This window comes from Limnomicrobium aquaticum (genome assembly GCF_040545545.1).
GTDB classification, from domain to species: Bacteria; Pseudomonadota; Alphaproteobacteria; order Rhizobiales; family Rhizobiaceae; genus Ensifer_A; species Ensifer_A aquaticum.
Genome location: NZ_JBEPMB010000001.1, coordinates 1,627,326 through 1,681,280, shown reverse-complemented (window position 1 = coordinate 1,681,280; position 53,955 = coordinate 1,627,326). Strand labels below are relative to the sequence as shown.

The 53,955-nt window shown below is 62.6% G+C and carries 61 protein-coding genes (2 of these 61 running past the window's edge); 26 read left to right on the top strand and 35 right to left on the bottom strand.

Annotated elements, in window-relative coordinates:
* Window positions 1-77, top strand: the end of a protein-coding gene (locus ABID16_RS08445) for a glycoside hydrolase family 25 protein (RefSeq protein WP_354555933.1). Its footprint begins 1,000 nt before the window's first position; the window shows 77 of its 1,077 coding nt (coding positions 1,001-1,077); its start codon lies beyond the left edge, outside the window; the stop codon is at window positions 75-77.
* Between the two features lie 76 nt (window positions 78-153).
* Here the strand turns inward: ABID16_RS08445 and ABID16_RS08440 are convergent, their stop codons facing one another.
* The 3 genes from ABID16_RS08440 to ABID16_RS08430 form a co-directional block, all read right to left on the bottom strand.
* On the bottom strand, window positions 154-483 hold the full coding sequence (locus ABID16_RS08440; protein ID WP_354555843.1) for a type II toxin-antitoxin system RelE/ParE family toxin: 330 nt from the start codon (window positions 481-483) through the stop codon (window positions 154-156).
* Window positions 480-740: a CopG family ribbon-helix-helix protein gene (locus ABID16_RS08435; protein ID WP_354555932.1), complete on the bottom strand. Its 261-nt coding sequence runs from the start codon at window positions 738-740 to the stop codon at window positions 480-482. The genes ABID16_RS08440 and ABID16_RS08435 overlap by 4 nt, the downstream gene beginning before the upstream one ends.
* A 97-nt stretch (window positions 741-837) precedes the next feature.
* Window positions 838-2,106 carry a DUF3422 family protein gene (locus ABID16_RS08430; RefSeq protein ID WP_354555842.1) on the bottom strand — a complete coding sequence of 423 codons (1,269 nt, stop codon included), beginning with the start codon at window positions 2,104-2,106 and terminating at the stop codon, window positions 838-840.
* A gap of 192 nt (window positions 2,107-2,298) precedes the next feature.
* Between ABID16_RS08430 and ABID16_RS08425 the strand changes: the two genes are divergently transcribed.
* A complete protein-coding gene (locus ABID16_RS08425) occupies window positions 2,299-3,357 on the top strand; it encodes an acyltransferase family protein (protein ID WP_354555841.1) in 1,059 nt (352 codons plus the stop codon).
* An 82-nt stretch (window positions 3,358-3,439) separates the two neighbouring features.
* Here ABID16_RS08425 and ABID16_RS08420 read toward each other — a convergent pair whose 3' ends face one another.
* Window positions 3,440-4,444, bottom strand: a complete 1,005-nt coding sequence (locus ABID16_RS08420; RefSeq protein WP_354555840.1) for an asparaginase — start codon at window positions 4,442-4,444, stop codon at window positions 3,440-3,442.
* A gap of 381 nt (window positions 4,445-4,825) precedes the next feature.
* Between ABID16_RS08420 and ABID16_RS08415 the strand changes: the two genes are divergently transcribed.
* The 3 genes from ABID16_RS08415 (at window position 4,826) to ABID16_RS08405 (ending at window position 8,410) form a co-directional block, all read left to right on the top strand.
* Window positions 4,826-6,028 carry an MFS transporter gene (locus tag ABID16_RS08415; RefSeq protein ID WP_354555839.1) on the top strand — a complete coding sequence of 401 codons (1,203 nt, stop codon included), beginning with the start codon at window positions 4,826-4,828 and terminating at the stop codon, window positions 6,026-6,028.
* 62 nt (window positions 6,029-6,090) lie between these two features.
* Entirely contained in the window at window positions 6,091-7,302 is a 1,212-nt protein-coding gene (locus tag ABID16_RS08410) for an MFS transporter (RefSeq protein WP_354555838.1), read from the top strand.
* A 127-nt stretch (window positions 7,303-7,429) separates the two neighbouring features.
* Window positions 7,430-8,410, top strand: coding sequence for a GGDEF domain-containing protein (locus ABID16_RS08405; RefSeq protein ID WP_354555837.1), 981 nt, complete (start codon window positions 7,430-7,432; stop codon window positions 8,408-8,410).
* 10 nt (window positions 8,411-8,420) lie between these two features.
* Here ABID16_RS08405 and ABID16_RS08400 read toward each other — a convergent pair whose 3' ends face one another.
* The gene (locus ABID16_RS08400; RefSeq protein WP_354555836.1) at window positions 8,421-9,416 is read right to left on the bottom strand and encodes an NAD(P)H-quinone oxidoreductase; all 996 of its coding nucleotides are present in this window, start codon (window positions 9,414-9,416) and stop codon (window positions 8,421-8,423) included.
* A gap of 251 nt (window positions 9,417-9,667) precedes the next feature.
* Between ABID16_RS08400 and ABID16_RS08395 the strand changes: the two genes are divergently transcribed.
* A complete protein-coding gene (locus tag ABID16_RS08395; protein ID WP_354555835.1) occupies window positions 9,668-9,865 on the top strand; it encodes a hypothetical protein in 198 nt (65 codons plus the stop codon).
* Window positions 9,866-9,910: 45 nt separating this feature from the next.
* Here ABID16_RS08395 and ABID16_RS08390 read toward each other — a convergent pair whose 3' ends face one another.
* From ABID16_RS08390 to ABID16_RS08380, 3 genes are all read right to left on the bottom strand, one after another.
* Window positions 9,911-11,704 (bottom strand): EAL domain-containing protein, encoded by a 1,794-nt coding sequence (locus ABID16_RS08390; protein ID WP_354555834.1) that lies wholly within the window; start codon window positions 11,702-11,704, stop codon window positions 9,911-9,913.
* 239 nt (window positions 11,705-11,943) lie between these two features.
* Window positions 11,944-12,927, bottom strand: a complete 984-nt coding sequence (locus ABID16_RS08385; RefSeq protein WP_354555833.1) for a phage tail tip lysozyme — start codon at window positions 12,925-12,927, stop codon at window positions 11,944-11,946.
* A gap of 62 nt (window positions 12,928-12,989) precedes the next feature.
* Window positions 12,990-14,042, bottom strand: coding sequence for a hypothetical protein (locus ABID16_RS08380; RefSeq protein WP_354555832.1), 1,053 nt, complete (start codon window positions 14,040-14,042; stop codon window positions 12,990-12,992).
* 529 nt (window positions 14,043-14,571) lie between these two features.
* Between ABID16_RS08380 and betI the strand changes: the two genes are divergently transcribed.
* Genes betI through betB form a run of 3 tightly spaced genes read left to right on the top strand, consistent with a single transcriptional unit; the run spans window position 14,572 to window position 17,293 of the window.
* Window positions 14,572-15,171 (top strand): transcriptional regulator BetI, encoded by a 600-nt coding sequence (gene betI, locus ABID16_RS08375; protein WP_354555831.1) that lies wholly within the window; start codon window positions 14,572-14,574, stop codon window positions 15,169-15,171.
* A 17-nt stretch (window positions 15,172-15,188) separates the two neighbouring features.
* Window positions 15,189-15,830, top strand: coding sequence for a glutathione S-transferase family protein (locus tag ABID16_RS08370; RefSeq protein ID WP_354555830.1), 642 nt, complete (start codon window positions 15,189-15,191; stop codon window positions 15,828-15,830).
* Window positions 15,830-17,293, top strand: a complete 1,464-nt coding sequence (gene betB, locus ABID16_RS08365; RefSeq protein WP_354555829.1) for a betaine-aldehyde dehydrogenase — start codon at window positions 15,830-15,832, stop codon at window positions 17,291-17,293. Before ABID16_RS08370 ends, betB begins: the two co-directional genes overlap by 1 nt.
* A gap of 218 nt (window positions 17,294-17,511) precedes the next feature.
* On the opposite strand, the gene ABID16_RS08360 is transcribed toward betB, so the two are convergent.
* Window positions 17,512-17,862: a helix-turn-helix domain-containing protein gene (locus ABID16_RS08360; protein WP_354555828.1), complete on the bottom strand. Its 351-nt coding sequence runs from the start codon at window positions 17,860-17,862 to the stop codon at window positions 17,512-17,514.
* Window positions 17,863-17,868: 6 nt separating this feature from the next.
* Entirely contained in the window at window positions 17,869-18,114 is a 246-nt protein-coding gene (locus ABID16_RS08355; RefSeq protein ID WP_354555827.1) for a type II toxin-antitoxin system RelE family toxin, read from the bottom strand.
* 71 nt (window positions 18,115-18,185) lie between these two features.
* Between ABID16_RS08355 and betA the strand changes: the two genes are divergently transcribed.
* The 4 genes from betA (at window position 18,186) to ABID16_RS08335 (ending at window position 21,286) form a co-directional block, all read left to right on the top strand.
* A complete protein-coding gene (gene betA / locus ABID16_RS08350) occupies window positions 18,186-19,835 on the top strand; it encodes a choline dehydrogenase (RefSeq protein WP_354555931.1) in 1,650 nt (549 codons plus the stop codon).
* 247 nt (window positions 19,836-20,082) lie between these two features.
* Window positions 20,083-20,418: a type II toxin-antitoxin system HicB family antitoxin gene (locus ABID16_RS08345; protein ID WP_354555826.1), complete on the top strand. Its 336-nt coding sequence runs from the start codon at window positions 20,083-20,085 to the stop codon at window positions 20,416-20,418.
* 76 nt (window positions 20,419-20,494) lie between these two features.
* Complete coding sequence (locus ABID16_RS08340; protein WP_354555825.1) at window positions 20,495-20,773, top strand: type II toxin-antitoxin system TacA family antitoxin; 279 nt, start codon at window positions 20,495-20,497, stop codon at window positions 20,771-20,773.
* Window positions 20,774-20,788: 15 nt separating this feature from the next.
* On the top strand, window positions 20,789-21,286 hold the full coding sequence (locus tag ABID16_RS08335; protein ID WP_354555824.1) for a GNAT family N-acetyltransferase: 498 nt from the start codon (window positions 20,789-20,791) through the stop codon (window positions 21,284-21,286).
* A 17-nt stretch (window positions 21,287-21,303) separates the two neighbouring features.
* Here the strand turns inward: ABID16_RS08335 and ABID16_RS08330 are convergent, their stop codons facing one another.
* Window positions 21,304-22,257: an AraC family transcriptional regulator gene (locus tag ABID16_RS08330; protein ID WP_354555823.1), complete on the bottom strand. Its 954-nt coding sequence runs from the start codon at window positions 22,255-22,257 to the stop codon at window positions 21,304-21,306.
* A 120-nt stretch (window positions 22,258-22,377) separates the two neighbouring features.
* Here ABID16_RS08330 and ABID16_RS08325 point away from each other — a divergent pair, with 120 nt between their 5' ends.
* A complete protein-coding gene (locus ABID16_RS08325; RefSeq protein ID WP_354555822.1) occupies window positions 22,378-23,232 on the top strand; it encodes an alpha/beta fold hydrolase in 855 nt (284 codons plus the stop codon).
* A gap of 49 nt (window positions 23,233-23,281) precedes the next feature.
* Here ABID16_RS08325 and ABID16_RS08320 read toward each other — a convergent pair whose 3' ends face one another.
* Window positions 23,282-24,586, bottom strand: coding sequence for a phosphatidylglycerol lysyltransferase domain-containing protein (locus ABID16_RS08320; RefSeq protein ID WP_354555821.1), 1,305 nt, complete (start codon window positions 24,584-24,586; stop codon window positions 23,282-23,284).
* Between the two features lie 374 nt (window positions 24,587-24,960).
* Between ABID16_RS08320 and ABID16_RS08315 the strand changes: the two genes are divergently transcribed.
* The 5 genes from ABID16_RS08315 to cysN all read left to right on the top strand — a co-directional run bounded on the left by ABID16_RS08315 (window position 24,961) and on the right by cysN (window position 31,415).
* On the top strand, window positions 24,961-26,331 hold the full coding sequence (locus tag ABID16_RS08315) for a chloride channel protein (protein ID WP_354555820.1): 1,371 nt from the start codon (window positions 24,961-24,963) through the stop codon (window positions 26,329-26,331).
* Between the two features lie 96 nt (window positions 26,332-26,427).
* Window positions 26,428-27,753, top strand: a complete 1,326-nt coding sequence (locus tag ABID16_RS08310) for an alpha/beta fold hydrolase (RefSeq protein ID WP_354555819.1) — start codon at window positions 26,428-26,430, stop codon at window positions 27,751-27,753.
* A 433-nt stretch (window positions 27,754-28,186) separates the two neighbouring features.
* Window positions 28,187-28,951 carry a phosphoadenylyl-sulfate reductase gene (locus ABID16_RS08305; protein WP_354555818.1) on the top strand — a complete coding sequence of 255 codons (765 nt, stop codon included), beginning with the start codon at window positions 28,187-28,189 and terminating at the stop codon, window positions 28,949-28,951.
* Window positions 28,952-28,987: 36 nt separating this feature from the next.
* Window positions 28,988-29,938, top strand: coding sequence for a sulfate adenylyltransferase subunit CysD (cysD, locus tag ABID16_RS08300; RefSeq protein ID WP_354555817.1), 951 nt, complete (start codon window positions 28,988-28,990; stop codon window positions 29,936-29,938).
* A 1-nt stretch (window position 29,939) separates the two neighbouring features.
* On the top strand, window positions 29,940-31,415 hold the full coding sequence (gene cysN / locus ABID16_RS08295) for a sulfate adenylyltransferase subunit CysN (protein WP_354555816.1): 1,476 nt from the start codon (window positions 29,940-29,942) through the stop codon (window positions 31,413-31,415).
* 58 nt (window positions 31,416-31,473) lie between these two features.
* On the opposite strand, the gene ABID16_RS08290 is transcribed toward cysN, so the two are convergent.
* Window positions 31,474-31,764 (bottom strand): addiction module antidote protein, encoded by a 291-nt coding sequence (locus ABID16_RS08290; RefSeq protein WP_354555815.1) that lies wholly within the window; start codon window positions 31,762-31,764, stop codon window positions 31,474-31,476.
* Between the two features lie 194 nt (window positions 31,765-31,958).
* Between ABID16_RS08290 and ABID16_RS08285 the strand changes: the two genes are divergently transcribed.
* Entirely contained in the window at window positions 31,959-32,411 is a 453-nt protein-coding gene (locus tag ABID16_RS08285) for a hypothetical protein (RefSeq protein ID WP_354555814.1), read from the top strand.
* 54 nt (window positions 32,412-32,465) lie between these two features.
* Here ABID16_RS08285 and ABID16_RS08280 read toward each other — a convergent pair whose 3' ends face one another.
* The 5 genes from ABID16_RS08280 to cbiM all read right to left on the bottom strand — a co-directional run bounded on the left by ABID16_RS08280 (window position 32,466) and on the right by cbiM (window position 36,075).
* Window positions 32,466-32,813 carry a BrnA antitoxin family protein gene (locus tag ABID16_RS08280; protein WP_354555813.1) on the bottom strand — a complete coding sequence of 116 codons (348 nt, stop codon included), beginning with the start codon at window positions 32,811-32,813 and terminating at the stop codon, window positions 32,466-32,468.
* Window positions 32,800-33,069, bottom strand: coding sequence for a BrnT family toxin (locus ABID16_RS08275; RefSeq protein WP_354555812.1), 270 nt, complete (start codon window positions 33,067-33,069; stop codon window positions 32,800-32,802). Before ABID16_RS08275 ends, ABID16_RS08280 begins: the two co-directional genes overlap by 14 nt.
* A gap of 59 nt (window positions 33,070-33,128) precedes the next feature.
* Window positions 33,129-33,950 (bottom strand): energy-coupling factor ABC transporter ATP-binding protein, encoded by an 822-nt coding sequence (locus tag ABID16_RS08270; RefSeq protein WP_354555811.1) that lies wholly within the window; start codon window positions 33,948-33,950, stop codon window positions 33,129-33,131.
* On the bottom strand, window positions 33,947-34,666 hold the full coding sequence (cbiQ, locus tag ABID16_RS08265) for a cobalt ECF transporter T component CbiQ (RefSeq protein ID WP_354555810.1): 720 nt from the start codon (window positions 34,664-34,666) through the stop codon (window positions 33,947-33,949). The genes ABID16_RS08270 and cbiQ overlap by 4 nt, the downstream gene beginning before the upstream one ends.
* A gap of 323 nt (window positions 34,667-34,989) precedes the next feature.
* The gene (gene cbiM, locus ABID16_RS08260; protein WP_354555809.1) at window positions 34,990-36,075 is read right to left on the bottom strand and encodes a cobalt transporter CbiM; all 1,086 of its coding nucleotides are present in this window, start codon (window positions 36,073-36,075) and stop codon (window positions 34,990-34,992) included.
* 162 nt (window positions 36,076-36,237) lie between these two features.
* Here cbiM and nikR point away from each other — a divergent pair, with 162 nt between their 5' ends.
* From nikR to ABID16_RS08245, 3 genes are all read left to right on the top strand, one after another.
* On the top strand, window positions 36,238-36,639 hold the full coding sequence (gene nikR, locus ABID16_RS08255) for a nickel-responsive transcriptional regulator NikR (protein ID WP_354555808.1): 402 nt from the start codon (window positions 36,238-36,240) through the stop codon (window positions 36,637-36,639).
* A gap of 103 nt (window positions 36,640-36,742) precedes the next feature.
* Entirely contained in the window at window positions 36,743-37,360 is a 618-nt protein-coding gene (locus tag ABID16_RS08250; RefSeq protein WP_354555807.1) for a glutathione S-transferase family protein, read from the top strand.
* 73 nt (window positions 37,361-37,433) lie between these two features.
* Window positions 37,434-39,338, top strand: coding sequence for an O-linked N-acetylglucosamine transferase, SPINDLY family protein (locus ABID16_RS08245; RefSeq protein ID WP_354555806.1), 1,905 nt, complete (start codon window positions 37,434-37,436; stop codon window positions 39,336-39,338).
* A 226-nt stretch (window positions 39,339-39,564) separates the two neighbouring features.
* On the opposite strand, the gene ABID16_RS08240 is transcribed toward ABID16_RS08245, so the two are convergent.
* The 9 genes from ABID16_RS08240 to ABID16_RS08200 all read right to left on the bottom strand — a co-directional run bounded on the left by ABID16_RS08240 (window position 39,565) and on the right by ABID16_RS08200 (window position 47,357).
* Window positions 39,565-40,242: a glutathione S-transferase family protein gene (locus tag ABID16_RS08240; RefSeq protein ID WP_354555805.1), complete on the bottom strand. Its 678-nt coding sequence runs from the start codon at window positions 40,240-40,242 to the stop codon at window positions 39,565-39,567.
* A gap of 177 nt (window positions 40,243-40,419) precedes the next feature.
* Entirely contained in the window at window positions 40,420-40,851 is a 432-nt protein-coding gene (locus ABID16_RS08235; protein WP_354555804.1) for a Ros/MucR family transcriptional regulator, read from the bottom strand.
* 392 nt (window positions 40,852-41,243) lie between these two features.
* Window positions 41,244-41,606: a monovalent cation/H(+) antiporter subunit G gene (mnhG, locus tag ABID16_RS08230; protein WP_354555803.1), complete on the bottom strand. Its 363-nt coding sequence runs from the start codon at window positions 41,604-41,606 to the stop codon at window positions 41,244-41,246.
* Complete coding sequence (locus ABID16_RS08225; RefSeq protein WP_354555802.1) at window positions 41,603-41,968, bottom strand: cation:proton antiporter; 366 nt, start codon at window positions 41,966-41,968, stop codon at window positions 41,603-41,605. The genes mnhG and ABID16_RS08225 overlap by 4 nt, the downstream gene beginning before the upstream one ends.
* Complete coding sequence (locus ABID16_RS08220) at window positions 41,965-42,438, bottom strand: Na+/H+ antiporter subunit E (protein WP_354555801.1); 474 nt, start codon at window positions 42,436-42,438, stop codon at window positions 41,965-41,967. Before ABID16_RS08220 ends, ABID16_RS08225 begins: the two co-directional genes overlap by 4 nt.
* Window positions 42,435-43,997 carry a Na+/H+ antiporter subunit D gene (locus tag ABID16_RS08215; protein ID WP_354555800.1) on the bottom strand — a complete coding sequence of 521 codons (1,563 nt, stop codon included), beginning with the start codon at window positions 43,995-43,997 and terminating at the stop codon, window positions 42,435-42,437. Before ABID16_RS08215 ends, ABID16_RS08220 begins: the two co-directional genes overlap by 4 nt.
* A 20-nt stretch (window positions 43,998-44,017) precedes the next feature.
* Window positions 44,018-44,395 (bottom strand): Na+/H+ antiporter subunit C, encoded by a 378-nt coding sequence (locus tag ABID16_RS08210; RefSeq protein WP_354555799.1) that lies wholly within the window; start codon window positions 44,393-44,395, stop codon window positions 44,018-44,020.
* Window positions 44,396-44,397: 2 nt separating this feature from the next.
* Window positions 44,398-44,817, bottom strand: a complete 420-nt coding sequence (locus ABID16_RS08205; protein WP_354555930.1) for a Na+/H+ antiporter subunit B — start codon at window positions 44,815-44,817, stop codon at window positions 44,398-44,400.
* A gap of 77 nt (window positions 44,818-44,894) precedes the next feature.
* On the bottom strand, window positions 44,895-47,357 hold the full coding sequence (locus ABID16_RS08200; RefSeq protein ID WP_354555798.1) for a monovalent cation/H+ antiporter subunit A: 2,463 nt from the start codon (window positions 47,355-47,357) through the stop codon (window positions 44,895-44,897).
* Between the two features lie 177 nt (window positions 47,358-47,534).
* Here ABID16_RS08200 and ABID16_RS08195 point away from each other — a divergent pair, with 177 nt between their 5' ends.
* The 3 genes from ABID16_RS08195 to msrB all read left to right on the top strand — a co-directional run bounded on the left by ABID16_RS08195 (window position 47,535) and on the right by msrB (window position 48,958).
* Entirely contained in the window at window positions 47,535-47,867 is a 333-nt protein-coding gene (locus ABID16_RS08195) for a type II toxin-antitoxin system PrlF family antitoxin (RefSeq protein WP_354555797.1), read from the top strand.
* A gap of 3 nt (window positions 47,868-47,870) precedes the next feature.
* On the top strand, window positions 47,871-48,371 hold the full coding sequence (locus ABID16_RS08190) for a type II toxin-antitoxin system YhaV family toxin (RefSeq protein WP_354555796.1): 501 nt from the start codon (window positions 47,871-47,873) through the stop codon (window positions 48,369-48,371).
* A gap of 179 nt (window positions 48,372-48,550) precedes the next feature.
* Complete coding sequence (gene msrB / locus ABID16_RS08185) at window positions 48,551-48,958, top strand: peptide-methionine (R)-S-oxide reductase MsrB (protein WP_354555795.1); 408 nt, start codon at window positions 48,551-48,553, stop codon at window positions 48,956-48,958.
* A gap of 413 nt (window positions 48,959-49,371) precedes the next feature.
* Here the strand turns inward: msrB and ABID16_RS08180 are convergent, their stop codons facing one another.
* The 8 genes from ABID16_RS08180 to ABID16_RS08145 form a co-directional block, all read right to left on the bottom strand.
* Window positions 49,372-49,689: a TraR/DksA family transcriptional regulator gene (locus ABID16_RS08180; RefSeq protein ID WP_354555794.1), complete on the bottom strand. Its 318-nt coding sequence runs from the start codon at window positions 49,687-49,689 to the stop codon at window positions 49,372-49,374.
* A 29-nt stretch (window positions 49,690-49,718) separates the two neighbouring features.
* The gene (locus ABID16_RS08175; RefSeq protein WP_354555793.1) at window positions 49,719-50,129 is read right to left on the bottom strand and encodes a universal stress protein; all 411 of its coding nucleotides are present in this window, start codon (window positions 50,127-50,129) and stop codon (window positions 49,719-49,721) included.
* Window positions 50,130-50,299: 170 nt separating this feature from the next.
* The gene (locus ABID16_RS08170; RefSeq protein ID WP_354555792.1) at window positions 50,300-50,524 is read right to left on the bottom strand and encodes a hypothetical protein; all 225 of its coding nucleotides are present in this window, start codon (window positions 50,522-50,524) and stop codon (window positions 50,300-50,302) included.
* A gap of 243 nt (window positions 50,525-50,767) precedes the next feature.
* Entirely contained in the window at window positions 50,768-51,274 is a 507-nt protein-coding gene (locus ABID16_RS08165; protein ID WP_354555791.1) for a copper uptake system-associated protein, read from the bottom strand.
* Window positions 51,275-51,298: 24 nt separating this feature from the next.
* Window positions 51,299-51,802 carry a copper chaperone PCu(A)C gene (locus ABID16_RS08160; RefSeq protein WP_354555790.1) on the bottom strand — a complete coding sequence of 168 codons (504 nt, stop codon included), beginning with the start codon at window positions 51,800-51,802 and terminating at the stop codon, window positions 51,299-51,301.
* A gap of 34 nt (window positions 51,803-51,836) precedes the next feature.
* Window positions 51,837-52,595 (bottom strand): ABC transporter ATP-binding protein, encoded by a 759-nt coding sequence (locus ABID16_RS08155; protein WP_354555789.1) that lies wholly within the window; start codon window positions 52,593-52,595, stop codon window positions 51,837-51,839.
* On the bottom strand, window positions 52,592-53,656 hold the full coding sequence (locus ABID16_RS08150; protein ID WP_354555788.1) for a FecCD family ABC transporter permease: 1,065 nt from the start codon (window positions 53,654-53,656) through the stop codon (window positions 52,592-52,594). Before ABID16_RS08150 ends, ABID16_RS08155 begins: the two co-directional genes overlap by 4 nt.
* On the bottom strand, window positions 53,653-53,955 hold the end of the coding sequence (locus tag ABID16_RS08145) for an ABC transporter substrate-binding protein (RefSeq protein ID WP_354555787.1). The gene runs 816 nt beyond the window's last position; the window shows 303 of its 1,119 coding nt (coding positions 817-1,119); the start codon falls outside the window, past its right edge — the gene reads right to left on this strand; its stop codon occupies window positions 53,653-53,655. The genes ABID16_RS08150 and ABID16_RS08145 overlap by 4 nt, the downstream gene beginning before the upstream one ends.

Genomic DNA, 53,955 nt, shown 5'->3' with positions numbered 1-53,955 from the left:
GCGTCACCGGCCGCATAGACCTGAACACGTTCTACGGCAGCGCCGAGGATTGGCATCGCTGGGTGGCGTCGAATTGAGGGGCAGGAAACCCGGTGCACGAGTTTCCGTCATGCCGGGCTTGATTTGCTTATCCGGCCAGTCCGTTTGGCGAGATCAGGACTCGCTTGAAGACTCTTCGAGATTGAAGTCACCGTCGAGTTCGAACTGCGGCGGACGTTCGCGTCGATGGCGGATAGCGAAGATCAAGACTTCGCCCGTCACAATCTCGTAATCGACGAGATAAGACCCCATCACGAAGCGCAGGACGCCCGGAACTGGGAGTTCCTCGTTGAATTTTCCCATCTCCGGAAACCCGCTCAGCCCCAGCCTCAACCGCTTGAAATCGTCGAGAAACTGCTGAGCGGCTCTTTGGCTGTTCGATCTGAGATAGGCAGCCTCCCGCTTCACATAGTCCCGTGCTTTGGGGGAGAGTGTGACCTTCAAGCCGCGGCTCCGTTGACGATGGACTCCAACTCATCCAGCACATCGTCAAGGTCATGCCCTTGACCGTTCTCAATATCGAGCCGCGCCTCCGCGATCTCGATGATCTCACGCCCCTCGGCGGCGAGATAGGATTTGAGGGCGCGTACGAACACCCAGCTTCGGCTGCGATTACAGATTTCTGCAATCTGTTCGATCTCGGAGAGTACATCAAGCGGCAGGCGCATGGTGATCGGATTGGAGAGCTCACGTTCTGACATCATTTTCGCCTCTATTTGTAATACAGAGGATAGCCGAAGGGCGGCCTGACGTCAAACTGGGCTGCTTTAGCGGCCGGGTCAGACTACAACGACAGCCTCAATGCTCCCCGTGCCGCAACCGGATCCGCCGCACCGTCCACCAGACGCCCGCCACCGCAATCGGGACGAAGAGCCCCGTTGCGATCACCGGGTCGATGGGCAGGTCCTCATGCGGGATCGCCTTGATGAAATAGCCGAACAGTCCGACGACGTAATAGGAGATGGCCGCAACCGACAAACCTTCGACCGTCTGCTGCAGGCGCAGCTGCATTTCGGCGCGCTTGTTCATGGTGTTCAGCAGGTCCGAATTCTGCCGCTCCAGCTCCACGTCGATCCAGCTTCGGATGAGGCTGGTGGCCCGCGCTAGCTTGCGCGACAGGTTCGCCTGACGTTCCTCCACCGACTGGCAGGTGCGCATGGCGGGCGCAAGCCGCTTTTCGAGGAAGGAACCCAGCGTTTCGAAGCCGGGCACGGAGGTCTCGCCAAGTGCCCGGATGCGCTCCTGCACGATGCCGTAATAGGCGCGGCTCGCTCCGAAGCGATAGAGGCTCACGGCGGCGTTCGCCTCCAGTTCGGCAGCAAGTCGTGTCACTTCCGCCAGCATCCGGTCGGCCTTCGAGCGCGCCTCGGTGCGCATGTCATGCGTCAGCCCCGTCAGCCCGTCCTCGCAACGGCGGATTTCCGGCGACAGCGTCTGCGCCATCGGCAGGCCGAGCATGGCGAGCGTCCGATAGGTCTCGAGATCGAGCACGCGCTGCACAAGCGCGCCCGTGCCCGCCTGCGTCATCCCCTTGTCGATGACGAGGATTTGCGTCAGGCCGTCGCCGTTCTGGCGGAAATCGGTGAAAATCTCGGCCTGTCCGTCCTTGACGATGGAATGGCAGAGGCTCTGCGGCTCGAATTGCGCGATGGCCGCGCGCGCCACCTCGTCATCGGGCCGGATTTCCAGCCGGATACCGGAAATCAGCGAACCGGGGGCGGAAAAGCTGCTTCCGAAGGGATGCACCGGCACATCGCCGCCAAACATTTCCGGCGGCGGTGCATCCCAGAACCAGGTCGAAAATTCCGTATGCCGCTCCCAGCGCAGCGTGCCGGCACCCCAGGATATCGCATGATGCCGCGCCTCGCGCGAGGGTAGCGCCGCCCCCCGCTCGCGACAGATCCCAGCCATGACGGCATGATCCACACCCGATCCGCCATCCGACATGAAAGCAAGCTGCAGGATCACGCGCGGCGACGTCACCAGCGCATAAGGCCGCGAGTGAATTTCCCCCAGCGCGCTCGCCCGCTCCGGCGAAACCGGAAAATTGAATGCCTGCTCGCCCAAATCGTCATCCCCCGAAGGCTTGGGTCTTCAAGTGCGGTTAGTCTTAGAGGGCAAGGGCGAAGGGCGCAACTGCGATGAAGGGTCGCGATGGGCGGAGCGTCGGGGGACAAAAAATAGGAACAAAGTCTGTGCAAGGTGCTGGTCAGGGTTGCTCTGCGCGTTCAGAACAATCATGAGTGAGTCGAATTGAGCATGGGTTATATGAGCAGGCATCGCTTTGAAGTTTTGGACGCCTTGCGCGGCGTTGCATCCGCCTTCGTCCTTTTTTTCCATGTCGAGAGGGATACGCGTTTCGCGACCTATTACTTTCAGAGCGGTTACCTGGCGGTCGACTTCTTTTTCATGCTCAGTGGCTTTGTCATCGCTTGCTCATATGAAGAGAAGCTCCTGGACGGGCTTCCCCTCCGGTCATTCTTCGTGACGCGTGTCATACGCCTGTATCCGCTTGTCTTGGTGGCATCGTGTCTCGGCCTGCTGGCGTGGCATCTGAATGGCAACGTTGAGCCCTACTGGTTTGCGATATTTCTGAGCCAGGTCCTTGTGCTTCCCTTCTGGCCGAGCGCTTTGAGCATCTTCCGTCTGGACGGAGCCGAATGGTCTCTGTTCTTCGAGATGGCGGTCAATCTTGCCTATGCCGCCACGATCCGCTGGCTTTCGGACGGGATCGTTTGGCTTGTTATCGTCGTCTCCGCCATTGCCCTCGTGGCCGCGGCGCGGATTCATTACTCGGTGGAACTGGGTTGGGGGCCGGCCAATTTCTGGTGGGGCGTTCCACGGACAACGTTCAGTTTCTTTGCGGGCGTCATGCTCTGGCGTCTTTGGCAAAGCGAACGTCTCCCCAGGATCGAACGACATTGGACGATCGTCGCGTGCGGGCTGGCGGCAATTTTTCTTGCCGCCGGTTCTCTCGGCATTGTGTTGCGGTGGGCTGGCGATCTGTTCGTCGTGTTTTTCGTGTTTCCGCTCGTGGTCTGGGTTGCCGCCGGCTCGCGCATGGGCGGCCGGTTCGCCGGCCTTGGCACGGCTCTCGGCGCGCTTTCCTATCCGGTTTACATACTCCACGGCCCATTGCGTTCGCTGCTGGCGCCCGTGCTGGGGCCGCCGAGCCAGCAGGGTCTTTGGTCGATCTTGGCGGTTATCGGATTCGTCTGGCTCGCCAGCTACGTGCTGCTGAAATATTACGACGAACCTGTGCGCGCGTTCCTGAAAAAACGGCGAGAGGCCTTCAAGTCACGTTTCGGAACTGCATAAAATAGAGATGGATTGTTTCCAGCGTTTCAAAGAAACATTGAAACGATCTGGAAGGTCCTCCCTCCACAGGAAGAGGAGGGTCTCATGCGAACGCAGCCGTCGCCCGCACATCTCCCACCTTGATCCCGTTCCAGTTCCGCATCTCGCTATTGGCCATCGCCAATAGCCTGCCCTGAACCTCCGGCTCACCCTTGAAGAACCGCGCCAGCGTTGCCGCCACCATGCTCTCGGCGGCGCGTGTGGCGCCGTCGTCGCATTTCATTGCCATGGCGAGGCCCTGTTCGGGAAGGGCGGCAACGAAGACGCCCTCAGCGCCGGTTTTCGCGAAGATGCGGCCCGGCGCTGCCTGCATCAGGGCGGTGCAGGCGCGGTTCGTGCCGGCGACATACCAGGGCTCGGCCATGCAGGCCTGCATCAGGCGCTTCGCCGATTTCGAACGGATCGGCTCAAGCCCGACGCCGGTCGTCATCTTGGCGAAACCATGCGCCAGACCTTTCAGCGGGCTCGCATAGGTCGGGATCGAGCAGCCGTCGACGCCGCAATTGTCGTGGCCGAGGATGGAGCCGGTGAGGCTCTCCATGATGCCGCGGATTTCCGCCTGCAGAGGATGATCGTAGCCGACATAGCCCTTCGTGTCCGTGCCCGTGTGGCAGCAGGCGCAGATGAAGCCGGCATGCTTGCCGGAGCAATTGTTGTAGAGCTGGCCGGGCTTCGGACCATGCGAGGCCTGCTCGATCAGGATCGGCTGCTGGAACGACCAGTGGGCGCCGCATTCCAGCGTATCCTCATCGCGGCCCGCAGCCCTGATCATGGCGCGCGCAAGCACGGCGTGGCCGTCCTCGCCGGAATGCGACGAGCAGGCGAGCGCCAGTTCCTTATTCCCGAAGCCATAGGCCTCCGCCGCTCCGCTTTCCATCAGCGGCAGCGCCTGCATCGCCTTGCAGGACGAGCGCGGAAACACCGGATGTTCGATATCGCCGGCCTCGAAGACGACCTTCCCGTCGCCGTCCACCACCACGACCATGCCGCGATGCCGGCTCTCGACAACGTCGCCGCGCGTGACTTCCACCAGAACCGGATTGGCCATGACCTGCCTCTTGCTCGTGTTTTTCTGCTTTGAACGCTTATGGGAGGAAACGAGGGGGGAAGGCAAGGGGAGGATCGCTACCTCCGGGTAAGCTTTTCGTCCTCATTCTCCGGCTTTTCGGTACGTCGCACCTCGCGTCTGATATCCAGTCGCTTTTGAAGCGCTTCGGGAAGTTCGGCGCAACGTCTTCCGTTCGATATCCATCGGTCATCTGCGGACAGTGTTACAACGTCGCTTCCAGGAAACGAGGCCCGTCCCTCTATAAATATAGCAAACTGAATGACTTGTTCTGTCCTGTCGGAAATTGGCAGCTCGCGGCTTTCTCCCCTTGATCCCGCCCCGCGAAGCATCTAGCGCTGGTGACTTCTGGAGCGATCTCCCATGCTGTCCACCATCCGCTTTGTCGCGCACCATCCGGTGCTGCGCGTCTATGCCCTTCTGTTGTTCGTTTCGGCCTGCGCGGGCGGGGCGATGCATCCCTATATGGCGCTGGTGGCCATCGACACGCTGCACATGAGCGGGCAGGGCTTTGCGCTCACCATGTTCGTCTCGACGCTGACCAGCCTCGTCTTCGGCGTGACGATCGGCATCGTCTCGGATTTTGCCGGCAACCGGCGGCGGCTGATGGCCATCCTCGCCCTGCTGGGTGTGGCCGGCGCGGGGCTCGTGTGGCTGGTGCAGTCCCCCTGGATGCTGGCGCTTTCGCTGATCGTCGTGCTTCCCTTCGCCAATATCGCGCCGCTGGTCTTTGCCGGCACGCGCATGGAGGTCGATGACATGGAGCCGGACGAGGCGGCCTCGGTGAATTCCATCGTCCGCACCACCATGTCGGCGGCCTGGGTGATCATCCCCGTGGCCGTCGCCTTGGTGCTGCAATCGGGCGGATTCGACGTCATGAATGTCTGGCTCGTCACGGCGCTGCTCTTTGCCATCTGCGTCGCCCTCGTCCTTCTCTTCCTGCCGAACACCGCGCGGGCCGGCTCCACGCAGGGCGGGCTTTCGGTATATTTCTCGGCGCTCAAGGAACTGACCCATCCCGGCATCTTCCTGCGTCTGCTCGCCGTCTCGCTGATCGTGGCGGGCGAGTGGCTGAACGGCTATCTGCAGACGCTGGTCATCAAGACGACGCTCGGCGGTTCGCTTTCGGATGCCGGCTTCATGGCGAGCGGTGTGGCGTTGTTGGAAATCCCCTTCATGCTCGCCTGGGCGGCCGGTCTGCGCAGGCTTGGTGCGGTCAATACGATCCTCGCGGGCGCGGCGCTCTACGGCACCTACCTTGTGCTGATGGGTTCTGCCACGGCTGTCTGGCAGATCCATGCGCTGATCCCGCTGGCAGGGGCTGGTGCGGCGGCGCTTCTTTCCGTGCCGCTTTCCTATTTCCAGGATCTCTTTCCCGGCCGTCCCGGCCTCGGCACGTCGCTCTCGCCCATTGAAGGCTTCATCGGCACGGGGGTCTCGGCCGCCATCTTTGCCGTCGGCACCCATCTGACCACCTATCAGGGCACCGCCTTTATCGGCGCGGGCGTCATGCTGGCTGCGGCGCTGATGCTGGTGGTGGTGGAAAGGCTCGTGCCGCGCGAATAGTCGCTGAGGGCCCTTGAATCGACTCGGTGAAAAGGCTAGCCGGGACACTCGGGAGTTGTCTCATGCTATCCACCATTCGCTTCGTCGCGCACCATCCGGTGCTGCGCGTCTACGGCCTTTTGATGTTCGTTGCGTCCTGCGCGAGCGCCGCTTCGCTACCCTATCGCTCATTGATGGCGATTGAGACCCTTCACATGAGCGAACAGATGTTCGCACTGATGATGTTGCTCGCCACGCTGACGAATGTCGTGTTCGGTGTCACCATCGGGATCGTTTCCGATTTCGCCGGCGACCGCCGCCGCCTGATGTCCATCCTCGTGATTGTCGGACTGGTGGGATCGTCCCTGCTATGGATGGTGCAGACGGCCTGGATGATGGCCTTTGTCGTCATCCTGCTGATCCCTCTGGCGAATATGAACCCGCTCATCTATGCGGGGACGCGCAAGGAGACCGCAGCCATGACGGCGGGTGAGGCCGGCGCGGTGAATTCCGTGGTCCGCACGACCATGTCGGCTTCCTGGGTTGCCATTCCAGTGGGTGTTGCCGCTGTTCTGGAGTTCGGCGGCCTCGGCGTCATGAATGTCTGGGGCGTCATGGCGTTGCTTTATCTCGTGTGCCTTGCACTGGTGCGGATATTCCTGCCGCCGACAATACGCGATGCAAACGTTCCCGGCGGTGTAAACGGTTTCTTTTCGGCGCTGCGGGAATTGGGGAACCTCGCCGTTCTCCTGCGCCTCCTCGCCGTCTCGCTGCTGACCTCGGTCAACTGGCTCAACGGCTATATCCAGCCGCTGGTCATCAAGACAACGCTCGGCGGCTCGCTCGCCGATACCGGTTTCATGGCCAGCGGAATCGCATTGGTGGAAATTCCCTTCATGCTGGGCTGGGCGGCCGGGATGAGACGGCTTGGCCCTGTAAATACCTTGGCGGCCGGCAGCCTGCTTTACGCCGTCTTCCTGCTGGGACTGGCAAGGGCAACCAGCGTCTGGCAGGTTCATGCGCTGATCCCGATCGCCGGCGCCGGTGCTGCCGCGATCCTCTCGGTGCCCATTTCCTATTTTCAGGATATGTTTCCGGGCCGCCCTGGCCTTGGCACCTCGCTCTACCCCATGCAGACCTTTTTGGGTACTGGCGCCGCCGCCGGCATATTTGCGGTGTCGGCCCACTTCACCACCTATCAGGGTACGGCCATCGTCGGTGCCGGCGTCACGCTCGCAGCCGCCGTGCTTCTTGTGGCGGTGGAGCGGCGCGTACCCATGGAAAAAGCCGCCTGAGCGGGGTCCGTAGCGGCCGAAAACCCCCAAATTTAGGCCTGTGCATAACTTCGCTGAACCTCTTCGTTCATAAGAAATTAACCCTCCCGGAGCCACTGTCCGGCTTTGCAGACATGGGTGGATGTCGATGACGGGTGCACTGTCCAGGGAGAGATTGGCGGTCGAGGCGCTTGCCGACGGCCTGACCGAATTGCGATCGGTGCAGTCGGCTGAGCTTGCTCGACTCATGGCCATCGGCTTCGAAGCCTGCGCCATTCCCGTCGCGCTCTTTGCGCCGGACGATACGATCGCCTTTGCCAACGACGCCTATCGCACGCTCATGAACGTGCCGCCCGAGGCGCGCACCTTTGCCGACGTGGTGCGCCACGCCTACCAAACGGGGCGGGGCATGGTTCTGTCCATGGAGCCGGAGGCGTGGCTTGCCATGGCGACGTCGCGCCGGCGCGTCCGCGAAGTGCGCTCCTTCGAAGTCGATTTCCTTGATGGGTCCTGGTACAAGGTCACCGAAAGCTGCGTCGACGGCGGCTGGATCTGGAATTTCTACACCGACATCACCTCGCTGAAATCGAAGGAGCAGACGCTCCTCGTGGCGCGCGACACGGCCTTGCGCAGCGCCGACACCGATCCGCTGACAGGGCTCTACAACCGGCGTTACGGCGTGTCCGAACTCGATCACCAGATCGGTGTTGCCGAACGCCGGGGCATTGGCCTTGCCGTCGTTCTGATCGACCTCGATCATTTCAAGGCGATCAACGATACGCGCGGGCACCTCGCCGGAGACGACGTGCTGGCGCATTTTGCCGATGAAGTCGCCCGGCTGGTCCGCCGCGGCGATACCATTGCGCGTTATGGCGGAGAGGAATTCCTGCTGATCATGCCGGGCGCCGGAGAGAGCGAGGCGCTCGCACTTGCCGAACGAATTCGGCAGACCGTTGCCGCGACGGCGTCGGCAAAGCTCGGCCATTCCTACAGTTTTTCCGCAGGCATCGCGGGCAGGGTTGCGCGCGACGATGTGCGCTCGCTGCTGAGGCGCGCCGATGGTGCCCTCTATGCCGCCAAGGCGGCCGGACGCGACTGCGCGAGGGTTGCCAGTCTGCCATCCGCGTGAAGCGCGGCCCTCAGAGCGTCAGCACGATCTTGCCGATATGTCCGCTCTCTTCCATCATCCGGTGCGCATCCGCCACCTGATCGAACGGCAGCACGGCATGGATGACCGGGGCGACGTCGCCCGCGTCGAGCTTCGGCCAGACCTTTGCAAGCAGTGAATCGCGGATCGCCCGCTTCTCTTCCGCCGTTCGCGGGCGAAGCGTCGAGCCCATCACGCGCAGCCGCTTCATCATGATCGCGCCGAGATTGGCCTTCTCAGCGACGGCTCCGCCGAGAAGCGCGATGATCGCAAGCCGTCCGTCCTTGCCCAGCAACCCGATATTCTTGTCAAAATATGCCCCGCCGATCATGTCGAGGATGACGTCAACGGAGCCGGCCTCTTCTTTCAGAACGGCCAGGAAATCCTCCGTCTTGTAATTGACCGCCCGCTTTGCCCCGAGCCGCACGCAGGCAAGACATTTCTCGCCCGAGCCGGCGGTGGTATAGACCTCCGCGCCGAAGGCTTTTGCGAGCTGGATTGCCACCGTGCCGATGCCGCTCGTGCCGCCATGGACGAGAAATTTCTCGCCCGCCTTGAGCCCGGCCATGTCGAAGACATTGGCCCAGACGGTGAAGAAGGTTTCCGGCACGGCCGCCGCGCGCACCGCATCGTAACCCTTTGGCCAGGGCAGGATCTGTCCGGCCGGCGCAACGCAATATTCGGCATAGCCGCCACCGTTCACGAGTGCTGCGACCTTGTCTCCAACCGAAAGATCCGAAACGCCATCTCCCAGAGCCGCGACCTCACCGGCGACCTCGAGCCCGAGGATGGGGCTCGCGCCCGCCGGCGGCGGATAGGTGCCCTGCCGCTGCGCCACATCGGGCCGGTTGACGCCCGCGGCGTGAACCCTGATCAGCACTTCTCCCGCCTTTGGCTGAGGCAGGGGACCGTCAACGATCCGCATTGCCTCCGGCCCGCCGGGGGCGGGCAGATCGACATGGCGCATGGTCTGGGGCAGGGTGGTCATGGGCGGACTCCGAAAGTCTTTTTCCGATCTCATTGACATAGGCGTCCGATGTGCCGCCGTCCAGCGCGGCGATTGTTTCAGCCCATGTCGGATGAAAGGGAATGGCGCCCCAACGGCCGGACATTTTTAAGACAATCCCGTTCCCGGCACTGGTGCGCGAGTTTCAGCCAAATTTTGCCGCAAACTGCGCTCACGCCATGTTGTCGCATGTTTTTGGGGACAGTCACATGAAGCGTCTGATGATTTTGGCCATGATGGCCTTGGGAGCGGGAACACTGGCAGGTTGCGTGGATGCGCCCGGCGACGTGGTCGTGGTTCGGCATAGCGGTTACTACTACTCGGATCCCGGCTACTATCGCGGCGGCTATTATTACCGTGACCGCGGATATTATGCGCCGCGGTATTATGGCGGGTATTACAGGCGGCATCACCACCATTACCATTACTGATGAGATGGTGCCCCCGAAGCGGCCGGATAAAGCTGTAAAGAGGTGTTAAAGCGTCTCGAACAGGATCCCGTCGCGGTTGGACTTCACCCGCTTCTTCAGGCCTGCGATATGCGCTGAAAGCACGGCCGGATCGCCGAAGACGCGGCCGGCCGGGACTTCGATGATGGCCACCGAGCAGCTCAGGAAATCGAAGGCGCGGCGGATGCCGGCCCGGTCGACGCCCTCGATATGGCCCCGCTCGCGATCCTCTGCCGAATAGAGCCGAAGCGCGTCATTCTCGAAATCTTCAAGCAGCCGCTCGAAGATCATTTCCAGTTCCTCGTTCGACCAGCCGGTCATGCCGGCAAAGAAGTCGTCGCCGCCGACATGGCCGAGGAAGATCGAGGGCGAGAAGAAGTAGCGCTTCATCAGCCGCGCGAAGAGCGAGATCGCCTCGTCGCCGCGCTGGAAGCCGTAATGGTCGTTGAACGGCTTGAAATTGTCGAAGTCGCAATAGCAGAAATGCCGCGTCGTGCCGCCATCCGCCATCGTCTCTTCCAGATAGGAATGGATCGCCTGGTTGCCGGGAAGCCCCGTCAGCGGATTCTGGTCCTGCGCCTGGCGCACCAGCTTGGCATTGATGATCTTGACGAGCGCGGCCGCCGAGATGACGCCGGCATAGCGCATGTTCTCCGTCAGGATCACGCATTTCGCGTCTTCCGTGCCTGAGAACACTGCCATCAGCCGGCTGGAATCGGCGCCGATATCGACCACGGGGGCGGGATCGATGAAGCGGGCGATCGTGCCGCCATAGAAACGGTTCTGCAACAGGTCGCGGCCATAGGGCTGGTAGATGTAGCTCTTGAGACGCGCTTCCTGCACGATGCCGCGCGGCTCGCCATGCGCATTGACGACCGGAATGAAGGGCAGGTCGGAATGCTGGCGGAAAATCTCGAACAGGGTCTCGATCGCCGCATCCTCGCGGATGGTCGGCACCGCCTCGACCTGCTGGCGCACCAGCACTTCATCGACCGAGCGGCGCACGCGCCGGTTCTGCCCGAGATCGCGCAGATGCGGGAAACCATCCCGAAACTCGGACGGCTCCAGCGACGGATAGGCGACGAACCAGCCTTGCACGAGGTCGATGCCGAGATCGCGGCAGACGAGGAACTCGCCTTCCGTCTCGACGCCCTCGGCAATCACCCGCACGCCCAGAACATGCGCCATGTCGACGACGGTCTTGGTCAGGTGCCGCTTGCGCGGCAGAGCGTCGATCCTGGAGACGAGATGACGATCGATCTTGAGATAGTCGAGATCATAGTCGCTCAAGAGCTTCATCTCGGCATGTCCCGTGCCGAAATCGTCGATCGCCAGCTTGAAGCCCATGCGCCGCATCTGGGCGATCAGATTGGGGAAGTCCGGCGCGCTGGAATTGTCGGAACGCTCCGACAGTTCGATGCAGACGGAAGAGGGCGAGATGGCATTCTTCTGCAGATAGGCGAGCAGAAGCGGCAGCAGGCGCTGGCCGGCCTGAAGCATGCGATGATCCAGATTGAGGAACAGCGTGCGCTTCTCGAACTCGACGAGCGACGTGAACTTGGCAAAGGAGCGCGACGTGGTGAAAAGCTCAAGCTCCGTGAGTTCGCCCGACATCGCAAAGGCATCGAGAAGCGCCGGCGGCGCATCAAAGCCCAGCTTGTCGTGGCCGCGCATCAGCGATTCATAGCCATGGATCTTGCCGGACACTGTTTCCACGATCGGCTGGAACGCCGTATCGAGCGCAGCCTTGGCCAGCGGCATCAGCGCCATACGGCTATAAGCCGCCGGATCGTGACCTTTCAGCGGAAGGATTGCGGGCATGGGAAACTCCGGCGGGGGGCGAGCGGGGCGTGTTGGAATATGATCACGAACTTCAATTCTATTCGTCAACAAATCCTTCACCGGATATGAAACTTATGTGACATGGGCCCAGATGCGATGGGTTTGAAATCATTGCGTTTTCGCAAGGTTAAGGAGACGCAAACGAAGCCTTCCGGGATTTCGCCTCCGCAGGCGGATTTTCGCTGGTTGAAGGCCTGATCAGATGAGGTCGGCATCCATCAGGGAGAACCCGGCAATTCCTTTGCGGCCTGGAGCACCTGCGCCAGACCCGGCAGAAACTGGATACGGTCAGCGATCGCTTTGGCTTTATCGCGGGGCCTCTCGTAGTTATTGACCAGAACCTTGATCATCTCCTCGACAGTCTTGTCGGGCGTGAAAAGTGCGTCCCTGGTCTCCTTGTAGGCATCGTTTGTTTGAATTTCCCAGATCGCCGCCCGCGTTTGATCTTCGACCGACATCTCGTTCGGATATCGGCCGAAATGCTCTTTGATCGCATCCGAACGGGTCGGGTCCCATTGTGCAATGCCGCGTGCATCGTGTTTCCTGTCGAAATGCTTGTCCGCAGGCAAATGAAGAGCTTCGCCACTGAAATTGGCCACCAGGGCACGCGCGGCAGGATCGCTGAGACCGGCGCCAATTGCAGCATGATAGGCGATCCACTGGTTGCGCTGCAGTCTCGTCGTGAGGGTGACGGGCGGAGCGGCTTGCTGCGAAAGGGGAAGCTTCGGGTCGTCTATGACCTGTGACGCCGCTTGCGCGGGATCGGGAAACTGGTTGTCGAGGGCATTGAGGATTGCCTGTCTGGTGTCGTCGCAGGCCTTTTGCAGGCTGCCGACAAGCGCGTCGCCCTCTTCGGGCCATTGCGCCTGATAGAGCTGGAGGGCGCTCGGATTCTGCCCCAGTTTCAGTTGCAGCGCCGTGAACTGCCGGACCGTCATGAGCGTGAAGACACTGACCTGCGCGCGCCATTTGGAAATTCGGTCTGTTGGGTAGACGGAGCCCAATGCCGGGTTCTGCCGGTCGGGATTGGCGTCCCATTCGGCCTGCGTCCAGGCATACGGGCCGACCTTGCCATCCGTCACGTCATCCTTGAGCTGTGATCGCAGCTTCGCCACGGCCATGACGTAATGAGCGCTGGCTCCATATAGGCAAGCGACCGTGACACAGTGTTCTGCAAAGACTTTCGGATTGATATCTGGCATTTCAGCCTCCGTTTTTCCGGTTGGGTGGTCGCGAGACCGGTTCCCACTTCAATGGAACTGACTTAGCGTTTCTTGGACGGGTTCACGGCTTCGCCGACCGCGCGGGCATTCGGAAAGCCCCTGCTTTCGCAGGTGTTATGCTCGCCGATGATGTCGTCGGCCCCCTCGCTAAGGCTGTCCAGCATCGTTTGATCCTCGATTTTCCCGAACGCTCCCAGACCGGCGCCAACAAAGAACTCGGACATCGCTTTCCGGACCTGCGATCCCTTCGGCCCGAAGCTCTGCGTCGGCGTCTTGATGCAGAGTGCCCGTTGCAAAGCCTCAATCCGTTTGCCTAACAGCCCGCGTTCCTTATCCGTCAGCCTGTCGGTCAGATCCTGGCTGACATAAGGCTCCGGGCTGGGCAGCGGTTTGCGCACATCCGTAATCACACCCGCAATGCCCGCCGGGCGCACGATCGCTGCGCGCACCACACTTTGCGGTGCATTGTTCTGCACCAGTGTGATCGTGCTGTTGATGTCGGTCTCGATCGTCATCGGCATGCAGAGGCGCAGATAGCCGCGCAAGAGATAAAGCGCCGTCGGACGGTCCGACACATTTGTGATTGCAATGGAATTGTCCTGCCGAAACTGTTCCTGTCGCCTGTAAACGAGCCCCTGCACGGTGGAATGGTCGACCTCCAGCAGCAGCCTGGAGTTCCAGTTGCCATAAGTCGCCCCGGCCAGTCCGAAAGCCGCGGCCACGAGTGCCATGGCTTTCGTTCCGGCACCGGTCAGGCCCAATATTCCGTTTGTCGTCGTCCCCGTGGCGGAGATTTGTTCAAGCACTGCAGGTCTGTTGCGCCTTTGGGTGTCAAGCCAGGTAAGATAGGCATCGCATCGCCGGTCGATATCGTTCATCCCGGCCCTGATGAACGTCGCCCAGCTGCCGATCGAGCAGCCTTTTCCGGCCGCAACCGCAGTCCCGGAGCCGGCGCTCTGACGGCAGATGAGATAGACATACTCGTCCTGCCGGTCCGTCTCCTGGGCCAGCTGACCCGAATTGAGCGCCGAGCCGACGCCACCGGCCAGATATTGATCGGACAGGGGATTGCAGGCCGCCGTCGTCAGCGCCATCAGGCATCCCACCATTATGCGAAACCACCGCATCCCGCCCCTCCAGGATATTGGGTACAGGCACAGGAGAGCGCGACACCAACCAAATGTCCAGAACAAAATACAACTATCAGAAGAAATATTTTGAAAAGCACCAAATAGGAGAGTTCGCACCCCTGTGTATCGCCTTCAGGCGTCGTCGCGCCCGAGCGGGTGGCCATTCGGGCAGGATATTCACCTGCAGCCTATTGGGCCGTTGCGAGGCAACCCAGCACGCGACAGCGACCTCCGCCCCCAGCGAGGCGTGAGGTTGTTGTGCCGCGGGGAAGAGGGTTTGCACCCAGGGTGAATTCCTGCTCCGTGGCAAGCCAGGCGCGTGCACGCCCGAAGAAAGCCAAGAGAAGGCCAGGAAAGGGGGAGGAGAAGGGAAGGAGTTTCAAACCGTTACCAGCCGGAGAAGAATCTTTCGCCGGAAGTTTCCGACTTGGCGGTTTTTTATTGATTGATGGATCAATCAAAATTAAACTGGCATCCATCAAGGGGAAACGAGATGCCGAAAATCGGGATGGAGCCAGTCCGCCGCAAGGCGCTTGTGGATGCCGCGCTGAAGGCGATCGGCGATCACGGCTCGCTCGACGTCACCATGCAGGAAATCGCCAGGAGCGCCGGCGTGTCGGCAGCGCTCGCCTTCCATTATTTCGGCTCAAAGGACCAATTGCTGCTCGCCACCATGCGCAGCCTGTTGCGCCAGCTGAAGGAAGAGGCGATTGCCGCCATCCGTCAGGCCGAAACGCCGCGCGGCAAGGTCAGCGCGCTGATCGCCGTCTCTTTCGGAGCCGAGCAATTCGCCGCCTCCACCGTCGCCGCCTGGCTCGCCTTCTATGTCGAGGCGCAGCGCTCGGAGGAGACTCGCCGTCTGCTCACCGTCTACGCCCGCCGCCTGCATTCCAACCTTGTCGCGGCCCTGTCGCCGCTTTGCGGCAGACTGGAAGCCCAGCATGTCGCGGAAGGAGCCGCGGCGCTGATCGACGGCCTCTACATTCGTCGCGCGCTGGATGCGGCGCGGCTCGATGTCGGCGAGGCGGCGGCGCTGGTCGAAGATTACGTGACACTCAAACTGAACGCGGTAAAGCCTGAAACGGGCCGCTGAAAAGGAAGAGGATGGAGATGTTGACGATCTGGGGACGGAAAACTTCCTCGAATGTTCAGGCCCTGATGTGGGCGGTCGGAGAACTTGGCCTCGCCTATGAGCGGCATGACGTCGGTCATCGCTACGGCGGCAACGATACGCCCGAATTCCTGGCCATGAACCCCAATGGCACCGTGCCGGTCTTGCGCGACGGGGAGGGGGAGTTCCTGTGGGAGACCGGCGCTGTCCTGCGCTATCTGGCGGCCCGATATGGAAGCCCGGCCTTTTGGCCGGAGGATCTGCACAAAAGAACCCATATCGACAAATGGGCGGAATGGTCGAAGCTCAATGTGGCGCTGAAGTTCACGGCCCCCATCTTCTGGCGGGTGGTGCGCACCGCGCCGGAAAAGCGTGATGCGGCCGCAGTTGTGGCAGCGCTCGGCGAGTTGGGCCGCTTTCTCGACATTGCCGAGACGCAGCTTGAGGCCCATGAATTCATTGCCGGTGACGACTTTACCCTGGCCGATATCCAGTTCGGACATGTGCTCTACCGATATTTCGATATCGACATAGAGCGCGCCGAGCGGCCTGCGCTGCGGCGCTATTACGAAACGCTCGAGGGCCGTCAGCCCTACCGCGAGCATGTCATGGTTTCCTACGAAGAACTGAGAGTCATCTGATGCGCGCCCAACCGAAAGCCAGCCATTTCATCAACGGCGAGTATGTCGAAGACACTGCCGGCAACGTCATCGAATGCGTTTATCCGGCGACCGGCGAGGTGATCGCGCGGCTGCATTCGGCAACGCCCGCCATCGTCGAGAAGGCGATCGCCTCTGCCAAGGCGGCGCAGAAGGAATGGGCGAAGATGAGCCCGACGGCGCGCGGCCGCATCCTCTATCGTGCCTCGCAGATCATCCGCGAGCGCAACCGCGAACTCTCCGAACTGGAAACGCTCGACACCGGCAAGCCGATCCAGGAAACGATCGTGGCCGATAGCACCTCCGGCGCGGATGCGCTGGAATTCTTCGGCGGCGTGGCGCCCGCTGCGCTCAACGGCGAGCAGATCCCGCTGGGCGGCGACTGGGCCTATACGAAGCGCATCCCGCTGGGCATCGTGCTCGGCATCGGCGCGTGGAACTATCCGCAGCAGATTGCCTGCTGGAAGGCCGCGCCCGCGCTCGTTGCCGGCAATGCCTTCATCTTCAAGCCGTCGGAAGTCACCCCGCTCGGCGCGCTGAAGATCGCCGAAATCATGATCGAGGCGGGTCTGCCCAAAGGCCTCTTCAACGTCGTGCAGGGCGATCGCGATGCCGGTCCGCTGCTGGTCAACCATCCGGACATCGCCAAGGTCTCCCTGACGGGCTCCGTGCCGACCGGCCGCAAGGTGGCGGGCGCTGCCGCCGGCCAGCTCAAGCATGTCACGATGGAACTCGGCGGCAAGTCGCCGATGATCGTCTTTGACGACGCCGATGTCGAAAGCGCCATTTCCGGCGCCATGCTCGGCAATTTCTACTCCGCCGGCCAGGTCTGCTCCAACGGCACACGCGTCTTCGTACAGAAGGGCATCAAGCAGCAGTTCCTGTCGCGCTTGAAGGAGCGCACCGAGGCCATCCGCATGGGTGAGCCGCTGGACGAAGCGACCCAGATGGGGCCGCTGGTCAATCGCTCGCAGCGCGAAAAGGTGCTGGGCTACATCGAGAAGGGCAAGGCCGAAGGGGCGCGTCTTCTCACGGGCGGCGGCATCCCCAACGATGTCTCCTCCGAAGGCTGCTTCGTCCAGCCGACCGTCTTCGCCGACGTCACCGACGACATGACGATCGCCCGCGAGGAAATCTTCGGCCCCGTCATGTGCGTGCTCGATTTCGACCATGAGGACGAGGTCGTGGCCCGCGCCAACGCCACCGAATTCGGCCTCGCCGGCGGCGTCTTCACCGCCGACATGGCCCGCGCGCATCGCGTGGTCGATGCGCTGGAAGCCGGCACGGTCTGGATCAACACCTACAACCTCTGCCCCGTCGAAATCCCCTTCGGCGGCGTCAAGCAGTCGGGCTTCGGCCGCGAGAATTCACTCGCCGCGCTGAACCACTATACCGAGCTGAAGACGGTCTATGTGGCGATGGGCAAGTGCGAGGCGCCGTATTGATGGCGAGAGCCGAAAGACCCCTCCCGCTCGCTGTGCTCGCCGCCCTCCCCACAAGGGGGTGGGCTCACCGGGCCGCGCCGTCACGCCCGGCATTTGTACGCTCGTCAAGACGCGATGATGCTACACGTTGTTACGATGTGATGGGGCAGGCGCGTGCCGCATATCGTCTCCCCCCTTGTGGGGGAGATGGCCGGCAGGCCAGAGGGGGTCTTCGCCGCTCACACCACCAGATCGTCCAGATCGACCTTCAGCGCCACAGCAATCCGCTTCAGCACATCCACCGAGCCCGTCTTCTTGCCGTTCTCGATATCGGACAGATGCGGCTGGGAAATGCCCGCCGCCGAAGCCAATTCGGTCATGGTCAGGCCGCGATATTTGCGGAAGGTGCGGACCGAGTTCTCGCCGTTCGCGCGGGCCTCGACGATTTCCCACGGCCACGTTTCCTCGCCGGCCTGGACACGAGCCAGAACAGCCTGAGCCTTCAAGCCGTCGATCATGTCTTCGAAGTCGTCCTCACTGAGCAGCACGTAGTTCTTGCCGTCGAGCGTGATCTTCTGGATGTCGCCCATAATGTCTTATCCCTTGTAAATGCCACCGCGAGGGCCGACCTCGACGATGAAAACGATGACGCCCTTATCATCGAGGATGATGCGGTCCTGTCCAACGCGGATACGGTAGAGGTCGGTTCCCACCAGCTTCTTGATGTCGACGCGCTCGCCACGCGCATAGGCGTTGATCTTCTCGACAATCGCCTGCTTTCGTTTCGGCTGCATCCTCTGCAGCACCTTGTCGGCCTCTTTCGAAACGATGACGGTTCTCATGATGGATTTATAGCAGAGAGCTATATTTCCCGCAACCACACCACCCCATCCAAAGGTCTCTCCTCATGACCATGCAAGCTGATTACGTCATCGTGGGCTCGGGCTCAGCCGGTTCCGCGCTCGCCGCCCGCCTCTCGGAAGACGGCAAGAACACAGTCCTGGTCCTCGAATATGGCGGCTCGGATGTCGGGCCGTTCATCCAGATGCCGGCGGCCCTTGCCTGGCCGATGAGCATGAAGCGCTACAATTGGGGCTATCTCTCGGAACCCGAACCGAACCTCAACAATCGTCGCATCACCGCGCCGCGCGGCAAGGTCATCGGCGGGTCGTCGTCGATCAACGGCATGGTCTATGTGCGCGGGTCGGCCGAGGATTTCGACACTTGGGACGAACTCGGCGCGACCGGCTGGGCCTATGCCGACGTGCTGCCCTATTTCAAGCGGCAGGAAAACTCCAAGGGCGGGCAGGCCGGCTGGCGCGGCACGGACGGGCCGCTGCATGTCCAGCGCGGGCCGGCAAAAAACCCGCTGGTGCGCGCCTTTGTCGAGGCGGGACAACAGGCCGGTTTCGAGACGACGGAAGACTATAACGGCGAGAAGCAGGAAGGCTTCGGCCTCATGGAACAGACGATCCATGCAGGCAAGCGCTGGTCGGCGGCCTCGGCCTATCTGAAGCCCGCGCTGAAGCGGCCGAATGTCGATCTCCTGCGCTGCTTTGCCCGCCGCGTCGTCTTCGAAGGCAAGCGCGCCGTCGGTGTCGAGGTGGATCGCGCGGGCAAGATCGAGGTGATCCGCGCAAATCGCGAAGTCATCGTCTCGGCCTCGTCCTTCAATTCGCCGAAGCTGCTGATGCTCTCCGGCATCGGCCCGGCGGCGCATCTGAAGGAAATGGGCATCGAGGTCGTGGCCGATCGTCCCGGCGTGGGCGCAAACCTGATGGACCATATGGAATTCTATTTCCAGCAGGTCGCCACCAAGCCCGTTTCGCTCTATTCTTGGCTCCCTTGGTTCTGGCAGGGGGTCGCGGGCGCGCAATGGCTGTTCGCGCGCTCGGGCCTTGGCACATCCAACCAGTTCGAAAGCTGCGCCTTTGTCCGCTCCGCACCGGGCGTCAGGCAGCCCGACATCCAGTTCCACTTCCTGCCCGTCGCCATCTCCTATGACGGCAAGGCGGCGGCCAAGAGCCATGGTTTCCAGGTCCATGTCGGCTACAATCATTCCAAGTCGCGCGGCGCGGTCACGCTGCGCTCGCCCGACCCGATGGCCGACCCGGTCATCAAGTTCAACTATATGAGCCACGAGGAAGACTGGGCGAAGTTCCGCCATTGCGTCCGGCTCACCCGCGAAATCTTCTCGCAGAAGGCCTTCGACCCCTTCCGGGGCCCGGAAATCCAGCCGGGCGAGGGCGTGCAGACCGACGATCAGATCGACGCCTTCCTGCGCGAACATCTCGAAAGCGCCTATCACCCCTGCGGCACCTGCAAGATGGGCTCCAAGGACGACCCGATGGCAGTCGTCGATCCCGACACGAAGGTCATCGGCGTCGAGGGCCTGCGTGTGGCGGACTCGTCCATCTTCCCGCGCCTCACCTACGGCAACCTCAACGGCCCCTCCATCATGACCGGCGAAAAGGCCGCCGATCATATTCTGGGCAAGCCGCGACTGGCGCGCTCCAATCAGGAGCCTTGGATCAATCCGCGTTGGCAGGTGAGCGATCGGTGAGGGGTGTCTAGCCTTTGCCTCCTGCGAGCGATCCATTTTTCCGTCATCCCGGACTTGATCCGGGATCCAGTCAGCGCGCGTCTGCGGGCTGAGAAGACTCCTTAGAAAAGAGTCCTTTCCCGCGAAGGACTTCGCGCGGCTGGATGCCGGATCAAGTCCGGCATGACGGGGAAGACGCGGCTTTCAGCAAATGTCGTTGCAACTCTCGGTGTTTGTCCGCATTGTATAGCGTAAGTGAAATAACGCCATGAACAACGTAATGATCTACAAGGGCTACAATGCACGGGTGGACTATGACGCCGAAGACGAGATATTCTTCGGGCGCATCGCGGGTATCGCGGACGGCGTAGGTTTTCATGGGCAGAGCGTCAGCGAATTGAACGCGGCGTTTCAAGAGGCCGTGGACGATTATCTCGAAACCTGCCGCAAGATCGGCAAGTCGCCGGAAAAGCCCTATTCCGGCAAGATGATGTTCCGCGTCGATCCCGAAACCCATCGCCGCGCCGCGATTGCCGCCGAACTCTCCGGCAAGAGCCTGAACCAGTGGGCGGAAGATGTGCTGGCGAAGGCAGCGTGCAGATGACAACACCTCTTCAATTGTACGGAGAATTCACGTACAATAACGTCATACTGCACAGTCTGATCGAGAAGAGTGGGTCATGAACGAACATGCCAAAGCGGCTCGCATCGAAGCGAGGATTGCGCCAGATGCCTTGGCGCTGGTCAAGCGTGCGGCAGAGATCGAGGGCCGCAGCCTCAGCGATTTCGTCGTTGCCGCCGCGCAGGCCGCCGCCCGCCGCACTATCGAGGACAGCCACATCGTACGGCTTGCGGAACAGGACCAACTGCGCTTTGCCGAAGCGCTGATCACGCCACAAGCCCCGACAGATGCGCTGAAACGCGCAAAGGCAAGCCATCAGCGCCTGATTCAATCGTAGCTGAGAGGCATGCCGTTGGCCGCGCCTTATGTGATCGAGGAACTGAGTGCTGCGCATGATCGCAGTTCTTTTGCCTCCGGCGTGGCTCCGCTCGATCATTACCTGAGAACGCAGGCCCGGCAAGACATGAAAAGGCGTGTCAGCGCATGCTACGTGTCTTGTCTTGCCGGGGACAGCGCAGTTGCAGGTTTCTACACGCTTTCGGCCGGGGAGGTTCTGTTGCATGACCTGCCCGAAGAGATCGCGCGCCGCTTGCCGCGCTATCCCGTCGTTCCTGTCGCCCGCATCGGGCGTCTTGCCACTGATGTGCGCCATCAGCGCAAGGGCCTTGGGGCTGCGCTGTTGTGGGACGCCATGACGCGGACACATCGCTCCGGTCTCGGGGTCTACGCCACGATTGTCGATGCCAAGGATGCCGCGGCAGCCGCATTCTACTGTCATCACGGTTTTATTCCATTCGTGACAAAGCCCCTGCAACTCTTCATGCCGCTTGCCACGATCGAGGGCCTATAGACCTCGCTCGTGCCCTCTCACTCCCGCCGCATCTCCGACGGGAGCGCGCCGAATGCCTCGCGAAACTGGCCCGCCAGCCGGCCGAGATGCCAGATGCCGTAGCGCGCGGCAATGTCGCCGATGCTGTCGCTGCTCGTTTTCAGCGCGCGGCGCACGGCATCGAGGCGGACTGCCGCGATATAGGCGTGCGGGCTCATGCCCACGGCCTCCTGAAAGGCGTATTCCAGCGTCCGGCGGCTGACATTCATCCGTTTTTGCAGGCGCGGCACGGTGACGGTGCCCATTGTGTCGTGGATCGTGTCCCGCGCCCGGCGGAAGAGTGCGGCGCGGCGGTCTAGCGAGGGGAGGCGGTTCGCCAGACCTGCCCCGGCAAGGCCGGTCATCGCCACCATGATCGCAGCAATCTCTGCGCTGAAACCATCGCCGTCAAACGTGTCCGCGCCAAGACCGCTCGCCAGAAGCGCACATTGCAGGAGTGTGTTGACCGTCTGGAACAGCCGGCCCGTTGCGGCCGGATTGTCGATGAGCCGTGTTTCCCCATGCGAGGGCGGGCGGATGCCGCCGGCCTCGCCATCATGCCGCAAGGCCTCGTCGCTGAGGGTCACGACACAGACATGCGTACCCGTAGCGCTCTGGAAATCGATCTCCGCGCCCGCGCCGAGCAGCATCGCGGTGCCGGGGGCGAAGGAACGCGTGCCGAACCGCGCTGCGGGCTGATCGCCGCACAAAAACACGAGGCTCGTCTGGCCGGCCGGCACGCCGCTGAACTGCTCTATAACCTGATTGACCGTCTCGACATAGACGCCGGCCCCGTTCGCACCCTCCACGGTGGTGAAGCTGCCGGAAAAGGCACCGCGGCTCAGCTGGCGATAGATCTGGTCATAGCCGCTCAGCTGCGCCGCCTGCCGGTCGATATCGGCGAAGCGGTCGCGGTGCACGGTCAGGCCGGCGGGGTCGGTTTCCAGGGACATCGCCGCCTCTTGCGTAAAACGGATAACGGGCGTGAAATTACGAGCAGTATGATCAGCCGAATGCCGGCTTTCAAGCTGTCTTCACAAAATCGCAACAAACCCGCGAAAAAGGGGAAAGACATGAGAAAATGGATTGTCGCGGCAGGCTGTGCGCTTGCCGTTCTTGCCGCATCGGTCGCTCAGGCCGCCGACCGCTGGACCGAACTGCCGGAACCGCCGGCCATGCCCGCCGCCGTCAAGTCCGGCACCGCGCCGGTCAATGGCATCAAGATGTATTATGCGGTCTACGGCACTGCGCCGGGAACGCCGATCCTGATGATCCATGGCGGCCTCGGCTATGCGGATATCTGGGCGAACCAGGTCGCTGACCTGTCGAAGGATCACACGGTGATCGTCGCGGACAGCCGCGGCCATGGCCGCTCGACGCGTAACACGGATCCCTATGGCTATGATCTCATGTCGTCGGACTATCTGGCGCTGCTGGATTTCCTGAAGGTCCAGAAGGTTGATCTCGTCGGCTGGAGCGATGGCGGCATCATCGGTCTCGACATCGCCATCCACCATCCGGAACGTCTGGACAAGCTCTTCGCCCAGGCCGCCAACACCAAGGTGGAGGGTGTGAAGTCGGATGTGATGGAAAACAAGACGTTTGCGGCCTATATCGATCGCAGCGGCGAGGTCTACAAGAAGATCTCCCCGACGCCGACCGAGTATGACGCCTTCGTCAAGCAGATCAGCGACATGTGGGCCAGCCAGCCGAACTGGCCGGACAGCGACCTGCAATCGATCAAGGTGCCGACCGCCATCGTGCTTGGCGACCACGATGAGGCTGTGGATCGCACGCACACGGAATACATCGCCAAGACGGTTCCCGGCGCCAAGCTCATCATCCTCAAGGATGCCAGCCACTTCGCCATGCTGCAGGATCCGGCCGGCTACACCAAGGCGGTGCGCGACTTCTTCGGCGCGAAGTAACAAAAAGAGGCTGCGGCGGCAAATTGCTTGCCGCCGTATCCGCCCCGCCTCAAGACCGCCGGAAAACCCCGCGCAAGCCGCCGCCGATCAGCAGCGTCACGTCCAGCATGGCCGAAACCGGCAGGCCGAAGCCGCAGGCGATCAGGTAGCGCGGTTGCCATTCCGGGTCGAATTTCGACTTGAAGGTCTTCACGCCCTTGAAATTGTAGAAGCGTTCGCCTTTTTCGAAGACCTGCTTGCCGATCCGGTTCCACAACGGCGCGACGGCGTGATCCGACAGGCCCGCGAGCGGGGCCATGCCGAGATTGAGCTTCGTGTAGCCTGCCTGTTTCAGGCTCTCCATGATGCGAACGAACAGGAGGTCCATCGCGCCGCGATGCACGCCGGGAAGCGAACGCATCAGGTCGATGAAAGCGTGACCGTTTTCGGTCGTCAGGATATTGGCAAAGGCAACGATGTGACCATCGACCCGGATGACGGCCACCGGCGTCGAGGCCACGTAATCGTGGCGGAACGTGCCGAGCGAAAAACCCTTTTCCCTTGCGTTCTGTGTCGAGAGCCAGAGGTCGGAGACACGGGCAAGCTCGCCGAGCACAGCCGGCACGGCCTCCGGCAACAGCATTTCGAATGAGAGCCCGTCGCGTTCTGCCCGGTTGATGGATCGGCGAAGCTTCAGCCAGTCGCCGCCGGCCAGCGAAAATGCACTCAGGTCGATCGCCGCCTCTTCGCCGATCTTGTAAGGCTGCATTCCGATCTCGACCGCGACGGGCAGAAAATCGGCCGAGACCTGATAGAAGACGGGGCGAAGCATCATCCGTTCAGCCTCGGCGCGGAACTTCAGCGCCAGCGTTTCCCACAGATGACGCGGTCCCACAGGATCGAACAACGCCACCATGGAGCGGCCGCGGCAGCCATACATGATGAAGGCCTGACCGCAATCTGAGAACAGGAGCTTCTTGTCGCCCAGCCGGACGAGCCCGGCTGCCGCGTTGTCGTAACGGGCCACGATCTCGTTGGCGCGGCGCAGATCGTCGCGCCCGGGTGCCGGTCCGCGCTGGCGCCACGCACGCATCGCGCGGCGTCCGGCCAGAACGCTGATTGTGGCGGCAAGCGCCACGCCGCCGCCGACCGGCTGGTCGAAGACATGCTTCATCCCCTGCCGCAGCAGCGGCCCGACGATCGCGCCGTCGAAAGCGGTGCTGACGCCCGCAAACAGGGCGAGCGCCGAAATGGCCGCCGGCGCTGCCCAGCGCGAGGTGAGGCGCCGCCCCCGATATGCGGGAGCTGCGAATTCCCCCGCATGACCCATCTCGGTTGCGGTGTTCGGTGCGGTCGAAGCCGTTAGTTCGAGCATATTTGATCCTGATGTCCCACTCGGACGCCAATCGCGGCCCTTATCACGGGTTCACGCATATAGACATGACAAATAAATGAAGTTTTAAAGTCTATCCCAAGAAAATTTGAGAGGATCGCATGAATGAGCTGTGTTTCCAGAGTGATTCAGTAAATGTGTAATTGTACGGAGTGCTTATAAATCCGCAAACTGACCAATCCGGCACAGGGTTTTCTTGAGCGATGCTTTGCTCATTCTGCGGTCAGTATCGCGATGTGAATGAAAATGAGGCATTTCGCCGTTTGCCCCCAAGCGGTCGATAAAACCTTGAAATTGCCAAGACAAGGGGGTCTAAAGGCGCCTTCACCCCTCTCATCCCCGTGAGACCGTGCTCCATGCCAAACCTCCGTAAACTGAAACTGCTGCGACGTGTGAAGGTCATGCGTGGAAGGCGCACGATGTGGCAGTCGCGGCTGGTCTTCTGGGTGGGCGCGCTGGCGATTGGTCTCGTCAGTGTCGCCTTCGCCAAGGCCTCCGATTGGGCAAGTGATGCGTTCCATCATGTCACGCATGCCGGTCCCTATGCCTTCCTCTTTCCCCTGGCGCTGACGCCGGCCGGCTTTGCGCTCTCGGCCTGGCTTGCCTTCCGCTATTTTCCGAATTCGCAAGGCTCCGGCATTCCGCAGGCGATCGCTGCCCGCCACTTCCACGATGCCGAAAGCCGCAATTTCCTGCTCTCACTGAAGCTCGCCGCCGCCAAGGTCGTGCTGACGGTCTTCGGCATCTTCTGTGGCGGCTCCATCGGACGCGAAGGGCCGACGGTGCAGGTCGGCGCGTCGATCATGCTGCAGGCCGCGCGCATCGGCGGCGTCGTTCAGGCGAGGGGCCTCATTCTTGCGGGCTCGGCGGCCGGCATTGCCGCGGCCTTCAACACGCCGCTCGCCGGCATCGTCTTCGCCATCGAAGAGATGAGCCGCAATTTTGAAATCCGCGCCAATGGGGCCGTGCTGACGGCCGTCATCCTGTCGGGCCTTGCAGCGCTCGGCCTGCTCGGCGACTACAACACCTATTTCGGTTCGACGCATGACGTCATGGCGGGCCTGAGAGACTGGTGGCTCGTGCTGCTCTGCGGCATCGGCGGCGGGGCCTGCGGCGCGCTTTTCTCCACCGCCGTGCTCAGGCTGACGATCCGGCTCAAGCGCTGGCGTCAGGCCGCGCCGGTGCCGCGGCTGATCGCGATTGCCGCCGGCTTCGGCTTTCTCGTTGCGCTCATCGGCATCGTCTCGGGCGGGCTGACTTTCGGCACGGGCTATGATCAGGCGCGCGCCGCGCTACAGGGTACCCCGCTGCCGCCGCTTTATTTCGCCGAGAAGCTCGCCGCCACGTTCCTGTGCACCATGTCCGGCATTCCCGGCGGCCTTTTCGCACCGTCGCTTGCCGTCGGTGCCGGCATCGGCTCGACCATCGGACTCGTCGTGGGCACGAATGCCGGCATCGCGGCACTTCTCGGCATGGCGGGCTACTTTGCCGGCGTCGTACAGGCCCCCATGACCGCCTTCGTCATCATTCTCGAAATGACTGACAGCCACCAGAACGTCATTGCCCTCATGGCCACCGCCATGCTCGGCTACATCACCTCGCGCCTCATCAACCGCGAACCGCTCTATCACGGACTGTCCCGCGCCTACATGGCCGATACGATCCGGCATCAGCGCAATCACGGGCGCGGCTCAAATGCCGCCTCCGAGAAGGATGTTCATGCGTGAATTCAATTGAATTTTGGCCCGACATGATCATGTCACGATCCCATGGGAGGACGTGATCATTCGGGCCGGTCCGCCCGCCATTCTGGAACAGATATCATGTCCCTGCTGCCGCGCCTTTTTCTCGCTTCGATTGCCTCGCTTGCCTCCATGACCTCCGCCCAGTCTGCCGATGCCAAATTCCCGCCCGTCGTCTTCGTGCATGGCAATGGCGACACGGCAGCACTCTGGATGACGCAGTTCTGGCGCTTTGAAAGCAACGGCTATCCGGAAGACCATCTCTTTGCCGTCGACATCCCCCATCCGAGCGCGCGCGCCGACGACAATGCGCAGGAAGTCAACCGCTCCTCCACCACCGACGCCGCGCAGGCCGTGGCGGCCGAAGTGGATGAGGCCCTGAAGGCAACGGGGGCCGAAAAGGTCGTGCTGGTCGCCAATTCGCGTGGCTGCCAGACGGCGCGCAACTATGTGAAGAATTTCGGCGGCGCGGCCAAGGTCGAGCGCATGGTGCTTGGCGGCTGCGTCCACCATGGCGTCTTCGTCCTGCCGAATGCGGCGCAGGGCTCCGAGTTCAACGGCGCAGCACCGTTCCTGAAAAACCTCTCCGCCGAGCCGGAAGTGCCGGCCGGCATGCCGGTCACGGTCATCCGCTCTGACAAGTTCGACCTCTATTCGCAGCCGGAGGGCAAATATGTCGGCATGGCCGGCAAGTCGACCGGCATCTCTTATGAATCGCAGGAACTGAAGGGCGCCGACAACCGTGTCATCCCCGGTGCCGACCACCGCGAGACGGCCTATTCCAAGCTCGCCTTCGAGATCATCTATCAGGCGATCACCGGCGAGAAGGCCGGCACGCATGCGATCGTTGCGGAGGAGAACCCGGTGCTTTCCGGCATGATCACCGGCTACGAAAACGGTGCCGCAACCAATCTGCCGGTCCCCGGTGCCAAGCTATCGATCTACGCGACCGATCCCAAGACCGGCGAGCGTTTCGGCTCGCCGGTTTATGAAAAGACGGTGGGCGCCGATGGAGTCTGGGGCGATTTCCACGCGCGCCCGAGCCAGACCTATGAATTCGATATCAAGGCGGACGGCTATCCGGAAACGCGCATCTTCCGCGGCCTGCTGCCGCGCTCCTTCCGCTACATGGATCTGCGCCTGCAGCCGGCCCCCGCTCAGGGCAATCTCATCTTCGTGAAGCGCCCGCGCGGCTATTTCGGCCCCGACGATCAGGCAACCGCCAACGGCCTCATTCTCCCCGGCATCGACCCGAACGACCCTGTCCCGCACGTGGCGAGCGCCAATGTGCCCGTGGCGGGCGACAAACCGGAGAGCATTACGGCCGTCTTCAACGGCGAGACCATCGTCGGACGATTTGATCCGGCGCTCAAGGATGCCGCGACCTATATCGAGTTTACGGATTGAGGGCAGGGCGGGGCGTTCGCGCTTCCTCTTCTCCCCTTGGGGAGAAGGTGGCCCGAAGGGCCGGATGAGGGGTTCTTGCAGCCGCTGAGCCAGATGGGAACCCCTCATCGCCTCACTGCGTTCGGCACTTCTCCCCAAGGGGAGAAGAGGGCGCAAGGCAATTGCCGCCTTTCCATCTGGCATATGCGATTGCCTTGCCTGCGGCGAGACTGATCGAGGCATCCGTTCGCAAAATCTTCTCAAATTCAAGTCTGAAATATCTAGTAATATAGTGGATATTCAGAAACTTACTTTGGGGATGTTTTTCGCGAAACCGTGTTTCCTGAGAGATATTTCTTCTGTTCCGCCGCCGCTTTAAATCCCTGTTTCTGTCATTTGATCTCACCGGCTGCGATATTGCCTCCAACATCGCAACACCCCTCGGGAAATCGCAATGACCCTGAACATCTCGGGCCTCACGCCCGGCATCGAAGCTGCATCCTCGCTCGACGCGGAACTTGCCAGGCTCGACCTTGCAGGCCGCCTCAAGCTTGTGGCATCGCTCGGCGGCCGGGCCGTCTTCACGACATCGCTGGGTATAGAAGACCAGGTGATCACCGCTGCCATCGGCACGCACTGTCCTCAGATCGAAGTCGCGACGCTCGAAACCGGCATGCTCTTCAAGGAAACCGTCGACCTGATCGGCGAGACGGAAGCGCGCTATGGGATCGAAATCCAGCGCTTCCATCCGGAAGTGGCCGATGTGGAGACTTATATCGCGCAATACGGCAAGTTTGGTTTCTACGAAAGCGTTGAAGCCCGCCACGCCTGCTGCGGCGTGCGCAAGGTGAAGCCGCTGGCCCGCGCGCTCGAAGGCGCTTCCTTCTGGATCACTGGCCTGCGCCGTGGCCAGTCCGGCAATCGCGCCACGACGCCTTTTGCCGAGTTCGATGCCGAGCGCGGCCTCATCAAGATCAACCCGCTGGCCGACTGGGATATCGACCAGATCCGCGCCCATGTGAAGGCGGATGCAATCCCCTATAACCCGCTGCACGACAAGGGCTATCCCTCCATCGGCTGCGAACCCTGCACCCGCGCCATCCGTCCGGGCGAACCGGAACGCGCCGGCCGCTGGTGGTGGGAAAACGACGAAAAGCGCGAATGCGGCCTGCATGTGCCGGAAGCTGCCGCCCCCTCGCTCAATTCGTCTTCTCTGTGAGTTTCTGGGCGCAAGCCTGACCCAAGGAAAAACAAAATGCACATTTCCGAATTCGATGCCCACACGCAGGACAAGCAGGTGAAGCCGCCGCTCGATCCGCATCTGAAGGCGCTGGAAAACGAAGCGATCCACATCTTCCGCGAAGTGGCCGCCGAGTTCGAGCGTCCGGTCATGCTCTATTCGATCGGCAAGGACTCGTCGGTCCTGCTGCATCTGGCGCGCAAGGCCTTCTATCCCGGCCGCATCCCGTTCCCGCTTCTGCATGTCGACACCGGCTGGAAGTTCCCCGAGATGATCGCCTTCCGCGACGAGATGGCCAAGCGCTTCGATCTCGATCTGGTGGTGCACACCAATCCGCGCGGCGCGAAGGAAAACATCTCGCCCTTCACGCATGGTTCGGCGCTCCACACCGACATCATGAAGACGGAAGCGCTGCGCCAGGCGCTCGACGCCGGCCAGTATGACGCAGCCTTCGGCGGCGCGCGCCGCGACGAGGAGGCGAGCCGCGCCAAGGAGCGCATCTATTCCTTCCGCACGCCCGACCATAAGTGGGACCCGCGCAACCAGCGCCCGGAACTCTGGAATGTCTATAACGGCATGATCCGCCGCGGCGAAAGCGTGCGCGCCTTCCCGCTGTCCAACTGGACCGAAGTCGACATCTGGCGCTACATCCAGGCCGAAAACATCCCGCTGCCGCCGCTCTACTACGCTGCCAAGCGCAAGTTCGTCGAGCGCGACGGCATGCTCATGTGGGCCGAGGACAAGCGCTTCGAGGCGCTGCCGGGCGAGCAGGTGCAGGAAGACTACATCCGCTTCCGCACGCTCGGCTGCTGGCCGCTGACTGGCGCGATCCGGAGCCACGCCACCACGCTCGACGAGGTAATCGCCGAACTCGAAATCGCCACCGTCTCCGAACGCCAAGGCCGCGCCATCGACCGCGACCAGGCCGGTTCGATGGAGAAGAAGAAGCGCGAAGGATATTTCTGATATGACTGCTACAGCCACCGCCGCCGTAATCGCTCCCGCACCCGAAGCCGCACCTGCCCTTCGCGACACGCGTCCGCTCCGCCTCATCACCTGCGGCTCCGTCGATGACGGCAAGTCGACCCTGATCGGCCGCCTCCTTTGGGACACAAAGGCCGTCAAGGAAGACCAGGCCGCAGCGCTCAACCGCGATAGCGGCAAGCAGAACGATCTCGGCCTGCCTGACTTCGCGCTGCTGCTCGACGGTCTCCAGGCCGAGCGCGAGCAGGGCATCACGATTGACGTGGCCTATCGCTACTTCGCCACCGACAAGCGCTCCTTCATCGTGGCCGACACCCCCGGCCACGAGCAGTACACCCGCAACATGGCAACCGGCGCCTCCACCGCCGATCTCGCCGTGCTGCTGGTCGATGCCCGCGCCGGCATTCTCGAACAGACCCGCCGCCATGCGACCATTGCGACCCTCATGGGCATCAAGCAGTTCGTGCTGGCGATCAACAAGATCGACCTGATCAACTACGACAAGGCCCGTTTCGATGAATTGTCGCTGGAATTCAAGGAAATCGCGCTGTCGCTCGGCGTCAAGCAGGTGACGGCGATCCCGGTATCGGCGCTCAAGGGCGAAAACGTCGTTTATGACGGCAAGGCTTCCATGCCATGGTACGAAGGCCCGACGCTGGTCGAGGTGCTGGAACTGGCAACCGTCCGTTCCGCCCAGACCGTCGGCTTCCGTCTTCCCGTCCAGCGCGTCTCGCGTCCGGGCGAAAGCTTCCGTGGCTATCAGGGCACGGTGGCCGGCGGCGCGGTGAAGCCCGGCGACAGCGTCGTCATCCTGCCCTCCGGCATGGTCGCCAACGTCAAGCAGATCGTCACCTTCGACCTGGTGCGCAACGCGGCCGTCGCCGGCGATGCGATCACGCTCGTTCTCGACCGTCAGGTGGACGTGGCGCGCGGCGACATGATCGCCACCATCGACGCCCAGCCGCAGGTCGGTCTTGCCTTCGATGCGCAGCTCGTGGCCCTCCAGCCCGGCGGCATCGAGCCCGGCAAGCGCTACTGGCTGAAATCCGGCTCGCGCCGCCAGCGCGTTTCTGTGCAGCCGTCCAGCCTGCTCGACCTCAAGTCCGGCAAGTGGAACCGCCACGACGGCGCGCTGCCGATGAACGCCATCGGCAAGGTGCATCTCTCGTTTGACGAAGCCGCAATCTTCGACGCCTATGAGCTGAACCGCACGACGGGCGCCTTCATCCTCATCGACCCGGACACCAACAACACGGTGGCAGGTGGCATGATTTCGGCCAAGCGCGGCGACCTCGGCGGCCTCAACAACGAGGCCGAGCGCGTCATCCTCTCGCTCCCCGCCGACCTCGCCGACAAAATACTCGCCAGCGGCATCCTCTCCGAACGCCGCGACGAAATCGACATCCGACGCACCAATCCGGGCCGCGCGGCTGAGCTGCTGGGCGAACTGGACAGCTGACGATTTTTACTCCCAAGAGTGACCGAAGAGGGGTGCCGACAGGTGCCCCTTTTTACGTTCAGGCGGCGGTCTGCTTGCTCGTAATCTCGAACCCGATGGCCTTGAGCACGGCAAGCGTCGTTGCCAGCGTCGGATTGCCGTTTTCACTCAGCGACTTGTAAAGCTGCTCGCGCGCAAGCCCAGTTTCACGCGCAATCTTCGTCATGCCCTTGGCCCGTGCCGCGACGCCCAGCGCATTGGCAATATGCCCGGCATCGCCTGTCTCGAAGGCTTCCGCGAGAAACACGGCGACCGCCTCGTCACTCTTCAAAAGATCGGCCGGGTCGAAATCGAGAAACCTCTCACTCAAGTTCGTCACTCCACTGTTTTCCAGTCTTGTGAAGGTTGTAATTTATAAATTACAAACAGTCTAGGTTTGCCTGTTCCCCAAGAAACAGCGCGGCCCCGCGTCTCGTGAGAAATTGAAGTCACTGAACGAGACGGCTCGTTCACCGCAACCGCCAGACACGGTGCTGAAACTTCAGAGAAACAGGGGATACCGCCATGAAAACCTTCGCAATCGCAACGCTCGTCATCGCAACCGCAGCCTTTTCCTTCACCTCCGTCGCCGCCCGTGCAGACGGCTTCAAGATCCCGCCGATCGGCCAGAAAGTCGATCCCGGCTTCAAGACGCCCAAGGGGCCGCTGCAGGTCGGCCAGATCAATCCGGGCGTCTTCAAGAATCCTGTTTCTCCCGGCCCCAAGTTCAAGTTTCCGCCGGTGAAGGGGGGCCCGGCTCCGTTCCCGGGCCCCGGTCCGGCTCCGGCACCGAAGGGTGGCCTGAGTGATGGCGACGCGCTTGCCCTCGGTCTCGGCCTCGCCACCGTCGGCGTCATCGCAGCCGCCGCAGCCAGCCAGCACACTTCCGCCTATGACGGCGACTGCTGGTATGAAAAGCAGCTGCGCCACAAGAAGAGCGGCAAGGCCTACTACAAGAAGGTTCTCGTCTGCGAATGAGAATTTGTGAGCATCACATGACGCGGCTCGCCGGCAGGCGGGCCGCGCTTGCGTTTACGATGCCTTTCTATTGGCTTCCATGTAGCGGCGCAGCACGGCATTGATCCGGGTTTGGTAGCCGCGCCCGCCCTGCGCCTTGAACCACTCCACCACATCGCGATCCAGCTTCAGCCCGACAGGCATCTTTTCCGGCTTGTCGAGCCGGGCCTTCAGCCATGCCTCATCGCTCATCGGGGCAGCATCCGGGTCGGCATGCGCCTGCGCTTCGATGTCTGCGGCGGAGAGCCCGTCGAGGCCCGCATCGTCTGTCAGATCTGCAAGCGGGGTCAACGCACCATCGGCATGCCGCTGATAGGCCTTGCCTTCGATGAGAACAACGCGTGTCATCTCATTCGCGTTCATAACGTTTCTGCTCCCGTTCATTCGCCTTGCGTGCCGAGATGATCCGGATCACATCACTGCGCAGCGTGTAGGTCACGTGGAAAACGCGTCCGCCCACTTTGGCCAGCATATTCAGCCGCACTTCGCCGTAATCCTTGCGATCGTCGACCACGACCTTTCGATCCGGGTCTGAGAATGTCGCAAGCACACGAACAAAATCCACCTTGTGCTGATGGAGGTTCGTTTGCCGCTTCGTCTCATCCCATTCGAATTCCATGGTATAAGATGGAACTGCGGAGAGACGGCGTCAAGTCAATCTAGACTTTTATCTAGATTTCACCCATGCACATGCCCGTCGCGGTCCAGCGCGTGCACATGGTGGTGCGCATGCGGGCTGCCGTTGGCGTGGTGGTGGACATGGGAATGCGTGAGCCGGGCGCGGCGCAGCAGGTCGGTGTCGTGGAGGATATCGTGCACCGGCCCGTCGCCCACCACATGGCCGCCGGCCATGACGACGGCGCGGGTGGAGATCGCGGTCAGGATGTCGAGGTCGTGCGTCGCGGTGATCACCGTGCGCCCGTCACCCAGATGCCCGGCCAGGAAATGCACCAGCTTGTCGCGGCTTTGAGGGTCGAGCGCTGCGGTCGGTTCGTCCAGCAGCAGCACGTCCGGCTCCGTGATCAGAACGGAAGCGAGCGCCACGCGCTTCTTCTCGCCGCCGGACAGGCGATGCGGCGCGCGGTCCTTCAGATGCGTGAGCTCGAAGCGCTCCAGCTGTTCCTCGATCGCCGCCCTGATGCGCGGCTTGTCCCAGCCGAGTTGCAGCGGGCCGAAGGCGATTTCGTCGAACACCGTCGGGTTGAAGAGCTGGATATCCGGGTTCTGGAACACGAGCCCGACGCGGCGGCGAAAGCCATAGTGCGCTTCCTCCTCCTCGAAACGCGCTTCCGTCAGCGGTGCACCAAAGGCCTGCGCGGCGCCACTTGCCGCAAAGGTGAGGCCTGACAGAAGACGCAGGAGCGTCGACTTGCCCGATCCGTTCGGCCCGATCAGCACGATCCGCTCGCCGGAGTTCACCGTCAGGCTAAGTCCCGCCAGCGCCGGGTGGTCGCGATAGGTGTAGTCGACATCATTGAGCGCGAAGACGGGTTCGGTCATCGTTGCATCCAGAAAATGGTGGCGGGCACGAGTGCGGCGACAACAAGCGCCACGCAATCGCCGGCGCGGAAACGGAAGTCGTCAATCAGGCGCACCTCGCCGCGATAGCCGCGGGCGATCATGGCCATGTGCACGTCGTTTGCCATGGCGAGCGTCTTGCCGAGCAGCACGCCGGCGCTCCCCGCAATCAGCCGCCGCTGGTTGGCGGGGCTCAAGGGGCCGAGCTGGCGCGCGCGCCGCGCCTCCATCATCTGCGCCGCCGTGGTCATCAGCACGAAGATATAGCGATGCGTCATGCCCAGCACCGCAACCACCGCCACCGGCACGCCCAGCGACCGCATCGCCTTCATCACATGCGGCCAGCTTGTCGTGAGCACGAGAAGTGCTGCAAACGTTGCCGCCGTCTCGGCGCGGCCGATCAGAAAGGCGGCGCTGCGTAGCCCCTGTTCGCTGATCGTCCAATGCAGCACGGGCAGCGTCGCGACGACCTTGCCGGGGACGACGAAGGGCGAGGGGAGCGCGATGACGCCGGTGAAGGCGAGCACACCCAGCCAGACCTGTTTCAGCAGCCGGGTGAGCGGAATGCGCGATGCGAGCGCAAGGCCGATGGCAAATGTGAAGAGAAGCACAAGCCCGACCAGCGAATGCAGCATCGTCACGGCGATGATGAGCAGAAGTGCGCCGGCCACCTTGGCGCGCGGATCAAGGCTCTGCAACAGCCCGTCCCGGTTCGCCAGATCCTCGGCTTCCATGGCATGGGTGAGCGCATGGAGAAGGTGCGAGGGGGCGGCAAATCGTACGCCCCTCTTCTCCCCTCGGGGAGAGGATGTCCGAAGGACAGATGAGAGGGCTGCGTATGTAGAAAGTCCCCCTCTGGCTGCCGCCATCTCCCCCACAAGGGGGGAGACGGATGGGGGCACCGTGCCGGCCAATCCGCCGGCTGATGAGGGCACAACGCCCGCTCTCCCTCCCCCTTGTGGGGAGGGTTGGGGAGGAGCCTTCTCTTCAGACTGAGACGCGACGGTCTCTCCGTCTTCCATCACGCCGCGTCCGGCGTCTGCGGCCGCGCCCGGCCGGCCAGTGCGGAAAGCGCGAGGAAGGAGAGAATGATCAGCCCGCCGCCGAAGAGCGCGGAGAGGATATAGCCGAAGGCGTGGCCATGCATGAAGGCGGGCGCGTAGTCGGGGATTGGTGCAGTCCAGAAACTGGAGAGCCGCTCAAGCCCGGACGGTATGGCTTCTGGCGGCGCGACATTACCCGAGGCGGCGGCAATCTCCGCACGGGCCGCCGCATTCTGAAAGGCTTCCGGCCCCCATTCGCCCCAGGCCGTGCCGGCGGCCAGCAGCCCGAGCGGGCTGGCGATCATCAGCGCCGCGAGGCCAAGCCACAGCTTGCGCGTTCCCATCCAGCCGGTTGCGCCACTCCTGGCAATGCCGGTGGCAGCACCGGGAGCGGTCGCTTTCATGAGGTCGATATCATAACGCTGCAGATAGGCGACAAGCCCGCCGGTGATGACGAGTTCGGCAAAGCCGGCAAAGGTGAGATGCCCGATCATCATGGCCGGAACGGCAATGGAGAGCGGGTAGGGCGCATAAAGCGGCGCGCCGGAGGCGTCGTGAAAGAAGATCGGCTGGATGCCGAACTCGATGGCCGCCATCAGCGCGGAGACATTGATCGCCGCATAACCGGCCATCGCACCCGCCACCACGCGCCGCGTCGACGTCAGGGCGGAACTGCCGGCAATCAGCCGGTAGAGCCCGTAGGCGACCAGCGAACCGACAATTGCCATGTTGAGCGCATTGGCCCCGAAGGCGAGAATCCCGCCATCGCCGAAGAACACCGCCTGCACCAGAAGCGCAATCGAGACTGCGAGCATCGCAGCCCAGGGCCCGAGCACGATCGCCGCAATCCCCATGCCGACAGCATGGCCGGTCGTGCCGCCCGGAAGCGGCAGGTTGAACATCATGACGGTGAAGGAAAAGGCCGAAACCACGGAAATCAGCGGCACCGCCCTGGTGGTCAGCATGCGCCCCACCTTGCGAGAGGCGACATACCAGAAGGGCGCCGCCGCCGCGAATGTCACGGCGCAGGTCGCGGGTGAAAGATATCCGTCTGGAATATGCATGGCCTGGTCTCCCTGTGCAGCCCGGTTTGGGTCCTGCGTCGGTGAGCAAAGTATGATCTTTTATGAGAATTGTCATCACGGATTTCGACATTTCACAGGCTCGAATGCGGCGCGCGCCTGTGCTAATTCACCACGCAAGTTTCCGGCGAGGAGAAGACCCCGATGCAGCGCGTGACCGTGACCCTGGACGACGACCTGATGGCCGAACTTGACCGTGTCATGGCGGAGCGCGGCTACCAGAACCGCTCCGAGGCGATCCGCGATCTGGCGCGTGCGGGCCTCAAGCAGGCCCGCGTCGAGGCGGGCGACATGACCCATTGCGTCGGCGTGCTCTCCTACACCTATGACCACAAGGCCCGCGATCTGGCGCGTCGGCTGACCAACACCTTCCACGATCACCACGACATCTCGGTCGCCAGCATGCATGTGCATCTCGATCAAGACCGCTGTCTCGAAGTCAGCATCCTGAAAGGTTCGGCAGAAGAGGTTCGTCATTTTGCCGAGCATGTGACGGCCGAGCGCAATGTCACTCACGGAGAGCTGGCGATCATTCCGTCGTCGTGACGGCAAGCTTCACATCGGTTGATCATTTGATCAGCGAAACTTGATTGTCCATCCGTTCTTTATGCGCATGATCGCGCATCAAACCAACGGACGGAGACATCCCTTGCTGACACTCTTCCACGCGCCCGGAACCTGCTCGCTCGCCTCGCTGATCACGCTCAACGAACTCGAGCTCGACCACGATGTCCATCTTGTCAACACCATGGCAGGCGGCACGCGGACGCCGGAATTCCTGGCGATCAATCCAAAGGGCCGCGTGCCTGCGCTGAAGACCGAGCGCGGCATCCTGACCGAGACAGTGGCCATCCTGCTCTATCTCGCCCAGATCGCGCCGCAGGCGGGGCTTGCGCCGCTTTCCGATCCGTTTGCGCTCGGCGACCTTCAGGCCTTCAATTCCTACCTCGCCTCCACTGTCCACGTCGCCCACGCCCACCGCCCGCGCGGCAGCCGCTGGGCCGACGAGGAAAGCTCGCTTGAGGACATGAAGCGCCGCGTTCCGGGCAACATGACCGAATGCTTCAATCTGATCGAGACGGGCATGTTTCGGGGCCCTTGGGTCATGGGCGACACCTACACCATCGCCGACCCCTATCTCTACACGATCTGCACCTGGCTCGCCGGCGACGGCGTCGACATCGCCAATTTCCCGCGCGTACATGATCACTTCAAGCGCATGAACGAGCGCCCGGCGGTGAAGAAGGCGCTGAGCCTCACGGCCTGAGATCAGGCTTTCCCGCCCGTTTCGGGCAAGCAGCGGGCGCTAGAATCGGTGCGGTCAATTCCGGGCGGGGCGCATGCAGCAATATCTGGTCGAGGCAGTGACGGCCTATCAGGCGGGCGATTTCGAGCGCGCGCTGGTGCTTCTGTCGCATATGCCGGATGGGGCGATGCCGCTGCAGGCGCTGGCGCTGAAGGCGAATATCTTTGCCCGGCGCGGTGAGACGCGGGCGGCGGGAGAAACATTCCTCAAGGCCGCCCGCATGCCCGGCGCCGACAGGGCGCTTCTGCTGCGCCTTGCCGGCCGCATGCTGGACCAGGCCGGCGAAACGGCGCTTCTCGCTGAAGCCGGTGTCGAAATCCTGCAATCGGTCCGGGACGATGCCGCGCTGGCAAGCGCCACGCTAGGGGCGCTGCTTTCAGGGGGACGGGCGGCGGAGGCCGCCGGTTTCGTCCCGCTGCTGGACACGTCCGATCCGGCGCAGGTCATGCTCGGCGTCGCCGTGTTGCGCGCGGCAAAGCGGATCGAGGCGCTGCCGCCGCTGCTCGATGCCGCCCTTCGCAATTTCCCGACCGACGGCATGCTCAATGCCGAGCGCTTCAATGCCGCCCTCGACCTCTGCGATTTCGACACCCAGGCGGACTGCCTGCGCCGCATCATGGACGAGACGGACGATGCGGGGCAGAACATGTTCGCCGCCCAGTCGCTGCATCGCCGGCTGATGTGGTCGGACGATGAGGCCGCCAACACACGGCCGGGGCTCGATCAGTTCCTCATGGCGCGCATGGTCAACGGTGGCCCACCGGCGCGCCGGCGCTTCGGCGCAGAGGGCGAAAAGATTCGCATCGCCTATCTTTCCAGCGACTTCTACGGCCACGCCACCATGATCCTCCTGCGCGAGGTGTTGATGGCGCATGATCGCGACCGTTTCGAGATCGGCCTCTTCTGCTACACCAGCGCGGAGCGCGCCGCCGAGCGGGAGAGCTGGCCGGACCTCCTGAAGGCGGCCATCGTTCCGCTGCGCGATCTCGATGACGCGGCGGCTGCCCGTGTCATATCCGGCTGGCGTGCGGACATCCTGGTCGATCTCAAGGGGTTCACCGGCGACAACAGGCTCGGCATCGTCGCGCAGTCGGATGCGCCGGTGAAGGTGACATGGCTTGGCTATCCCGGTTCCGTGATCGGGGTTGGGCTGGACTACACGATCTCCGACCGGATCGTCACGCCTGACAGCGCGAAGCCCTTCTATGACGAGAAGTTTTGCCGGCTGCCGGAGAGCTATCAGTCGAACGACAGTATCGCGCGTGCCTTGCCGCGCGCGGCGCGCCGCGCTGATCACGGTCTGCCGGAATCCGCCTTCGTCTTCGCTTCCTTCAACAATGTCAGCAAGATCAACCGGGAAATGATCGATCTGTGGGGGCAGATCCTCTTGCGCACGCCGGGCGCCATCTTCTGGTGCCTCGCTCCCATTGCGGCGCGCGGCAATCTTCTGGCCGCCTTCGCGCGCGTCGGCATTCCCGCCGATCGCCTCGTCTTTGCCGATGCAACGTCCTACGGGCCTCACATGGATCGCGTGCCACTTGCCGATCTGGCGCTCGACACCTTCCCGTGTAACGGCCACACGACAACCTCCGATCTGCTTTGGGCCGGCGTTCCGCTGGTCGCGCTTTCCGGAAAAAGCTTCGCGTCGCGCGTGTCGGAAAGTCTGCTCCACGCTGCCGGTCTGCCGGAACTTGCCGTCCACGACCGCGCCGCCTATGCCGACCTCGCCGTGGCGCTGCACGACAATCCGCAACGCCTGAAGGAAATCAGGGCAAGGCTCTCTGAAAACGCACGGATACTGCCACTGTTTGATGGCGAGCGCTTCACCCGCCATCTGGAAATCGCCTTCGAGATGATGGCAGCCCGCGCCCGCGCAGGCCTCGCCGCCGATCACATCGACGTACCCGCGCTGCCGCCAAGGCAGGCACCGTTTCGCTGACCGTTCACCGCGTTGCCCGGTTCTGGCCGGGGCAGGGGCAGATCGCCCCACTGCCGTTCATCCATGCGCTCGATAGCCGGATGCCGCAGAATGTCATCGCACGAGATATCGCGTGCATTGTCCGGGGCGTGATTTTCCTGCTCACACCGGCCGTTCAGGCCTTCCGTTCATCGGTGCGGGAGGAGTTCAAGGGGAGAAGAGGGAGGCAACAGGCGCCGCCCGGCAACTACCCCACCGCGCTCAGCGCCGCAGCCTCCGCCCGTCGCCCGGCCATCATCTTCTCGAACGCCGGGCGGGCGTGGCAGGCGTCGTACCAGGCGCGGATATTGGGCTTGTCTTCGAAAAGCTTCGGCTCGCCCATGGCATAGCGCAGGACTTCCGCGACATTGATGTCGGCAACGGTGAAGCGATCGCCGACGAGATAGTCGCGGCCGGCCAGATGCAGTTCCAGCACCGAGAGCGGCATTTTCAGCATGCGGCTGGCCACAGCAATCGTCTTGCGGCCACCTTCGCTCGTCTCCTGCCCGGCATCGTGCACAAGCACGATCTGCACCGTCTGCGGTTCCAGTTCGGTCGCCGCCCAGAGCGTCCAGCGCAGCATTTCGCCCTCTTCGGCAATGTCTGCCGGGGCGAGCTCACCGCCGTGCTTCTTGGCGAGGTAGAGCGTGATGGCGAGCGACTCGGTCAGAACCAGACCGTCATCGTCGATGGCGGGGATTTGCGCCGATGGATTGACGGCGAGAAAATCGGAAGAGCGCGTGTTGAAGGGTGCGTCTTCGGCAAAGGGATCCTTGAGATACCGCGCCTGCGTTACCTTCACCGCCTTGAACGGAATGCCAAGCTCTTCGGCCGTCCAGTAGACCCGCGACGCGCGCGACAGATACACACCATAGATCGTCAGCATTTCGTCCCGCCCCTGAACGTCAAAGCCTCTCGCAGCCCCTCGCGCGACAGGCGACAATACAAAAAAGAAAAGCGTGGATGCGAACTCTTAGAATCGCATCCACGCTTCATTGTCATCATCGCATGCCGCAATCGCAAGAGCCATCAAGGGCCCGGCACGGCATGTCCTGTCTAAGTCTTAGCGGCCGCGACCCTTGCGGCTCTGGCCAAGGCCCATTTCCTTGGCAAGGCGCGAGCGGGCCTGAGCGTAAGCCGGAGCCACCATCGGATAGTCTGCGGCCAGATCCCACTTTTCGCGATACTGCTCGGGCGTCAGATTGTGATGCGTCATCAGGTGGCGCTTCAGCGACTTGAAGGAGCCGCCGCATTCCAGACACGTGATCTGGTCGTCCTGCACCGAGCGGCGAACCGAAACGGCCGGCTTCGGCTTTTCGACCACGGCAACGACAGGAGCAGGCGAGGAGGTGTTCGACAGCGCGTTGAAGATCTCCGCGATCAGGTTCGGAAGATCGCTGGCCGGAACGACATGGTTCCCGACATAAGCAGAGACGATATCCGAGGTCAGTTCGACGAGAAGGCCCTGATCCGGGGTTTTGACGGTTTCTGTCATGGAATTCTCCTAGAGAAGGCGAAAAACGCCCGAAGCGCGTCTCTCACTAAGCTAGATCCGCCCACCGAATGATGGACAGTTGCGAAAAAAATACATGTTACCCACGCCGAGCCATGGACGCATTGAAGTCTATGTCCACTTGAATGCTGCACTATCCTCTGAGTACAAAGGCACTGAGAGGAACTTCCGGCGAAGCACAACCTTTACAGTTGTCGTGATTACCACCGTTTCAGTAAAAGTCCATATCGAAATAGGGCGATTTTTTCAATTCTAACCAATCCGTAACAATTGCTCGCAACGATACAGGAATAGAACAATTGGAATGTTCGGACACGCCACACCTGGATCCCGGATTGGAACATTCAGTCTTTTCAGTTGCGCAACGGCCAAATTTACTTCGGATGCACGGTTTCCTCATCGCGGGCTTCATCCCGGGCATAATCGTCCCGGATGCTGGAAGGGTCGAGCGGCACATGCGCAAGATGGGCTGCGCGCGCCAGGAGATGGGCCGAAACCGGTGCCGTCAGGATGAAGAAGATGAAGCCGGCCAGGGCGCGGATGAAGATCGCCGGATCCTGTGATCCGAGCCCCGCGGCGATCAGCAGCAGACCGGAGCCGACAGTACCCGCCTTGGAGGCGGCATGCATGCGGGTATAGACGTCTGGCAGGCGCAGGAGCCCCAGTGCGGCGAGAACTGCAAACAGCGCCCCTCCCACGATCAGCAGGCTGACGGGTATGGCAAGCCAGAGCGTCATGTCTTGCGCCTCCCGGTCACGCTTTCCGATTTCACCTTGCCCTTTTTCGCGACGCTCTCCTTCGGGACGCCCGCCTTCGCCTTGCCGGCCGTGGCCAGAAGGAAGCGCGCGAAAGCAATCGTCGCCAGGAAGCCGACAAGGCCAAGCGCCATCGCGATATCGATATAGAGATGAAATCCGGTCTTCAGCGCGACGACGGCCAGGAAGCCGATGGCGATCGCCACCAGCATGTCGAGCGCCACAACCCGGTCCGGCAGGCTCGGGCCGGCCATGACGCGGACGACCGTCATCAGGAAGGCGATCGGCAGCGCAACAAGCGCGAACCAGATCGAAAGCTCAAGGATCTGATCGCCCGCCGTCATCGGAATGCCTCCAGTATGCGCGCTTCGAACCCTTCGGCAATGTCGCGGATCGTGGCGGCGGGGTCGGCGCAATCCAGTGCGTGCACATAGAGAAAGCGGCGATCCTCGGAGACATCGACCGAGAGCGTACCGGGCGTCAGCGTGATCAGATTGGCCAGCAGCGTGATCTCGAAATCCCGGTCCACCGTCAGAGGAAAGGCAAGGATGCCGGGCTTCAGGTCCATCTTCGGCGTGGCCACGAGGCGTGCGACCTTGAAGGCCGAGAGAGCCAGTTCCTTGAAGAAAAGTCCGGCCAGCAGCAGCGCCTTCACGGGGCGGAGCGCAATGCGGCTCGGCTGCACATTCTCGCGGATCAGGAACAGCGCCAGCCCCGAAAGCACGAGCCCGAAGCCGAGATTGAGCAGCGTGAACGACCCCGTCAAGGCGGCCCAGACCAGTGTGAAGAAAATGAGGACCAGCAGTCGCGTCATGGTGTCGCCACTCCCTGCGGAAAGACCGAATGCAGATAGGCTGTCGGATCGAGAAGCCCCGCAGCCGCCGTCTGGGCAAGAGCCAGCAGCGGCTCGGGGTAAAGCCCGATGCCGACGCTGACGAATGTCAGGATGGCCAGCGGCAGGATTTCGGTAGCAGGCATCCGCATCGGCGCAACGGCGCCTGCGGCCGGCATGCGCCACCAGCCGAGCGCAAAGGCGCGGGTTGCGGCAATGGTCGTCAGCAGACCGGAGACGAGGATCGCCGCACCCTGCCACCAGGCGCCGAAATCGAAGGCGGCCTTGACCAGCACTGCCTTCGGCCAGAAGCCGGAGAAGGGCGGCAGGCCGGATACGGAAAGGAAAAGCGCCAGCGCGAAGGCGGCAAGCAGCTGGCTGCGCGCATAGAGGCCGGAGAGTTCATGCAGCGAGAACGAGCCGCCCATCCGGCCGGCAACGCCTGCCAGCAGATAGAGCGCCAGCATGACGATCATCGAATGCAGCGCATAGAAGATTGCACCGGAGATGGCCGTCTGCCCGCCCAGCGACACGCCCGTCAGCATGATGCCGATGCCGGAAATGACCATGTAGCCGAGCATGCGGCGGAGATCCGCCTGCGCCAGCGCGCCGAGAGCGCCGGTCAGCATGGTCAGAACGGCAACGACCCCGATCAAGGTCGAATAGGCGCTTCCCGCTCCGGGAAACAGCATCACCATGACGCGGATCAGCGCATAGACGCCCACCTTGGTCAGCAGTCCCGCAAAGAGCCCCGCCACCACGATGCGCGGCGTGTGATAGGAGGCCGGCAGCCAGAAATTCACCGGGAAGGCGGCCGCCTTCATCGAAAAGGCGGCAATGAAGACCAGCCCCAGCGTCATCATCGGGGCAGCCTGCCCGAGCGTCGGCGCCCTTAACGCAATATCGGCCATGTTGAGCGTGCCGAAGACGGCATAGAGAATGCCGACCGCAATGAGAAAAAGCGTCGTGCCGATGAGGTTGAGGATCGCATATTTCGTCGCGCCGTCGAGCTGCTCCCGCTCGGAACCGAGGATCAGAAGCCCGAAGGAGGAGATCAGCAGCACCTCGAACCAGACATAGAGATTGAAGATATCGCCGGTGAGAAAGGCGCCCGACACGCCGCCGACCATCATGAGCAGGAAGGGGAAGAAGCCATAGGCCCGCCGCGTCCTGTCGATGTCGCCGAGTGCCGAGATGCCGGCGGCGAACGCTGCGATGCCTGTTGCCAGATTGAAGAGCGCGCCGGTGAGGTCCACGGTAAACGCAATGCCGAAGGGCGGCAGCCAGCGGCCCATCACCATGGTGATCGGTCCCTCGCGGGTGACGGCAACAAGCAGCGCCGCATCGATCAGCACGAGCGCGCCCAGCGCCGGGACAGCCAGCCACGACTGCAGCCCAGGCCGCTTGCGCACCATGATGAGGATCGCGCCTATGAGCAGGCACCAGACGGGCGGCGCGATGACAAGCCAGTGTGACGCCGGCATGGGTGCCAGCACAAAAGACTTTTCAAGCGCTTCGAGGGGGATGCTGTTGGAGGCCATGAACCCGTTCAATCTCCCACTCAATAGCCCAGCGGCGGCGGCGGGGCGTCTTCCGGCTCGGCGAGACGCATCTGGTGCGTGTCGTCGGTCTTCAGCGTCTGGTAGGCGCGATAGGCGAGCACCAGCAGGAAGGCGAAGAAGGAAAACGAGATGACGATGGCCGTGAGGATCAGCGCCTGCGGCAGTGGATTGGCGGCACTTGCCGGCAGAACGTCCGCACCCTTGCCGATGATCGGAGGGATCTCGCGCGTCACGCGCCCGGCAATGAAGAGCAGCAGGTTGACCGCATTGCCGAGGATCGCGACGCCCAGCAGGATGCGGATGATATATTGCGACAGCATGAGATAGATCGCGACAGTGAAGAAGATGCCGACGATGATGGCCATGAACCCTTCCATGATCAGTCGTCCTCCCGTTCTTCAAGCGCCAGTGCGATGGCGGTGATCGCGCCCGTCACCACCAGATAGACGCCGATATCGAAGAGCATGGGCGTCGAAAGCGCCACTTCAGTGCCGAGAATGTTCGGAAACGCCCAGAGCGCCGTCATGAAGGGAACGTCCGCAAACAGCGAGAAAAGGCCCGCGATTGCGGACACGGCCAACCCCGTGCCCGCAATGGCGATCGGATCGAACCACAGCGCCCGGCGCACCGCCGAAACCCCGTTGGAAATGCCGAGAATGGCAAAGGCCGAGGCCGCGATCAGCCCGCCGATGAACCCGCCGCCCGGCTGGTTATGCCCGCGCAGCAGCACGAAGACGGAAAAGAGCACCATCAGCGCCGTGAGATACGGCGCCATGGTGCGGAAGATCAGCGTGTCCATGCCCCGATATCCGGAGCTACGCTTCGGGGCGCCTGCCGAACGGGATGCAGGCGCTTTTGCCGGTTTGGGCTTGGCCATCAGGCGCTCCTTTCCGGATCGTTGTCGGCCGGCTTCACGTCGCCGCCCGCGCGGATGCGGATCAGCGCGAGGATCGCGAGGCCCGTGATGGTGACGACGGCGATCTCGCCCAGCGTATCCGTCCCGCGGAAGTCGACGATGATGACATTGACGACATTCGTCCCATGCGCCACCACTTTCGACCACTGGCTGAAGAAGTCGGTCAGCGCCGTGTTGAACGGCCCCTGCACCGCGCGCAGGAGAAGCGCTGTAAAGCCCACCCCGCAGGCCAGCGCGATGATCGCGTCCTTGACGAGTTCCCGCCCGTGGCGGTGGTCGCTGGGCTTGAGGTCAAGCCGCGTCATGACGAGCGCGAGGATCACGACTGACAGCGTTTCCACCATGAACTGCGTGAAAGCGAGATCCGGCGCGCCGTAGAGCATGAAGATGAGCGCCACGGCAAAGCCCTGAATGCCGAGCGACACAATGGCGGTCAGCCGATCGGCAGCACCCACGACGGCGAACAGACCGATGACGGCAATGGCGAAGATGACAAGCTCATGGAACGCGACCCCCACCGGCCAGCCGGGCAGGGCGGGCCATTCGGAAAAGACCGCCATCGGCAGCAGGAGCGAAGCGCCAATCACGATGAAGGTCACCATGATATAGGTCTCCAGCCGGCCGGTCTGGATGCGCCGCGTGATCAGATAGGCACCCCTGACCAGCCCCCTCATGGCCTGGTCGAACCCCTGATCCGGTCCCCATCCGATCGATTCCAGCGCAGCGGTTGCCGCCTCGCGCGCACGGTCGAGGAAGAGGTAGACGATGACGCCAAGCGCAATCGTCGCAAGCGAGAGCAGGAAGGGCAGCGAGAGATGCGGGATCGCCGAGATGCTGATGGCACGCGCCTCATGCGCGATGGCAGACGCCATCGGCGAGGCGAAGGTCGCGTGGAATGCCTGGGAGAAGACGCCAGCCAGGAGTCCCGCCAGCGCCAGCACCACCGGACCGGCCAGCATGAGGGCAGGGGCTTCGTGGATATGGGGTGCGTGCCGCTTGCCATTCTCCCCCCTTGAGGGGGAGATGCCCGGCAGGGCAGAGGGGGGTGCCCCAATCTCCGTCCCAGCCTCCGCCTCATGATGCGGCCCGGGTAAATCCCGCTCCGCCCCGGCAAACGGCTTCAGCGCCACCGCAAAGGCGAGTGCAAACATCAGCCCGTTGCCGACGATCGCCGCCAGCGTGAAGGCAATCGCCCGCGGATTACCCCCGGCAAGCGCCTCGTAGACCTCTTCCTTGGCGAGAAATCCCAGAAACGGCGGCAATCCGCCCATGGACAGCGCCGCAACGATGGCGGCGGCGAAGGTCACCGGCATTACCCGCCGCAAACCACTGAGCCGCGTCACGTCGCGCGTGCCCGCCTCATGATCGATGGCGCCGGCCACCATGAACAGCGCGCCCTTGAAGAAAGCATGCGCGACGAGATAGAGCGCCGCACTTTCCAGCGCATGCGGCGTGCCGAAGCCCGTCATCATGACGAGAAGCCCGAGCGAGGCAACGGTCGTATAGGCCAGCATCTGCTTCAAATCGGTCTGCCCGATCCCGATGATGGTCCCCGCAATCAGCGTGGCGCCGCCGAAGACCGGCAGGATGGTTTCCCACGCCGGCGTGTCGCCGAGCGCCGGCTGCAACCGCATGAGCAGGAACACGCCCGCCTTCACCATGGTTGCCGAATGCAGATAGGCCGAGACCGGGGTCGGGGCCTCCATGGCGTTCGGCAGCCAGAAATGGAACGGAAATTGCGCCGATTTGGTAAAGGCGCCGCCGAGGATCAGCAAGAGCGCTGCAAAGTAATACGGGCTCGCCTTCAGCGCCGGCGCATATTCGGTGAGCAGCGAAATGGTGCTGATGCCGGTGACGTTCCAGATGAGAATGAGGCCCGCGAGCAGCGCCAGTCCGCCGCCGCCCGTCACCACCAGCGCCTGGATCGCCGCCCGCCGCGAGGCCTCGCGCGCATGGTCGAAGCCGATCAGCAGGAAAGAGGTGATCGAGGTCAGCTCCCAGTAGACGAAGAGCATGAGAAAGCTGTCTGAGACGACGACGCCGAGCATCGAGCCCATGAACATCAGGATGAAGGCGAAGAACCGCCCCTGTTGCGGATGCCCCTTCAGATAGCCGCCGGCATAGAGAAGAATCAGCGCCCCGATGCCCGAGATCAGCAGCACGAAGGTCAGCGAAAGCCCGTCGATCAGCCAGGAATAGCTGACATTGAAGGACGGCACCCAGACATAGCCACCCGTCAGCGCCTGCCCGCCCTGCACATCAGGCAACGCCCGGCAGAAGAACGCAAAAATCCCCGCCGGCACCAGCGCCAGCGGCAACGCCGCCCAATGCCCCAGAGCCCGTGTCAGAACGGGTGCCGCCGCCGCTGCCAGAAAAGGTGCCATCAGGGCCAGGAAGATGTAGGGCGCGTCGCTCGCCGCCATGAGTTCTCCGTCAGGGTTGAGGAGAAGGGATAGGGCAATGTGGCGGTGGGCTCAAGCTTTCGCGGGGATTTTCCGGGGGAGTGAGGAAGTCGCTGTTATTCGGATTTTGGCCATGAGCCGACCGGCAGATTGACAAAGTAAGGATTTTCCCTTACTTTTCGAGCCAAGGAGAAGCCAATGCCTGCACTGTTGAAAAAGATCAGCGCCATCACGGAAAAGGGTCAGGTGACGATCCCAAAGGCCGTGCGCGAGGCGCTGGGCGTTGAATACGGCGGACGTGTCGCCTTCTACGTCAATGAAGATCGAACAGTGTCGATCCGTCGGGAAAAGGAAGAGGGCGAGGATGACCCGCTCATAAGCCGCTTCCTGAACTTTCTTGCCGAAGACATGGCGCAACATCCTGACCGGATTCAAAAATTCCCGCCGGCGCTTGTGGAGCGCATGGTCACGGCAACGGAAGGCATGCAGATCGATCCCGAGGCGCCCATCGACGGCGATGTGGTGCTCTGACCGATGCCGGTCATCAACGGCTGGACCGTCTTCGCCCATCCGCTCCTTCTCGATCAACTGGAAAAATTGACGGCAGCCGTCGAGGTCCAGAAGCGGAAGGATCCGGAAGGCTACAGCAGCAGCGCAAACGCCAAGCTGCTCGCCGCCCTGCTGACGCTGATGTTCTCGAAAATCCCCGGCGATCCAACGTCGTCCGCTTACGTGCAGGGCAAGACGCTTGGCCCGGATCGCCGCCACTGGTTCCGTGCCAAGTTCGGGGCAGGGCGCTTCCGCCTGTTCTTCCGCTATAGCAGTCGAGCACGCGTCATCATTTTCGCATGGATCAACGACGAGAATTCGCTGAGAACCTATGGCTCGAAAACGGATGCCTACGCGGTTTTCAGGGGGATGCTCAATGACGGCAATCCGCCTGATGATTGGGATACGCTACTGCGGGCCGCGTCCGGCAAGAAGACGTCAGAGCGGTTTGCAAGGTCCAGCAGCTCCGCGCCTGATCAGAAATGACCCCACTCACACCAAGTTGATCCCGCTTGATCTCCCGCGCCATTGCTGAAGCGTCTCGACATCCCCATCTTTCGTCGCGTAACTTCAACAAAATCAATTGGCAGAACGCCACGCCTTGAATCAGTCTCTGAGCTTTCTCAGGTTCTGCGAGAGGCGAGGCAAGTCGCATGGAGGCGCATATGGCACGCATAGTCCCCGTCATCACCAAGTCGGACGAAGAATGGCGCGACCAGCTCACGCCGGCGCAGTATCATGTCACCCGCGAGCACGGCACGGAGCGGCCCTTTACCGGCCCCTTCTGGAACACGTTCGATCGTGGCACCTATTCCTGCGTCTGCTGTGATGCACCGCTTTTCGTGTCGGACACGAAATTCGATGCCGGTTGCGGATGGCCGAGCTTTTTCAAGGCGGTATCGGACGATGCGATCAGGGAGATCGAGGATCGCTCGCATTTCATGGTGCGCACCGAAATCCGCTGCGCCCGCTGCGACGCCCATTTGGGCCACGTCTTCCCCGACGGTCCGCCGCCCACCGGCCTGCGCTATTGCCTCAACGGCACGGCGATGAATTTCACGCCGGATAAGTGAGGGCTATGAGGAGAGGGAAGTTTGCGCAACGTCGGCCAACTGCGGTTGCATTTGCGGCTTCCCCCTCACCCAGCCTCCGCTCTCGCTCGGCGGACCTCTCCCAGATGGGGCGAGGAGGTCCGAGAGGCTGCGGCGAACTCCCGCTTCTCCCCAGCGGGGAGAAGATGTCCGAAGGGTAGATGAGGGGGCGGCCCGAAGGGCCGGATCAGGACTGCACATCTAATGTTTTGGACAGGAATGAACCGCTTGTGCGTTTCATACCGTCAAAACAAAATGAGGCCGGGTGGTCCCCGTGAACACCCGGCCTCAACGTTGCGCGGAGAAAGGGTTTAACCGCCTCACCCCGGGAACGGTCCGCGCCTCGTTTTGTCGTTGTCAGCCGCCGCATGAGCCCGCGCCGGCTGCCCGCTTGATTATCCCATGCACTCTCTGCAGAGCGCCGCATGGGGCACGGCCTCCAGCCGTTCGCGGCTGATGGCGCCGCCGCAGCGAACACAGGTGCCGTAGGTGCCATCGGCCACTCGCCGCAACGCCGCCTCGATGGCCTTCAGCTCCATCTGTCCCTGCAGGCCAAGCTCTTCCAGAACCTCGTCATTCTCGCGCTCCGTGGCCCGCTCCTCGCTGTCGGGATTGGGCGTCGCGTCAAGGTCGGTCTCGATCTTGCCGAGCCGTCGTGTCAGCTCGTGCTTGCGCGCGAGCAGTCTCGCTTCATGTGGGTTCATGGCGTTCATCGCCCTCTCTCCGGGTGAATGTTTTTCGTTCAGCGATCGACCAGCACCGAAATGTCGGCGTGGCGGACCACGCGGTCGGCGGTCGAGCCCAGGAAATAGTTCGAAATGTCGGGCCGATGCGAGGCGACCATGATCAGGTCTGCGTGATGCGCTTCTGCGGCGGCCAGAATATTGCTGGCCGGCTGGCCCGTGCGCAACTCGGCGCGGGTGCGCACCTTGATTTCGGCGCGCATCTTGTCGAGCGTATCGAGCGCCTGCTTGCGGTTGTTCTCGATCACATGGCCCGGCACGTCGATGGCGAGATATCCGGGCACATCCTCGACCACGTTGAGAACCACGATCTCGCCGCCATCATCGGCCAGCGCTTCGGCCTTCTTCAGGATCTTCGCACCCTTGTCGATCTGGGCGATATCGACCGCGACAATGATTTTCTTGAACATGATGCTCTCCATCCGGCAGCGGCATCGTGGGGCCAGGGGGCCTCGCTTCAATGCCGCCGTCTTGGTGGAGAGGTTCCGTCTTTTTTGACAAACCCGCATTGATTGAAATCAAGCTTTTGCTTGATCTCCGTCAACCGCCCGGTTGATCCATCTCAAGGCGTCAGTCGGCCTCAATCGCCAAGATAGGGCCAGGACAGAATGAAGAGAATCACAAACATGCCGGCAACGGCGGCAAGTGCGGGAATGATGATCGCCGGGAAGCCGAACATCACGATGGCGAGCGCCCAGATGAGCAGGCAGTTGATGACGAAGAGCAGCTTCGCCGTGACGGTGCCTTCAGCCGCCTCGCGCAGCATCCATCCAAAGAGGGGGATATTGTAGATGACAGCCTGCATGGCACAGTCCTTTCCCTGTTCGGCAAGCCGGAGGCTTCCAAAACTTGCGTTTGATCAAGAATTGACGAAATGCAAAGCGAGATGGTCGAAGAAAGCCTGCCGTCTGGCCGAGATCTCTTCTTCCCTGTGATCTTCGTCAATTTCCGAATAGCGCATTAGAGCCGATCATATTTGCGGTAAAGCAATTAAATCGCAGTGCAGCATTCTGCCGCAGGGGAAATTTCACCTGCGGCAGCAGGAAGACTATTTCGTCTTGTGCGCGTCGTGGCCCCCGCCGTGATGGCCGTCTTCGCCCATCATCACGGTCCCCTCGAAACTGTCATAGAGCGCAATCCGCTCCGGCCCCAGCTTCGCCTCGGCGGTCTTGATGTCGGCGGCAAGCTTGTTGGCCTCCGCAGCGGGGATGCCGGCAGCCTTTAGCCCTTCGAGCGTGCGGATGCCTTGCCCGCTGCACAGATGCACGGCCCAGCCCTTTTCGCCCTTTTTCAGGAGAGCCCGCCCGCCATTGCCCGATTGCGCCCAGCCGGCCACGGCCCAGTCGCCGGCGACGCTCACCGGTTCCACCGTCAGCGGCGCACCCTCCTTCTCGAACATCGCCTTCAGCACCAGCGGTATCGCGGCCTGCGGATCGGCAGGCTGCTCAACGGCGGCGGACGCGGCGTGGTCATGCTGTTTCGGATCGTGCGCCAGAGCGCTGCCGGCGCATGCCAGCGCGGCGGCGAGAGCCGCCGCAAGTTTCCAGTTCGTCATGTCATCTCCTCCGCGACGATACGCTCAGCCCTTCGGCTTCTGGCCGTTCATGTCCTTCATGTCGTGCTTCATCTCGCCGCCATTGGCCGGGCCGACCTGGAATTCGACCTTCACGTCGCCGGCCTTCTGGAAGTGCAGCACGGCCGGAACCTTGTCGCCTTCCTTGAACGGCGTCTTCACGTCCATGAACATGACATGCAGGCCGCCCTTCTTCAGTTCGACCGTCTTGCCGGCCGGCACCGGAATGCCGTCCTTCAGCTGGCGCATCTTCATCACGCCGTCGGTCACGGCCATTTCATGCAGTTGCACGTCGGGCGTTGCGGGCGAGGTGATGGACACGAGCGTGTCGTCGGCCTTGCCATGGTTTGTGATCTCCATGAAGCCGCCGCCGACAGCCGCACCCGGCACCATGGCGCGGCTGGCCGGATGCACGATTTCGAGTTCGCCGACCTTGTATTCGTGGGCCAAGGCGGCTGTTGCGAGGAGGCCGGCAGCGATCGTCAGGCCGATGGTCTTGATGATGTTCATGGGTATTCTCCTTGTTGAACGAGTGTTTCCGTTGTCAGAAACCCGCCGGGGCAAGCCCGGTGGGGATGAAGACACGATGGCCGGCGGGCGAGGCGACGAATTCCGCCTCCACGCCATAGGCCCCGCGAATGGTGGTCGCCGTCAGCACGTCTTCATGCGCGCCGGCCCCGATCAGCCGACCGCGCGCGAAGAGCAGCATCTGCCCGCAGAAGCGGGCGGCGAGATTGATGTCATGCAGCGCCACCAGGACCAGCGCACCGCTTTCGCGCGCGTAAGTCTCGATGTGCCCGAGCGCTTCCATCTGGTGGCGGATGTCGAGCGCGCTGGTCGGCTCGTCCATGATGAGAACCTCCGGCCGCCGCATCAGCCGCTGCGACAGCATGACCAGCTGGCGCTGCCCGCCAGAGAGCGTCGGCATGGTGCGCGATGCGAGATCCGATAGTCCGAAGCGGGCCAGCAGCGCCATCGCATCGGCAATGTCTTCCTCGCCAACGCGCACGCCCAGCCGCTCCAGCCGTCCCAGCAGCATGACTTCGAGCACTGTGAGTGCCGAGCGCATATCGGTATTCTGCGGCATATAGGCGAGCGCCCGCCGGTCGAGCGCCGCGCCCTTCCAGGTGATCGCGCCATCATGCGGGAGAAGCCCGGCAAGGGCCGACAGAAAGGTGGACTTGCCCGCACCGTTCGGCCCGACAACCGCCGTCACCCCGCCGCCGGACAGCGACAGAGAGACATCGGCCAGTGTCTTCCGCCCGCCGCGCATGACAGTCATGTTGCGGATCTCGAGGCTCATGCCAGCCGTCCTTTCTTTCCGAGGACGAGAATGGCGAAAAGCACCGGCACACCAATGACCGCCGTGACGATGCCCACCGGGATGACCCCGCCGGGCGACACGGCCTTGCCGAAGGCGGAGGCCCCGGCGAGCATCGCGGCCCCCGCCAGCGCCGAAAGCGGCAGCGCAAAGCGGTGATCCTCGCCGACCAGCGCGCGCGCCGCATGGGGCGCAATGAGGCCGATGAAGCCGATGGTTCCGGTGAAGGAGACGGCCGCCGCCGTCAGCAGCGCGGTCAGCACGAAGGTGCGGCGGCGCAGCGCCCAGGTCTTGACGCCAAGGCTTGCCGCATTGTCCTCGCCGAGCCGCAGTGCCGTCAGCTGCCAGCAGTCGCGGATGATGAAGGGCAGGGTGGCGGCGAGAATGACCGCGACGGTCAGGACTCCGCCCCACGTCGCCTTCTGCAGGCTGCCGAACAGCCAGAACACGATCTGCTGCAACACTTCCGGCGAGGCCATATATTGCAGGAAGGATTGCAGCGACTGGAAGAAAAAGAGAACCGCGATACCGGCCAGAACCAGCACTTCAGGGCTCGCCCCGGTGACGCGCGCAATCAGATAGACGATGGCCGCCGCCACCAGCGTCATGGCGAAGGCGGCCACCGGGATCGCATAGATCGCCGGCAGCGGCAGGCTGAGTTCGAACAGGATCGCCACCGCAGCACCAAAACCGGCAGCGGCGGAAAAGCCCAGCGTGAACGGGCTTGCCAGCGGATTGTCGAGGATGGTCTGCATCTGCAATCCCGAAAGGCCGAGGCACGCCCCGACCAGTGTCGCCATCGCGGCCTCCGGCATGCGAAGCTGCCAGAGGATCGTGGCGGCCATGCGGTCGGCCCCGTGCGGCCCGGCAAGAAGTGTCGGAATGAGCGTGTCGAGCGGCATGCCGGACGGCCCGGTCGAAAGATCGACGGCCAATGCCGCGACCAGCGCCAGCCCGCAAAGCGCCAGCGCGACGAGTTTCCCCGTCGCGCCGGCCCGCGCGGTCCTTGAAGCCGGGCTTGCAAGAACGGCGGCCTCGCTCATTGGACGGCGGCCTTGTATTGCTCGATGAAGACGCCAGTGGCCTCGATCGGCAGCCAGGCCTTGTAGAAGGCGCGGATCTCCGCATTTGGATCGACATCCTCGAACGCCTTCGGATGCAGAACCTTCGCCATGTAGCGCACATAGACGAAATCGGAGAGCGTGCGGCTGCCGCCGTGATAGACGGCGTGAACCTCGCCCGCCTTCACCGCCGGCAGCTGATCCCAGCCGGGCCGCTTCAGATAGGCGGCGATCCGCTGGTTGACGACCGCCGGGTCGGCGCCGAAGCCGACCGAAACGGC

Excerpts from the sequence above, each read along its gene's own strand:
- ABID16_RS08310 (WP_354555819.1), top strand. The coding sequence starts at position 26,428 with ATGTCCCTGCTGCCGCGCCTTTTTCTCGCTTCGATTGCCTCGCTTGCC.
- betA (WP_354555931.1), top strand. The coding sequence starts at position 18,186 with ATGCAAGCTGATTACGTCATCGTGGGCTCGGGCTCAGCCGGTTCCGCG.
- ABID16_RS08170 (WP_354555792.1), bottom strand. The coding sequence starts at position 50,524 with ATGCAGGCTGTCATCTACAATATCCCCCTCTTTGGATGGATGCTGCGC.
- ABID16_RS08195 (WP_354555797.1), top strand. The coding sequence starts at position 47,535 with ATGCCTGCACTGTTGAAAAAGATCAGCGCCATCACGGAAAAGGGTCAG.
- ABID16_RS08395 (WP_354555835.1), top strand. The coding sequence starts at position 9,668 with ATGATGGCCTTGGGAGCGGGAACACTGGCAGGTTGCGTGGATGCGCCC.
- betB (WP_354555829.1), top strand. The coding sequence starts at position 15,830 with ATGCGCGCCCAACCGAAAGCCAGCCATTTCATCAACGGCGAGTATGTC.
- ABID16_RS08415 (WP_354555839.1), top strand. The coding sequence starts at position 4,826 with ATGCTGTCCACCATCCGCTTTGTCGCGCACCATCCGGTGCTGCGCGTC.
- ABID16_RS08275 (WP_354555812.1), bottom strand. The coding sequence starts at position 33,069 with ATGGAATTCGAATGGGATGAGACGAAGCGGCAAACGAACCTCCATCAG.
- ABID16_RS08405 (WP_354555837.1), top strand. The coding sequence starts at position 7,430 with ATGACGGGTGCACTGTCCAGGGAGAGATTGGCGGTCGAGGCGCTTGCC.
- ABID16_RS08320 (WP_354555821.1), bottom strand. The coding sequence starts at position 24,586 with ATGCTCGAACTAACGGCTTCGACCGCACCGAACACCGCAACCGAGATG.
- ABID16_RS08400 (WP_354555836.1), bottom strand. The coding sequence starts at position 9,416 with ATGACCACCCTGCCCCAGACCATGCGCCATGTCGATCTGCCCGCCCCC.
- ABID16_RS08220 (WP_354555801.1), bottom strand. The coding sequence starts at position 42,438 with ATGACGCGACTGCTGGTCCTCATTTTCTTCACACTGGTCTGGGCCGCC.
- ABID16_RS08345 (WP_354555826.1), top strand. The coding sequence starts at position 20,083 with ATGAACAACGTAATGATCTACAAGGGCTACAATGCACGGGTGGACTAT.
- ABID16_RS08215 (WP_354555800.1), bottom strand. The coding sequence starts at position 43,997 with ATGGCCTCCAACAGCATCCCCCTCGAAGCGCTTGAAAAGTCTTTTGTG.
- ABID16_RS08330 (WP_354555823.1), bottom strand. The coding sequence starts at position 22,257 with ATGTCCCTGGAAACCGACCCCGCCGGCCTGACCGTGCACCGCGACCGC.
- ABID16_RS08210 (WP_354555799.1), bottom strand. The coding sequence starts at position 44,395 with ATGGAAGGGTTCATGGCCATCATCGTCGGCATCTTCTTCACTGTCGCG.
- cbiM (WP_354555809.1), bottom strand. The coding sequence starts at position 36,075 with ATGCATATTCCAGACGGATATCTTTCACCCGCGACCTGCGCCGTGACA.
- ABID16_RS08225 (WP_354555802.1), bottom strand. The coding sequence starts at position 41,968 with ATGACGGCGGGCGATCAGATCCTTGAGCTTTCGATCTGGTTCGCGCTT.
- ABID16_RS08245 (WP_354555806.1), top strand. The coding sequence starts at position 37,434 with ATGCAGCAATATCTGGTCGAGGCAGTGACGGCCTATCAGGCGGGCGAT.
- ABID16_RS08385 (WP_354555833.1), bottom strand. The coding sequence starts at position 12,927 with ATGCCAGATATCAATCCGAAAGTCTTTGCAGAACACTGTGTCACGGTC.
- ABID16_RS08200 (WP_354555798.1), bottom strand. The coding sequence starts at position 47,357 with ATGGCGGCGAGCGACGCGCCCTACATCTTCCTGGCCCTGATGGCACCT.
- ABID16_RS08155 (WP_354555789.1), bottom strand. The coding sequence starts at position 52,595 with ATGAGCCTCGAGATCCGCAACATGACTGTCATGCGCGGCGGGCGGAAG.
- ABID16_RS08360 (WP_354555828.1), bottom strand. The coding sequence starts at position 17,862 with ATGGGCGACATCCAGAAGATCACGCTCGACGGCAAGAACTACGTGCTG.
- ABID16_RS08435 (WP_354555932.1), bottom strand. The coding sequence starts at position 740 with ATGTCAGAACGTGAGCTCTCCAATCCGATCACCATGCGCCTGCCGCTT.
- ABID16_RS08235 (WP_354555804.1), bottom strand. The coding sequence starts at position 40,851 with ATGACAGAAACCGTCAAAACCCCGGATCAGGGCCTTCTCGTCGAACTG.
- ABID16_RS08370 (WP_354555830.1), top strand. The coding sequence starts at position 15,189 with ATGTTGACGATCTGGGGACGGAAAACTTCCTCGAATGTTCAGGCCCTG.
- ABID16_RS08325 (WP_354555822.1), top strand. The coding sequence starts at position 22,378 with ATGAGAAAATGGATTGTCGCGGCAGGCTGTGCGCTTGCCGTTCTTGCC.
- ABID16_RS08190 (WP_354555796.1), top strand. The coding sequence starts at position 47,871 with ATGCCGGTCATCAACGGCTGGACCGTCTTCGCCCATCCGCTCCTTCTC.
- nikR (WP_354555808.1), top strand. The coding sequence starts at position 36,238 with ATGCAGCGCGTGACCGTGACCCTGGACGACGACCTGATGGCCGAACTT.
- cysN (WP_354555816.1), top strand. The coding sequence starts at position 29,940 with ATGACTGCTACAGCCACCGCCGCCGTAATCGCTCCCGCACCCGAAGCC.
- ABID16_RS08285 (WP_354555814.1), top strand. The coding sequence starts at position 31,959 with ATGAAAACCTTCGCAATCGCAACGCTCGTCATCGCAACCGCAGCCTTT.
- ABID16_RS08150 (WP_354555788.1), bottom strand. The coding sequence starts at position 53,656 with ATGAGCGAGGCCGCCGTTCTTGCAAGCCCGGCTTCAAGGACCGCGCGG.
- ABID16_RS08380 (WP_354555832.1), bottom strand. The coding sequence starts at position 14,042 with ATGGCGCTGACGACGGCGGCCTGCAATCCCCTGTCCGATCAATATCTG.
- cysD (WP_354555817.1), top strand. The coding sequence starts at position 28,988 with ATGCACATTTCCGAATTCGATGCCCACACGCAGGACAAGCAGGTGAAG.
- ABID16_RS08240 (WP_354555805.1), bottom strand. The coding sequence starts at position 40,242 with ATGCTGACGATCTATGGTGTGTATCTGTCGCGCGCGTCGCGGGTCTAC.
- ABID16_RS08160 (WP_354555790.1), bottom strand. The coding sequence starts at position 51,802 with ATGAACATCATCAAGACCATCGGCCTGACGATCGCTGCCGGCCTCCTC.
- ABID16_RS08305 (WP_354555818.1), top strand. The coding sequence starts at position 28,187 with ATGACCCTGAACATCTCGGGCCTCACGCCCGGCATCGAAGCTGCATCC.
- ABID16_RS08355 (WP_354555827.1), bottom strand. The coding sequence starts at position 18,114 with ATGAGAACCGTCATCGTTTCGAAAGAGGCCGACAAGGTGCTGCAGAGG.
- ABID16_RS08390 (WP_354555834.1), bottom strand. The coding sequence starts at position 11,704 with ATGCCCGCAATCCTTCCGCTGAAAGGTCACGATCCGGCGGCTTATAGC.
- ABID16_RS08340 (WP_354555825.1), top strand. The coding sequence starts at position 20,495 with ATGAACGAACATGCCAAAGCGGCTCGCATCGAAGCGAGGATTGCGCCA.
- ABID16_RS08175 (WP_354555793.1), bottom strand. The coding sequence starts at position 50,129 with ATGTTCAAGAAAATCATTGTCGCGGTCGATATCGCCCAGATCGACAAG.
- msrB (WP_354555795.1), top strand. The coding sequence starts at position 48,551 with ATGGCACGCATAGTCCCCGTCATCACCAAGTCGGACGAAGAATGGCGC.
- ABID16_RS08410 (WP_354555838.1), top strand. The coding sequence starts at position 6,091 with ATGCTATCCACCATTCGCTTCGTCGCGCACCATCCGGTGCTGCGCGTC.
- ABID16_RS08425 (WP_354555841.1), top strand. The coding sequence starts at position 2,299 with ATGGGTTATATGAGCAGGCATCGCTTTGAAGTTTTGGACGCCTTGCGC.
- ABID16_RS08280 (WP_354555813.1), bottom strand. The coding sequence starts at position 32,813 with ATGAACGCGAATGAGATGACACGCGTTGTTCTCATCGAAGGCAAGGCC.
- ABID16_RS08315 (WP_354555820.1), top strand. The coding sequence starts at position 24,961 with ATGCCAAACCTCCGTAAACTGAAACTGCTGCGACGTGTGAAGGTCATG.
- ABID16_RS08205 (WP_354555930.1), bottom strand. The coding sequence starts at position 44,817 with ATGGACACGCTGATCTTCCGCACCATGGCGCCGTATCTCACGGCGCTG.
- ABID16_RS08270 (WP_354555811.1), bottom strand. The coding sequence starts at position 33,950 with ATGACCGAACCCGTCTTCGCGCTCAATGATGTCGACTACACCTATCGC.
- ABID16_RS08420 (WP_354555840.1), bottom strand. The coding sequence starts at position 4,444 with ATGGCCAATCCGGTTCTGGTGGAAGTCACGCGCGGCGACGTTGTCGAG.
- ABID16_RS08165 (WP_354555791.1), bottom strand. The coding sequence starts at position 51,274 with ATGACGAACTGGAAACTTGCGGCGGCTCTCGCCGCCGCGCTGGCATGC.
- mnhG (WP_354555803.1), bottom strand. The coding sequence starts at position 41,606 with ATGACGCTCTGGCTTGCCATACCCGTCAGCCTGCTGATCGTGGGAGGG.
- betI (WP_354555831.1), top strand. The coding sequence starts at position 14,572 with ATGCCGAAAATCGGGATGGAGCCAGTCCGCCGCAAGGCGCTTGTGGAT.
- ABID16_RS08180 (WP_354555794.1), bottom strand. The coding sequence starts at position 49,689 with ATGAACGCCATGAACCCACATGAAGCGAGACTGCTCGCGCGCAAGCAC.